At 62.0% G+C, this 56,920-nt stretch carries 49 protein-coding genes and 1 other RNA gene (1 of these 50 running past the window's edge); 20 read left to right on the top strand and 30 right to left on the bottom strand.

Going from position 1 to position 56,920, the window contains the following annotated elements; all coding sequences use genetic code 11:
• Positions 1-246, top strand: the 3' end of a protein-coding gene (locus tag ACFWXH_RS16810) for a L,D-transpeptidase (protein WP_054311890.1). Its footprint begins 366 nt before the window's first position; 246 of the gene's 612 nt are visible here — the last part of the coding sequence; the start codon falls outside the window, past its left edge; the stop codon is at positions 244-246.
• A 173-nt stretch (positions 247-419) separates the two neighbouring features.
• Here the strand turns inward: ACFWXH_RS16810 and ACFWXH_RS16805 are convergent, their stop codons facing one another.
• The 5 genes from ACFWXH_RS16805 to ACFWXH_RS16785 all read right to left on the bottom strand — a co-directional run bounded on the left by ACFWXH_RS16805 (position 420) and on the right by ACFWXH_RS16785 (position 4,792).
• Positions 420-989, bottom strand: coding sequence for a NifU family protein (locus tag ACFWXH_RS16805; RefSeq protein WP_379122078.1), 570 nt, complete (start codon positions 987-989; stop codon positions 420-422).
• Between the two features lie 206 nt (positions 990-1,195).
• Positions 1,196-1,687, bottom strand: coding sequence for a universal stress protein (locus tag ACFWXH_RS16800; protein WP_054311888.1), 492 nt, complete (start codon positions 1,685-1,687; stop codon positions 1,196-1,198).
• Positions 1,688-1,762: 75 nt separating this feature from the next.
• Positions 1,763-2,245, bottom strand: coding sequence for a hypothetical protein (locus tag ACFWXH_RS16795; RefSeq protein ID WP_379122077.1), 483 nt, complete (start codon positions 2,243-2,245; stop codon positions 1,763-1,765).
• Positions 2,246-2,379: 134 nt separating this feature from the next.
• Entirely contained in the window at positions 2,380-3,447 is a 1,068-nt protein-coding gene (gene trpS / locus ACFWXH_RS16790; RefSeq protein ID WP_054311886.1) for a tryptophan--tRNA ligase, read from the bottom strand.
• Between the two features lie 133 nt (positions 3,448-3,580).
• Complete coding sequence (locus ACFWXH_RS16785) at positions 3,581-4,792, bottom strand: acyltransferase family protein (protein WP_379122074.1); 1,212 nt, start codon at positions 4,790-4,792, stop codon at positions 3,581-3,583.
• A 258-nt stretch (positions 4,793-5,050) separates the two neighbouring features.
• On the opposite strand from ACFWXH_RS16785, the gene ACFWXH_RS16780 reads away from it, so the two are divergent.
• From ACFWXH_RS16780 to ACFWXH_RS16770, 3 genes are all read left to right on the top strand, one after another.
• Entirely contained in the window at positions 5,051-5,716 is a 666-nt protein-coding gene (locus ACFWXH_RS16780; RefSeq protein ID WP_379122072.1) for an RNA polymerase sigma factor, read from the top strand.
• Between the two features lie 100 nt (positions 5,717-5,816).
• The gene (locus ACFWXH_RS16775) at positions 5,817-6,341 is read left to right on the top strand and encodes a DUF4142 domain-containing protein (protein ID WP_379122070.1); all 525 of its coding nucleotides are present in this window, start codon (positions 5,817-5,819) and stop codon (positions 6,339-6,341) included.
• Between the two features lie 9 nt (positions 6,342-6,350).
• The gene (locus ACFWXH_RS16770) at positions 6,351-6,671 is read left to right on the top strand and encodes a cupredoxin family copper-binding protein (RefSeq protein WP_379122068.1); all 321 of its coding nucleotides are present in this window, start codon (positions 6,351-6,353) and stop codon (positions 6,669-6,671) included.
• A gap of 60 nt (positions 6,672-6,731) precedes the next feature.
• Here ACFWXH_RS16770 and murJ read toward each other — a convergent pair whose 3' ends face one another.
• Together murJ and ACFWXH_RS16760 are read right to left on the bottom strand one after the other, a co-directional pair.
• Complete coding sequence (gene murJ, locus ACFWXH_RS16765) at positions 6,732-8,324, bottom strand: murein biosynthesis integral membrane protein MurJ (RefSeq protein WP_379122066.1); 1,593 nt, start codon at positions 8,322-8,324, stop codon at positions 6,732-6,734.
• Between the two features lie 157 nt (positions 8,325-8,481).
• On the bottom strand, positions 8,482-11,280 hold the full coding sequence (locus tag ACFWXH_RS16760) for a [protein-PII] uridylyltransferase (protein ID WP_379122064.1): 2,799 nt from the start codon (positions 11,278-11,280) through the stop codon (positions 8,482-8,484).
• A 161-nt stretch (positions 11,281-11,441) separates the two neighbouring features.
• Here ACFWXH_RS16760 and ACFWXH_RS16755 point away from each other — a divergent pair, with 161 nt between their 5' ends.
• Both ACFWXH_RS16755 and ACFWXH_RS16750 read left to right on the top strand, forming a co-directional pair.
• The gene (locus ACFWXH_RS16755; protein WP_379122243.1) at positions 11,442-13,955 is read left to right on the top strand and encodes a heavy metal translocating P-type ATPase; all 2,514 of its coding nucleotides are present in this window, start codon (positions 11,442-11,444) and stop codon (positions 13,953-13,955) included.
• Between the two features lie 73 nt (positions 13,956-14,028).
• Positions 14,029-14,421, top strand: coding sequence for a DUF305 domain-containing protein (locus ACFWXH_RS16750; RefSeq protein ID WP_054311878.1), 393 nt, complete (start codon positions 14,029-14,031; stop codon positions 14,419-14,421).
• 63 nt (positions 14,422-14,484) lie between these two features.
• Here the strand turns inward: ACFWXH_RS16750 and nhaA are convergent, their stop codons facing one another.
• The 10 genes from nhaA to ACFWXH_RS16700 all read right to left on the bottom strand — a co-directional run bounded on the left by nhaA (position 14,485) and on the right by ACFWXH_RS16700 (position 26,716).
• Positions 14,485-15,678 carry a Na+/H+ antiporter NhaA gene (nhaA, locus tag ACFWXH_RS16745; protein WP_379122062.1) on the bottom strand — a complete coding sequence of 398 codons (1,194 nt, stop codon included), beginning with the start codon at positions 15,676-15,678 and terminating at the stop codon, positions 14,485-14,487.
• Positions 15,679-15,894: 216 nt separating this feature from the next.
• Entirely contained in the window at positions 15,895-16,458 is a 564-nt protein-coding gene (locus tag ACFWXH_RS16740; protein ID WP_054311876.1) for an ActR/PrrA/RegA family redox response regulator transcription factor, read from the bottom strand.
• 190 nt (positions 16,459-16,648) lie between these two features.
• Positions 16,649-17,980 carry an ActS/PrrB/RegB family redox-sensitive histidine kinase gene (locus tag ACFWXH_RS16735; protein WP_379122059.1) on the bottom strand — a complete coding sequence of 444 codons (1,332 nt, stop codon included), beginning with the start codon at positions 17,978-17,980 and terminating at the stop codon, positions 16,649-16,651.
• Positions 17,981-18,099: 119 nt separating this feature from the next.
• Positions 18,100-20,559, bottom strand: coding sequence for an ATP-dependent helicase HrpB (gene hrpB, locus ACFWXH_RS16730; RefSeq protein ID WP_379122058.1), 2,460 nt, complete (start codon positions 20,557-20,559; stop codon positions 18,100-18,102).
• Between the two features lie 88 nt (positions 20,560-20,647).
• A complete protein-coding gene (locus ACFWXH_RS16725) occupies positions 20,648-21,475 on the bottom strand; it encodes a dipeptide ABC transporter ATP-binding protein (RefSeq protein ID WP_379122056.1) in 828 nt (275 codons plus the stop codon).
• Positions 21,472-22,323 (bottom strand): ABC transporter ATP-binding protein, encoded by an 852-nt coding sequence (locus ACFWXH_RS16720; protein ID WP_379122054.1) that lies wholly within the window; start codon positions 22,321-22,323, stop codon positions 21,472-21,474. The genes ACFWXH_RS16725 and ACFWXH_RS16720 overlap by 4 nt, the downstream gene beginning before the upstream one ends.
• A 1-nt stretch (position 22,324) precedes the next feature.
• Positions 22,325-23,242 carry an ABC transporter permease subunit gene (locus tag ACFWXH_RS16715; RefSeq protein WP_379122052.1) on the bottom strand — a complete coding sequence of 306 codons (918 nt, stop codon included), beginning with the start codon at positions 23,240-23,242 and terminating at the stop codon, positions 22,325-22,327.
• Position 23,243: 1 nt separating this feature from the next.
• Positions 23,244-24,251 carry an ABC transporter permease subunit gene (locus ACFWXH_RS16710; protein WP_054311870.1) on the bottom strand — a complete coding sequence of 336 codons (1,008 nt, stop codon included), beginning with the start codon at positions 24,249-24,251 and terminating at the stop codon, positions 23,244-23,246.
• A gap of 65 nt (positions 24,252-24,316) precedes the next feature.
• Positions 24,317-25,909: an ABC transporter substrate-binding protein gene (locus ACFWXH_RS16705; protein WP_054311869.1), complete on the bottom strand. Its 1,593-nt coding sequence runs from the start codon at positions 25,907-25,909 to the stop codon at positions 24,317-24,319.
• 378 nt (positions 25,910-26,287) lie between these two features.
• Entirely contained in the window at positions 26,288-26,716 is a 429-nt protein-coding gene (locus ACFWXH_RS16700; protein ID WP_379122049.1) for a hypothetical protein, read from the bottom strand.
• A 253-nt stretch (positions 26,717-26,969) separates the two neighbouring features.
• Between ACFWXH_RS16700 and ACFWXH_RS16695 the strand changes: the two genes are divergently transcribed.
• A complete protein-coding gene (locus ACFWXH_RS16695; RefSeq protein ID WP_379122241.1) occupies positions 26,970-28,673 on the top strand; it encodes a long-chain fatty acid--CoA ligase in 1,704 nt (567 codons plus the stop codon).
• A gap of 169 nt (positions 28,674-28,842) precedes the next feature.
• Positions 28,843-29,187 carry a hypothetical protein gene (locus ACFWXH_RS16690; RefSeq protein ID WP_054311867.1) on the top strand — a complete coding sequence of 115 codons (345 nt, stop codon included), beginning with the start codon at positions 28,843-28,845 and terminating at the stop codon, positions 29,185-29,187.
• A 60-nt stretch (positions 29,188-29,247) separates the two neighbouring features.
• On the opposite strand, the gene ACFWXH_RS16685 is transcribed toward ACFWXH_RS16690, so the two are convergent.
• From ACFWXH_RS16685 to ACFWXH_RS16655, 7 genes are all read right to left on the bottom strand, one after another.
• The gene (locus ACFWXH_RS16685; protein WP_054311967.1) at positions 29,248-30,189 is read right to left on the bottom strand and encodes a glyoxylate/hydroxypyruvate reductase A; all 942 of its coding nucleotides are present in this window, start codon (positions 30,187-30,189) and stop codon (positions 29,248-29,250) included.
• 142 nt (positions 30,190-30,331) lie between these two features.
• Complete coding sequence (locus tag ACFWXH_RS16680; protein ID WP_379122046.1) at positions 30,332-31,963, bottom strand: ABC transporter ATP-binding protein; 1,632 nt, start codon at positions 31,961-31,963, stop codon at positions 30,332-30,334.
• On the bottom strand, positions 31,960-33,105 hold the full coding sequence (locus tag ACFWXH_RS16675) for an ABC transporter permease (protein ID WP_054311865.1): 1,146 nt from the start codon (positions 33,103-33,105) through the stop codon (positions 31,960-31,962). Before ACFWXH_RS16675 ends, ACFWXH_RS16680 begins: the two co-directional genes overlap by 4 nt.
• The gene (locus ACFWXH_RS16670) at positions 33,105-34,208 is read right to left on the bottom strand and encodes a microcin C ABC transporter permease YejB (protein ID WP_379122044.1); all 1,104 of its coding nucleotides are present in this window, start codon (positions 34,206-34,208) and stop codon (positions 33,105-33,107) included. The genes ACFWXH_RS16675 and ACFWXH_RS16670 overlap by 1 nt, the downstream gene beginning before the upstream one ends.
• 177 nt (positions 34,209-34,385) lie before the next feature.
• The gene (locus ACFWXH_RS16665; RefSeq protein WP_379122042.1) at positions 34,386-36,251 is read right to left on the bottom strand and encodes an extracellular solute-binding protein; all 1,866 of its coding nucleotides are present in this window, start codon (positions 36,249-36,251) and stop codon (positions 34,386-34,388) included.
• On the bottom strand, positions 36,251-38,137 hold the full coding sequence (locus ACFWXH_RS16660) for an extracellular solute-binding protein (protein ID WP_379122040.1): 1,887 nt from the start codon (positions 38,135-38,137) through the stop codon (positions 36,251-36,253). The genes ACFWXH_RS16665 and ACFWXH_RS16660 overlap by 1 nt, the downstream gene beginning before the upstream one ends.
• 153 nt (positions 38,138-38,290) lie before the next feature.
• A complete protein-coding gene (locus tag ACFWXH_RS16655) occupies positions 38,291-38,941 on the bottom strand; it encodes a c-type cytochrome (RefSeq protein WP_379122038.1) in 651 nt (216 codons plus the stop codon).
• 188 nt (positions 38,942-39,129) lie between these two features.
• Between ACFWXH_RS16655 and ACFWXH_RS16650 the strand changes: the two genes are divergently transcribed.
• Entirely contained in the window at positions 39,130-39,858 is a 729-nt protein-coding gene (locus ACFWXH_RS16650) for a 3-deoxy-manno-octulosonate cytidylyltransferase (RefSeq protein WP_379122036.1), read from the top strand.
• Positions 39,859-39,875: 17 nt separating this feature from the next.
• Complete coding sequence (locus ACFWXH_RS16645; protein WP_054311859.1) at positions 39,876-40,742, top strand: prephenate dehydratase; 867 nt, start codon at positions 39,876-39,878, stop codon at positions 40,740-40,742.
• Between the two features lie 9 nt (positions 40,743-40,751).
• On the opposite strand, the gene ACFWXH_RS16640 is transcribed toward ACFWXH_RS16645, so the two are convergent.
• The 3 genes from ACFWXH_RS16640 to ACFWXH_RS16630 form a co-directional block, all read right to left on the bottom strand.
• Positions 40,752-41,153, bottom strand: coding sequence for a RidA family protein (locus ACFWXH_RS16640; protein WP_379122033.1), 402 nt, complete (start codon positions 41,151-41,153; stop codon positions 40,752-40,754).
• A 97-nt stretch (positions 41,154-41,250) separates the two neighbouring features.
• Positions 41,251-42,198, bottom strand: coding sequence for an NAD(+) diphosphatase (nudC, locus tag ACFWXH_RS16635; RefSeq protein WP_379122031.1), 948 nt, complete (start codon positions 42,196-42,198; stop codon positions 41,251-41,253).
• 35 nt (positions 42,199-42,233) lie between these two features.
• Complete coding sequence (locus ACFWXH_RS16630) at positions 42,234-42,653, bottom strand: HIT domain-containing protein (protein WP_379122029.1); 420 nt, start codon at positions 42,651-42,653, stop codon at positions 42,234-42,236.
• Positions 42,654-42,788: 135 nt separating this feature from the next.
• Here ACFWXH_RS16630 and ffs point away from each other — a divergent pair.
• The 6 genes from ffs to ACFWXH_RS16600 all read left to right on the top strand — a co-directional run bounded on the left by ffs (position 42,789) and on the right by ACFWXH_RS16600 (position 48,272).
• Positions 42,789-42,885, top strand: an RNA gene (gene ffs, locus ACFWXH_RS16625) — signal recognition particle sRNA small type.
• A 106-nt stretch (positions 42,886-42,991) separates the two neighbouring features.
• The gene (locus ACFWXH_RS16620) at positions 42,992-44,800 is read left to right on the top strand and encodes a DNA polymerase III subunit gamma/tau (protein WP_379122027.1); all 1,809 of its coding nucleotides are present in this window, start codon (positions 42,992-42,994) and stop codon (positions 44,798-44,800) included.
• 13 nt (positions 44,801-44,813) lie between these two features.
• Positions 44,814-45,137, top strand: coding sequence for a YbaB/EbfC family nucleoid-associated protein (locus tag ACFWXH_RS16615; RefSeq protein WP_054311855.1), 324 nt, complete (start codon positions 44,814-44,816; stop codon positions 45,135-45,137).
• Between the two features lie 259 nt (positions 45,138-45,396).
• Positions 45,397-46,272 carry a cell wall hydrolase gene (locus tag ACFWXH_RS16610; protein ID WP_379122025.1) on the top strand — a complete coding sequence of 292 codons (876 nt, stop codon included), beginning with the start codon at positions 45,397-45,399 and terminating at the stop codon, positions 46,270-46,272.
• A 108-nt stretch (positions 46,273-46,380) separates the two neighbouring features.
• Positions 46,381-46,986, top strand: coding sequence for a recombination mediator RecR (gene recR / locus ACFWXH_RS16605; RefSeq protein ID WP_054311854.1), 606 nt, complete (start codon positions 46,381-46,383; stop codon positions 46,984-46,986).
• Between the two features lie 23 nt (positions 46,987-47,009).
• Positions 47,010-48,272 (top strand): lytic murein transglycosylase, encoded by a 1,263-nt coding sequence (locus ACFWXH_RS16600; RefSeq protein WP_379122023.1) that lies wholly within the window; start codon positions 47,010-47,012, stop codon positions 48,270-48,272.
• 16 nt (positions 48,273-48,288) lie between these two features.
• Here ACFWXH_RS16600 and ACFWXH_RS16595 read toward each other — a convergent pair whose 3' ends face one another.
• Positions 48,289-49,290: an LLM class flavin-dependent oxidoreductase gene (locus ACFWXH_RS16595; RefSeq protein ID WP_379122021.1), complete on the bottom strand. Its 1,002-nt coding sequence runs from the start codon at positions 49,288-49,290 to the stop codon at positions 48,289-48,291.
• A 301-nt stretch (positions 49,291-49,591) separates the two neighbouring features.
• Between ACFWXH_RS16595 and ACFWXH_RS16590 the strand changes: the two genes are divergently transcribed.
• Positions 49,592-50,020, top strand: coding sequence for a DUF6481 family protein (locus ACFWXH_RS16590; RefSeq protein ID WP_379122019.1), 429 nt, complete (start codon positions 49,592-49,594; stop codon positions 50,018-50,020).
• Between the two features lie 181 nt (positions 50,021-50,201).
• On the opposite strand, the gene ACFWXH_RS16585 is transcribed toward ACFWXH_RS16590, so the two are convergent.
• Positions 50,202-51,356, bottom strand: coding sequence for an NAD(P)/FAD-dependent oxidoreductase (locus ACFWXH_RS16585; RefSeq protein ID WP_379122017.1), 1,155 nt, complete (start codon positions 51,354-51,356; stop codon positions 50,202-50,204).
• A gap of 209 nt (positions 51,357-51,565) precedes the next feature.
• Entirely contained in the window at positions 51,566-52,234 is a 669-nt protein-coding gene (locus ACFWXH_RS16580) for a helix-turn-helix domain-containing protein (protein ID WP_244483427.1), read from the bottom strand.
• Between the two features lie 53 nt (positions 52,235-52,287).
• On the opposite strand from ACFWXH_RS16580, the gene ACFWXH_RS16575 reads away from it, so the two are divergent.
• The 3 genes from ACFWXH_RS16575 to ACFWXH_RS16565 all read left to right on the top strand — a co-directional run bounded on the left by ACFWXH_RS16575 (position 52,288) and on the right by ACFWXH_RS16565 (position 56,895).
• Complete coding sequence (locus ACFWXH_RS16575; RefSeq protein WP_379122015.1) at positions 52,288-53,112, top strand: creatininase family protein; 825 nt, start codon at positions 52,288-52,290, stop codon at positions 53,110-53,112.
• A gap of 90 nt (positions 53,113-53,202) precedes the next feature.
• Complete coding sequence (locus ACFWXH_RS16570) at positions 53,203-54,825, top strand: ABC transporter substrate-binding protein (protein ID WP_379122013.1); 1,623 nt, start codon at positions 53,203-53,205, stop codon at positions 54,823-54,825.
• Positions 54,826-55,119: 294 nt separating this feature from the next.
• On the top strand, positions 55,120-56,895 hold the full coding sequence (locus ACFWXH_RS16565; protein ID WP_379122011.1) for an adenylate/guanylate cyclase domain-containing protein: 1,776 nt from the start codon (positions 55,120-55,122) through the stop codon (positions 56,893-56,895).
• Positions 56,896-56,920: the final 25 nt, after the last annotated feature.

Below are 56,920 nucleotides of genomic sequence, written 5' to 3'. Positions count from 1 at the left end.
ATGATCAAGCGCCAGCCGGAGCTTGCTCAGTTCCGCAACGGCATGGATCCGGGACTGAAGAACCCGCTCGGTGCGCGTGCCCTCTATCTGTTCAACAAGGGGGACACGGGCTATCGGCTGCACGGCACCCCGGAATGGTGGTCGATCGGCAAGGCGATGTCGTCGGGCTGCATCCGGCTGATGAACCAGGACATCATCGACCTCTACAATCGTGCTGAGGTCGGCGCCAAGGTGATCGTGATGTGATTTCGCCCGTCCGGGCAAGCATGAGTTTCGTACGCGGACCGTCTAGGCAACACAGACGTCCCCAAACAGAAAACCGGGCATGACGCCCGGTTTTTTGTTGGAGGGGTGTTCCGGAAATGAAAAACCCCGAGACGAGGTCCCGGGGGGGGGGGTCGCGGAAAGAATGTCGGCGCTTACGACACCTGCTCGACATGTTCCACTTCGGGCACGAAGTGGCGGAGCAGGTTCTGGATGCCATGCTTCAGCGTCGCGGTCGAAGACGGGCAACCGGCGCAGGCGCCCTTCATGTGCAGGAAGACAGTGCCCTTCTCATAACCACGGAAGGTGATGTCGCCGCCATCCTGCGCCACAGCCGGGCGTACGCGCGTATCGAGAAGTTCCTTGATGGTGACGACGATCTCCTCGTCTTCCTTGTCGTAGAACTCGCCTTCATGATCGGAGGTCGTGGATGGAGCGGTGCTGGCCATCACGGGCTGACCCGACATGAAGTGTTCCATGATGGCGCCAAGGATCGCCGGCTTCAGATGTTGCCAGTCGGGACCGTCCTTGGTCACGGTGATGAAGTCATAGCCAAAGAACACGCCGGTCACGCCGGGAATGTCGAACAGGCGGCCAGCCAGCGGCGAAACCTCCCGTGCGGCGCCGGCATCGCGGAAATCGGCTGTGCCTTCGCGCAAGACTTCCTTGCCGGGCAGGAACTTCAACGTCGCCGGGTTGGGGGTCGACTCGGTCTGGATGAACATGGCTGTCTCCGGCCCGTATCGTGCGGGCGATAGTTTGGAATGGTTCTAAATAAGCCCAATCCGTCCGGCATTCAAGCAAAAGCCGGCAAGGCTGTCGAATCCAGAGCGTTTCCGTTTTTACGGAGACGCTCTCACTCCTTGTTTTACGCAATTCCGGACGGAAAACCGTGACACACTTTTCCTGGAACTGCTTTTATATAGGAAGCTCAGGCCAGGCTTTCGATCTCGTCGTCGGAGAGATTTTGCGGCACGACGGTGACCGGTATGGGGAAGGCAGCACCCTTGCCTGCAATGGAGGCGACCAGCGGGCCTGGTCCCTCCTTGCCAGCGCCAGCGGCCAGCACCAGGATGGCGATATCCTGGTCTTCTTCGATCAGCTTGTGGATCTCTTCGGCGCGCTTGCCTTCGCGCACCACCAGCTCCGGCTCGATGCCGGCCTTCTGGCGCACCTTGCCGGCATAAGCGTCGAGGGCGGAACGGGCCGTGGTGTTGGCTTCCTCCCGCATGATCTTCTCTACGCCCAGCCAGTGCTGGAAATCGTCCGGCTCGATGACATAAAGCAGCACAAGAACACCCCCTGTGCTTTGCGCTCGCTTCGAGGCATAGGCCACGGCGCGCTCGCATTCCGGCGTATCGTCGATGACCGACAGGAACTTGCGGCGATGCCCGGCTTCACGGCTGAGACGTTTGGATACCATGCGGGACCTGTTTCATGAGTTTGGCCGCAATCTGCCACTCGGGCGGGGGGCCTTGCAAGCGGCTCCGCAATACCGTCAGGGCAACGCCCGTGTCGACTTGTTTTCTGCAATCAAGCTGCAGTTGAGCGTGACCGGCGCTTTGGCGACCTGAGGCAGCGGCCCATCGATGAAATCGCAGTTGAGCAGATTGTCCTGCGAACTCTTGCGAGCCGAATAGACGTTGACGTTGATCAGGACCGGGCCCTTGATCCAGCCGAATTTCTGCTCGTCGGTTTTTGGGCCGGTGAGCCGCACCGTTCCGCCCGTGCCTGGCATGGAATGCTCCTCGGTGCCGAGATCGATTCGGCCGATCTCGTCCGCATGTTTTTCAGCCGACTTCTCGGGATCGCCGGAATAAGAGGCGGAAACAATTATTGCCTCCTTGCGCTTGCTGAGAGTAGCCGCCGCCCTGGGCGAAAGGACAATCGTGATATCAACCGGTTGGAAGCCGGCTGCGTTCGCAGGTTCTGTGACGAAACCGGCAAGGACGGCAAACGCAATGGCGATGGAGAATTTCATCGGCGGTCCAATTCCTGACGGAGCAGCCAAGGTATCGTGCGATCGAACGACGCCGAGCGCAACCCTTGGCGATGTCTTGCGAAAAAGGGCGGCCGCGTGGCGACCGCCCTTTGAAGATTAGGCTGGCGATCTGTTCAGCCCTGCAACAGGCCGATGATGTCGCGCACCGTCTTCATGTTGGCTTCGGCCAATACGCCGGCGCGCTCGCCGCCGTTGCGCAAAACGCCATCGATATGCGCGGGATCGGCCATCAGGCGGCGCATCTCACCGGCAATGGGCGCCATCTTCTCGACAGCAAGGTCGGCGAGTGCGGGCTTGAACACCGAGAACTGCTGACCGCCATACTCTTTCAGCACGGCTTCCTTGCTGGTGTCGGCCAACCCGGCATAGATGCCGACCAGATTCTCCGCTTCCGGGCGGCCGGCCAGGCCGGCGATTTCGGAAGGCAGCGCCTCGGGATCCGTCTTGGCCTTCTTGATCTTCTTGGAGATCGTGTCGGCGTCGTCGGTGAGGTTGATGCGCGACAGGTCCGACGGGTCCGATTTCGACATCTTCTTGGAACCGTCGCGCAGGCTCATGATGCGGGCGGCCGGTCCGCCAATGACCGGTTCAGTCAGCGGGAAGAAGCCGTTCACCGTCTCATTGCCCATCTGGATTTCCACCCCGACACCGAGCTCGGCGATGCGATCGGAGAAGTCGTTGTTGAACTTCTGGGCGATGTCGCGGGTAAGTTCCAGATGCTGCTTCTGGTCGTCGCCCACCGGCACGTGAGTGGCACGGTAGACCAGGATGTCCGCGGCCATCAGGCTCGGATAGGCAAGCAGGCCGAGCGAGGCATTCTCGCGGTCCTTGCCGGCCTTGTCCTTGAACTGCGTCATGCGGTTCATCCAGCCGATGCGCGCCACGCAGTTGAAAATCCAGGCAAGCTCGGCGTGCTGCATCACGCGGCTCTGGTTGAAGACGATGTGTTTGTTCGGGTCGATGCCGGCGGCAAGGAAAGCGGCGGTAATCTGCCGGGTCTGGTCCCTGAGGTCCCCGTGCACGAGCTGGGCGGTCAGCGAATGCAGGTCGACGACGCAATAGATGCAATCCATCGTGTCCTGCAGCGCGACGAACTTCCTGATCGCGCCGAGATAATTGCCGAGATGGAGATTGCCGGTCGGCTGGACGCCGGAAAAGATAAGCGGTTTGAAGGCGGTCATGGTGGTTTCCTTGGCTTGTGGAGGGCCGTTTCGCGCGCGGCGAAATTTCGGACGGCGCGTTATGGCCGACGCCGCGATACCGATCAAGAGGGCGCGTGCCGACTTTGTTTCACGCGACCCGGAAAAGGTGCTGTCAGGTGGATGTAGCGCCGTTTGCCGTCGCCATCTTTCGGCTTTCGGCACCAGCTTTGCGTCGATCCGGCAGGCCGACCAGAATGCGATAAGGCGCCGGCCAGAGATCGGCGAGCATGGCGGCAAGCAGCGACCAGAACGCGGTGATGGCGACCACCAGGGCAAGTTTGCTCCACAGCGACAGATCAAGCGGCAGTACATAATACAGCGCCATCACCACGAAGGTCTGGTGAACGATGTAGAGCGGAAAGATCTTGGCGTTCAGCCAGGTGAGTGCAACGCTCTTTCGATTCAAATGAATCGCCGCGAAGCCGATGGCAGCGAGGATCACCGTCCAGGCCAGCGAGAAGGTCAGCGCCTTGTAAAGCGCCATCTGCATGCCGCCGGTTTCGCCTCCGACGCCGGCGGCTTTGCTCACCCACGAGTAACGCCAGAGACCAACGGTCAGGATTGCGGCGAGCGCGAGGCTCCACCACCGTTTGGCGACAATGGTCGGGACCACCGCCTGATGATGCTTGGCGACAAGAAAACCCAGGCCGAACCAGCTCGCCCACACCGCAAACCAGGCGCCGTCATTGTAGAGGACATTGGTTTCGCGCGGGAAGAACGGCAGAAAAATCAGGTGCAGCACCAACGGCAGGAGCACGAACAGATAGATGGCGTGCGTGCGGGCCGTCCGTTCGAACCAGTCGGCCAGCCCGCGGCCCGAGGAATGGGTGAGCAGCCAGAAGATCGGCGTGCAGATCACCGTCATCACCAGGAGATAGGCGACGAACCACATATGCGCCCAGGAGAAGTTGCCGGTCGGATAGCGGCCCTCGGTGAAATAGCGCAGCACCCAGAATTCCAGCAGCGAACCCTGAAAGCGGCCGTCAAGCAGGCGCTCGTACCAGACCTGCGGCACGATGATCACGCACATGGCAAAGATCAGCGGCAGGAACAGCCGCACCAAACGGCCCTTCAGGAAGCCGAAAACGGTTTGCGAGCGGAAGGCGAACCAGGTGCCCATGCCGGAGACAAAAAACAGCAGCGCCAGCCGCCACGCACGCGGAAACAATGTGATCAGCGAGAGGGTCTGGCTCTTCTCGGGGCTGTTGAGCAGCCAGTCGAGATCGTAGAGGAACGCCGCCGACGAATGGTAGAGGATGAGCAGGCCGAAGGCCAGGACGCGCAGGGCGTCCACATAGTAGAGGCGGTGGCCGGTTGGCTGCATAGCGAAGGCTCCAGCGCGAACGCCGCCTGCCGAAGGGCAGTTTTCGCGCGCGATTTTACCTTTGCTTCGTTAAGAAAACAGCAAATTGGGACTCACATTCCTCGCATGGGAGCAATTCGATGCCCTCCGTCAAACCGAGTGGATTTGCCCCAACCTGACGGGATTGCAATTTTGTTCATGCGGCGGGAACCTTATCGCAGTTTCGACATCTGACTTCCAAATGAGGAGGTTTCGATGCAGCCCGTCAGATCCGCGCCGATGCCCGCCGACGCCGCCAGCGATATCGACCTCGTGCGGGGTGCGCTGGCGCGCGAGGCCGCCGCCTTTCGCGCCATCATGACGCGATACAATCAGCGGCTCTATCGGCTCGCGCGCTCGATCCTGCACAACGACACCGAAGCAGAAGATGTCGTTCAGGAAGCCTATCTGCGCGCCTTCGCCAACCTCGCCGGTTTCCGCGGCGACTCCACCCTGGCCACCTGGCTGTCGCGTATCGTGATCAACGAGGCATACGGCCGCCTGCGCAAGACCCGACGCGCCGAAATGGTGCCCTTGCCTGAAGAGCCCGGGGCGACCCGGATCATCCCCTTCCCCCTCAACGCGAGTGTAGTCGACCCGGAACGAAACATGGCTCAGCGCGAGATCCTGCGGTTTGTCGAACAGGCCACCGACGGCCTTCCCGAAGCTTTCCGTACGGTTTTCGTCGCACGCGTCATTGAAGGCCTGAGCGTGGAAGAGACCGCCGATTTGCTGGGCATCAGGCCCGAAACCGTCAAAACCCGCCTGCACCGTGCCCGCAAGCTGCTGCGCGCGCAGCTCGACGCGCAGATCGGGCCGGTGCTGCTCGAGGCATTTCCCTTTGCGGGCCGCCGCTGCGAGCGCATGACCGAGGTGGTGATGAAGCGGCTGGGTTTCCCCGACTGACGATTTTCACAATCGCGGGAACGTTTTGCCAAACGGGTCATCCAATGGATGTCGAACCGAAATGCTCGTTGTTGCGGGCATGAAAACAGGAGTTCATCCGATGACCACGAGATTGCATATGGCACTTGCCGCCGCCCTGATACTTGGCACGGCCGGAGCCGCGGCAGCGGCAGACAAGCCGACCGACCCCCAGATCGCTCACATCGCCTACACCGCCGGTGCACTCGACGTCGACATGGCCAAGCTGGCCATTTCCAAATCCAAGAACAAGGATGTCGTGGACTTTGCCAACGGCATGGTGCGTGACCACGAAGCCGTCAACGTACAGGCGCTCGACCTCGTCAAGAAACTCAAGGTGACGCCGGAAGACAACGCAACCAGCAAGGCGTTGACCGAAGCGAGTGCCGCCGAGAAGGCCAAGCTTGAAAAGCTCGACGGGGCCGCCTTCGACAAGGCCTATGTTGCCAACGAGGTTGCCTATCACAAGCAGGTCAACGGCGCGCTGGAGACGGTGCTGATCCCGTCGGCGAAGAATGCCGAACTCAAGAGCCTGCTCGAAACGGGCCTGAAGCTATTCCAGGGCCACGAACAGCATGCCGATATGGTCGCGGCCGGCCTGAAGTAGGGATCGGCCATGTCCACACATCGTCGCCTTCTGCCGGTTGTGGTGCTGGCTCTCGGCACGGGTCCACTATCGGCTCACGCCGAGACAATAACGGTCACGATCGAAAGGATGGCATTCTCTCCGGCTGAAATCAGCGCCAGCGTGGGGGACACCGTCCAATGGGTGAACAAGGACACGTTTGCTCATACCGCGACAATGAAGGGAGGATGGGAAGTGATGCTGCCCGTCGCGAAATCGGGAAGCGTCGTTTTGGGTAAGGCAGGTACGCTCGACTATATCTGCCGGTTCCATCCCAACATGAAGGGCAGGATTACCGTGTCTGCCCATTGATTGCAGAGATTGGGATTGGAGAGCCGAAGCCGGCGGGACCGGCTTCGGCAACAGGCCCTCTCACTCCATGTCGGCAGGCGTCGATGGTGTCTTGCCACGCTTGATATTGCGTCGGATCATGCCGAGATCGGCGCCGCCTATGGCAAACGCGACCACGAAATAGATCACGGCGCCGGCGCCACACAGTGCGGTCAATGTGATCGCCTTGGTTGCCAGATGCGAGGCCGACGACAGTTCCGTGGCAAACCAGCGTTCGCCGAAATAGAGCGCGACGCCCATCAGCGCAGCCGCCAGCACCAGCCGGGGGATACGTTTCAGCAGAGGGATGTCGCGGCCCCAATGGCCGCGCCTGATCAACACCGCAAGCAACATGACGGCATTGAGCCAGCCGGCGACGGCGGATGCCACAGCAATGCCGGGCGCGCCCATCGATGGGAACAATGTGAGCGCGATGGCGACATTCACCACCACCGAGATTGCCGCGAAGATCATCGGCGTGCGGGTATCCTCGCGCGCGAAATAGCCTGGCGTGAAGGCCTTGATCAGCACGAAGGCCGGCAGGCCGAGGCCGAAGATGGCAAGAATCGCGGCCACCGTCGGGGTCGAGTTGTTGGCGGCGAATGCGCCACGTTCGTAAAGAAGCCGCACGATCGGCTCGGACATCACCAGCAATGCCGCCGCTGCGGGTAGCGTCATGAACAGCGTGAACTCGACCGAGCGGTTCTGGAGGTTACCGGCTTCGATCATGTTGCCGGACTTCAGCGCGCGCGACAGTTCCGGCAGAAGCACGATCGCCACCGCGATGCCGACGACGCCGAGCGGCAGCTGGTAGACGCGGTCGGCATAAGCGAGCGAGGAGACCGCGCTGTTCTGGCCGGACGCGATCGCCGTACCGATCAGCTGGTTGATCTGGGTGATGCCGCCGGTGATCGCCGCCGGCAGCGCCAGCCACAGCAGCCGCTTGACGTTGGGTGTGATGTGCGGCCAGCGGAAGCCGATGCGCATGCCGGCGTTGCGGACGGCAATCCACACGATCGCGAGCTGAACGATGCCCGCCGCCAGCACACCCCAGGCCAGCCCGTAGCCGACATAATGCGCGTCCTTGCCTTCGTACCAGGCATAGGCGAGCACGGCGATGAGGATGATGTTGAGGAACACCGGCGCCACGGCGGCGGCGAAATAGCGGCGCAGCGAATTCAGCATGCCGGCCATCATGGCGCCGAGCGACATGCAGATGAGATAAGGGAACATGATGGTGGCAAGCCGCACCGTCACGTCGAACTTGCCGGGAATGTCGGCGAAGCCGGGTGCCACCAGGTAGCGCACGATCAGCGGCATCGCCAGTTCCATCGCGATCGTCAGTGCGAGCAGCACCGAAAACAGCACGCCGAAGACTTCCTCGGAAAAGCGCTTGGCGCCGTCGATGCCGTTCGCCTCGATCTCCTTGGAAAACAGCGGCACGAAGGCTGCGTTGAAGGCACCTTCGGCAAACAGGCGCCGGAAGGTGTTCGGCAGTTGGAAGGCGGCGTTGAAGGCATCGGCCACAGGTCCCGTACCGAGTGCCGCAGCCATGAACATCTCGCGCGTGAAGCCGAGGATGCGGCTCATCAGCGTGCCTGAGGCAACCGTGGCGAATTTCTTGACGAGACTCATGCGCCTTCCCTCCCCCTCGAGGGGAGGGTGGCCGCGTAGCGGCCGGGTGGGGTCGGTGCGGCCGTGTTCGACGTTACGATGGTGCCTTCTGAGACAACCCTCTCTGTCGCCTTCGGCGACATCTCCCCCTCGATGGGGGAGACCTTCTGCACTTGTCTCATTCAGCTGCTGCTTTCGTCTTGCCGCGCGCGCCCTGGTTTCCCTCGAGCGTCGCGATCAACCGTTCGCGGATGGTCTTCAGCCTGCTCTGACTTTCAAGCTTCTGGTTGGTCAGGTCGGTGACATAGAAAGTGTCGATCACCTTCTCGCCGAAGGTGGTGATGTGTGCCGAAGCGATGTCGAGCGACAGATCCGATAGTGTGCCGGTGATCTCGGAGAGCAGACCGGGCCGATCCAGACCTTCGACCTCGATCACCGAAAAGCGGTTGGATAGCGTGTTGCGGATTTCGGCACGCGGTTGGATGCGAAAGGTTTTCGCGCCGCGTTTCGGTCTGGTACGTTTCTCGATCATTTCCGGCAGCCAGGCGCGGCCGGACAGGACGTCTTCGATCAGCTTGCCCACCCGTTCGCCGCGCCGGCGTTCATCCTCATCGCGGTCGAATTCCCGGTTGATCAGGATCGTGTCGAGCGCCCGGCCATCAGCGGTGGTGAAGATCTGCGCGTCGACGATATTGCCGCCGGCCGCCGCACAGGCTCCCGCTATGACGGAGAGCAGGCGCGGATGATCCTGCGCCAGCACCGTCACTTCGGTCACCGCCTCGAATTCGTGCGTCTTGACCATGGTGGCGAGTTTTCTGCCCGCGGCATCGGCCTCGCGCACGAAGGCGGCGTGGCGCAGCTGGTCTTTCAGATCGACGGTGAGCAGATAATTCTCGTAGTGGAGGCCCACCAGGCGCTTGCGCTCATCCTGCGGCCAGTCGGATAGCGCCTCTTCCAGCTGTTCGCGAGCCGCCGCCGCGCGCTCGGCGCGCGACACCTCGGAGAAACCGCCGGTCAAAAGCAGCTCCGTTTCGTAATAGAGCGTTCGCAGCAGCTGGCCTTTCCAGCCGTTCCAGACACCGGGGCCGACGCCACGGATGTCGCAGACGGTAAGGATCAGCAGCATTTTCAGCCGCTCGACCGACTGCACGACATCGGCGAAATCCTCGATGGTCTTGCGGTCGTTCAGGTCGCGTGTCTGCGCCGTCATCGACATGACCAGATGGTTTTCCACCAGCCAGGCGACGGTCGAGGTGTCGGTAGCCGAAAGCCCCATATGCGGGCAGATACGCCGGGCAATCCTCGCACCGGCTTCGGAGTGGTCCTCCGGCCGACCCTTGGCGATATCGTGCAGCAGTACGGCGACGTAAAGCGCCTCACGCTGGCTCTTCAATTCGCCGATCAACCTGTGTGAGAGAGGGTGGATCTTCTCGCCGCCGCCACGTTCAATCTCCGAGAGCACGTCGATGCAGCGCAGCAGATGCTCGTCCACCGTGTAGTGGTGGTACATGTTGAACTGCATCATGGCGACGATCTTGCCGAAATCGGGAATCAATTTGCCGAGCAGGCCGGCCTCGTTCATGCGGCGCAGGTTGAGCTCAGGCTGGCGGTCCGAGGTCAGGATATCGAGGAACAGCCGGTTCGCCTCGCGGTCGCGGCGCAGGTTGCGGTCGACCAGCTTGAGCGAGCGTGTCACCAGCTTCAGCGCGTCCGGGTGATATTCCAGCGCGTGCCGGTCCGCGAACCAGAACAGGCGCAAAAGGTTCACCGGGTCGCGATCGAACACCTTGTTGTCGGCGATGTTGATGCGGTCGTTGTCGACGATGAAGTCGGCAGTGCCGGCAAGCTTGCGGCGGCGACGCGAGAAGGTGAGGAACAGCCGGTTGAAACCGGAAACATGGCTGGCCTGTTCTTCTTCCAGCGCCGCGCAGAAGATACGGGTGAGATCACCCACATCCTTGGCAACCAGGAAGTAGTGCTTCATGAAGCGCTCGACAGCCGAAAGGCCGGGATGGCTCTTGTAGCCGAGCCGGTCGGCGATATCGCGCTGGATATCGAAATGCAGCCGCTCTTCGGCCTTGCCGGTCAGGAAATGCATGTGGCAGCGCACCGCCCACAGGAAGTCCTCGGCCTTCTGGAACTGGTTGAACTCGTCGGTCGTGAAGACGCCCTGGGCGACCAGCTCTTCCACCGTGCGCTCGCGATAGAAATACTTGCCGATCCAGAACAGGGTCTGCAGGTCGCGCAAGCCACCCTTGCCGTCCTTGATGTTGGGCTCGACCAGGTAGCGGCTCTCGCCGCCCTTGCGGTGCCGTTCGTCGCGCTCGGCCAGCTTGGCCTGTGCGTATTCGGCGCCTGTGTTGCGGACCACCTCGCGGTCGAAACGGGTGATCAGTTCGTCGCACAGCGCTTTTTCGCCCCAGACGAAGCGGGCCTCCAGCACGGCGGTGCGGATCGTCATGTCCGAGCGCGACAGCCGCAGGCATTCGTCGATGTTGCGGGTGGCGTGGCCGACCTTCAGCCCCATGTCCCACAGCATGTAAAGCATGTATTCGACGATCTGCTCGCCCCACGGTGTCTGCTTGTAGGGCAGGAGGAAAAGCAGATCGATGTCCGAACCCGGCGCGAGCGTGCCGCGGCCATAGCCGCCGACGGCGACGATTGCCATGCGCTCGGCGGCGGACGGGTTCTTGGCGCGATAGACATGGGTGACGGCGAAGTCGTAGAGCGCGGCGATGATCTCGTCCATCAGATGGGAGAGTCTGGCTGCGCAAGCTGTACCGCCGCCATCGTTCATCAGCAGGCGTTCGGCGACTTCGCGGCCTTCCGCCATCTTGGTCTTGAGCAGCTTCAACGCGGCCGTCCGCACCGTGGCGCCTGATCCATCGCCGCTTGTCTCGATGGTCAGCGCGGACAGTTCTTCGCGCAGCTGCGTGCCGTCGATGATCTCGTGGAGCTTGAGGGGGATCTTCGCCATTGGCCTTCGGTAGCGCCTTTCCGGCGGCGTCTATAGCCTGTTTTGACGGCTATGGGTATGGGCACGCGCCGACCGGAAATCGGCGCATGATTTACCCCTTGACCTTCCAGTTGCTGGAAGCCCTATCTGCGGTCAAAAGCGGAAGATACAAGGACTCGGCCATGACGAAGGCGCATCACGACCACAGCCACCACCAGCATGCCAAGGACGGGTCGTGCTGTTCGAGCGTCAAGGCCGTGGTCGAAGGTATTCTGCGCGATCCGGTCTGCGGCATGGAGGTCAACCCGAATGCCGGCAAGCCGACCTTCGAACATGGTGGCCGCCTCTTCCATTTCTGCTCGGAAGGCTGTCGCGGCAAGTTCGAAGCGGATCCGGAAGAGTTCCTCACTGCCAAGGATCCGGTTTGCGGCATGGATGTGGACCGCGCCAGCGCCAGGTACTTCCTGCGCCATGAGGGCGAGAAACTCTATTTCTGTTCGGAAAACTGCCAGAAGAAATTCGAGGCCGACCCCAAGGCCTATCTCGGTGACAGACCGGCACCCGCGCCGCTGCCAAAGGGCACGCAATACACCTGCCCGATGCATCCCGAGATCGTTCGCGACAAGCCCGGCTCCTGCCCGATCTGTGGCATGGCGCTGGAGCCGATGATGCCGACGGGCGACGAAGGACCCAATCCGGAGCTGGTTGATTTTACCCGTCGCTTCTGGGTGAGTGCCGCGCTCTCCATTCCACTGCTGGTCATCACCATGGGGCCGATGGTCGGCCTGCCTTTCCTGCGCGATTGGCTGGGCGAACAGGCTGCTGTGTGGGTAGAGCTCGTTCTGGCGACACCGGTGGTGTTGTGGGCGGCGCTGCCTTTCTTCGAACGGGGCTGGGCCTCCATCGTCAACCGCAGTCCGAACATGTGGACGCTGATCTCGCTCGGCGTCGGCGCGGCCTATATCTACAGCGTCGTCGCCACCCTGTTCCCGGACATCTTCCCGCATCAGTTCCGTGGCCATGGCGGTACCGTGCCGGTCTATTTCGAAGCTGCCGCGGTGATCATTGCGCTGGTCTTCCTCGGTCAGGTGCTGGAACTGCGCGCTCGCGAGAAAACCGGTTCGGCGATACGGGCATTGCTCGACCTTGCGCCAAAGACGGCACGGCTGATCGGCGCTGACGGTTCCGAGAAGGACGTGGCGCTTGATCAGGTCAAGGGCGGCGACCGGCTCCGCGTGCGGCCGGGTGAAGCGGTGCCGGTGGACGGCATCGTGCTGGAAGGCCGGTCATCCATCGATGAATCGATGATCACCGGCGAGCCGGTACCTGTCGAGAAGATCGAAGGCGACGCGCTGACCGGCGGCACGCTCAACAAGAATGGCTCACTGGTCATGCTGGCTGAAAAGGTCGGCTCGGAAACGACGCTGGCGCGCATCGTCGAGCTGGTCGCCAAGGCGCAGCGCAGCCGTGCGCCGATCCAGAGCCTTGCCGATCGTGTTTCTTTCTACTTCGTGCCGACTGTGGTGCTGGTCGCCATCCTTGCCTTTGTCGCCTGGGCTGTGTTCGGACCGGAGCCCAGCCTGGTGTTCGCCATCGTTGCGGCGGTGTCGGTGCTGATCATCGCATGCCCCTGTGCGTTGGGTCTTGCGACGCCGATGTCGATCATGACCGCCACCGGCCGAGGCGCGCAGGCCGGCGTGCTGATCAAGGATGCTGCGGCGCTGGAGCGTTTCGCTTCCGTCAACACTCTGGTGGTCGACAAGACCGGTACGCTCACCGAAGGCAAGCCGAAGCTCACCGACGTCATCGCGGCGGACGGCGTGTCCGAGGACCAGCTTCTGGGATTGGCTGCGGCGCTGGAGAAGGGCTCCGAGCATCCGCTCGCCGAGGCGATCGTCGGCGGCGCCGAAGAGCGTGGGCTGAAGATAGCGGCCGCTGCCGATTTTGAGGCCGTCACCGGCAAGGGCGTGTCCGGTACCGTGACCGGCCGCAAGGTGGCCCTCGGCAATCCCGCCATGATGACTGAGCTCGGTTTGGACGCCGCAGCTTTGGCCGATCGAGCCGGCGTGCTGCAGACAGAAGGCAAGACGGCGATGTATGTGGCGATCGACGGCAAGCTGGCCGGTATCGTCGCCGTCGCAGATCCGATCAAGGCGACCGCTGCCGATGCGATCCGTGCCTTGCACGACGAGAACATCACCGTTGTCATGGCGACCGGCGATAATGAGCGCACCGCCAAGGCGATTGCCAAGCGGCTCGGCATCGACCAAGTGCGCGCCAACATGCTGCCTGAGCACAAGAGCGCGCTGATCGAGGAATTGCGCGGCCGCGGCGGCATCGTCGCCATGGCGGGTGACGGCGTCAATGACGCGCCGGCGCTTGCCGCTTCGGATGTCGGTATCGCCATGGGCACAGGCGCGGACGTCGCGATGGAAAGCGCAGGCATCACGCTGGTGAAGGGCGACCTCACGGGCATCGTGCGGGCGCGCAAGCTCGCCAAAGGCACGCTGGCCAACATCCGCCAGAACCTGTTCTTCGCTTTCCTGTATAATGTCGCTGGCGTACCGGTCGCAGCCGGTGTCCTTTACCCGGTGTTCGGCGCGCTGCTGTCGCCGATGCTGGCGGCGGCGGCAATGAGCCTGTCCTCGGTATCGGTCATTGCCAATTCGCTCAGGCTGCGCACGCTGAAGCTCTGATCCCTGCGGCATCCGCGCCTCTGGACGGACGCCGGCCCAGGCCCCAACTAGGGCCTACAACAAGGAGAACCGAATGAACCTGATGAAGAAGATTGTCCTCGCTCTGATGGCGGCCGGCATGCTGGTCGCCGTGCTCCTGGAGACCGCACCGGCGCAGGAAGACCATAGCGGCCATGACATGGGCGCGATGGCCACGAGCGCGGAAGGCGCGTCGACCGCCGGGTACAAGGAAGCGATGGACAAGATGCACAAGGCGATGGCGGCGATCGAATATTCCGGCAACGCCGATGTCGACTTCGCTCGCGGCATGATCCCGCATCATCAGGCGGCAATCGACATGGCCAAGGTGCTTCTGGCCAACGGCAAGGATCCGGAAATGCGCAAACTGGCCGAAGCGGTGATTACAGCGCAGGAAGCCGAAATCAAGGAAATGCAGGCCTGGCTGGCAGCCAATCCGGTCAAGTAACGCAGCAATCTTTCAAACCAAAGGGCCGGCGTCTTCGGTGTGGAGGCGCCGGCTTTTTTGCGTCTATTCGTCCTCGCCCTGGTCCGCCACGCCGGGTGCTGCCAGAAGCAGGGCCGCCCCTGCCAGTGCTGCCACCAGCGAGCCGGCGAGGATGCCCACCTTGACGGCATCCTGCAGCGCCGGGTTGTCGGCGAAGGCGAGCAGTCCGATGAACAGGCTCATCGTGAAACCGATACCGCATAGAAGCGCGATGCCGGTCATCTGCATCCAGCCGGCCCGCACCGGCAGGTCGGCCAGACCAAGCTTGATGGCGAGAGCCGAAGCGCCGAGCACGCCAACCAGTTTGCCGATGACGAGACCGGCGGCGACGCCGAGTGTCAGCGGCTCGACCAGCGTGGCGGGGGTGAAGCCTGCCAGGGAAACGCCGGCATTGGCGAAGCCGAAGATCGGGATGATGATCAGCGGTACGAAGCGATGCAGCGCATGCTCCAGCCGATGCAGCGGCGAATGCTCCAGATCATGCGCGATGCCGGGCGTCACCCTGAGCGGGATGGTGAGCGCCAGCGCCACGCCGGCAAGGGTCGCATGCACGCCGGATTTCAACACCAGCACCCACAGCACCGCGCCGAGCACCAGATAGGGGGCGAGCGACAACACGCCCATGCGGTTGAGCACGATCAGAACGACGATGACGGCAAGCGCCGCAACGAGATAGGCGAACGACAGGCCGCTGGTATAAAACAGTGCGATGATGATGACGGCGCCGAGATCGTCGATGATGGCGAGCGCGGTTAGGAACACTTTGAGCGAAGCCGGCACGCGGTTGCCGAGCAGCGACAGAACGCCGAGCGCGAAAGCGATGTCGGTGGCGGTCGGGATCGCCCAACCAGGCAGAGCTTCGGCATTGTCGCGGTTGATGGCGATATAAACCAGCGCCGGCACGACCATGCCGCCGGCAGCCGCGATGCCGGGCAGCATGCGGCGCGGCCAGGTCGACAGCTGGCCATCCAGCATCTCGCGTTTTATCTCGAGGCCGACGAGCAGGAAGAACACGGCCATCAGTGCATCGTTCACCCAGTGCAGCACGCTGAGCGGGCCGAGATAGGCGTGCAAAGCGGCGAAATAGGTTTCGGCCAGCGGCGAATTGGCGACGATCAGCGCAAGTGCGGCAGCCGCGATCAGGATGATGCCGCCCGCAGCCTCGCCATCCAGGAATTCACGGAAAACCGAGATCGGGCGCGGGTTGTCATTCGCCATGTCTGCTCCTGAAACTGGTTGCTGCTGGGCGGATGATGCCGAAGGCAGAGAGGCGCGGCAAGCAAAGCCGCGCCGTCTGCGACACTAGAGCGTTTCCGTTTTTCACGGAAACGCGGAAACGCTATAAGTTTTTGTTTTCGTCGCATTCTTGTAACGCCAAGTGATTCCACTTGGCTACAAAATGCTCTAGGACGAATCTATAGCCTTCGCTTGAAATCAGCGCGGCGCGCGTTTGGCCAGGATACGCTGCAGCGTACGGCGGTGCATGTTCAGACGCCGTGCCGTCTCCGAAACGTTGCGCTCGCACATTTCATAGACCCGCTGGATATGTTCCCACCGCACGCGGTCGGCCGACATCGGGTTTTCCGGTGGGGCGACGCGTTCGCTGCCGGTGCGCGTCAGGGCGGCGAAGATATCGTCGGCATCGGCAGGCTTGGAAAGATAGTCGACAGCGCCGAGTTTCACGGCTGTCACGGCGGTGGCGATGTTGCCGTAGCCGGTGAGGATGATGGCGCGTGCGTCGGCGCGCTTCTCGCGGATGGCGGCGACGACATCGAGCCCGCTGCCGTCGCCGAGGCGCATGTCCACCACCGCATAGGCCGGGGGATTGGCGCGAGCTTTCGCCAGGGCTTCCTCGACGCTTTCGGCGGTCTCGACCGCGAAACCGCGCCCTTCCATGGCACGAGCGAGGCGAGTGAGAAATGGCTTGTCGTCCTCGACGATCAAAAGGGAAGTGTCGTCGCCCGTCACCATGCCGCCTTGGGCATCTTCACCGCTCATGATTGGTTCTTGTCCTTCTTCTTTATTTTCGGCTCAGATATAGCGATTGTGCCTTAATTGTCCAATTTTCACCGGTTTTCGATTGGAGCGTCGCGCCCTTTGGACGCGCAAAGCGCGTTCCAGCAATTTTGAGTTGGCGCATCGTCCTTTTCGATTTCGCGGGCATGCGCACGTTCGGTGTCATTCTGCATTATTCCGCCGCATCGAGACCCGTCGGATACATGACCTTGGCGTTGACGAACACCTCGCGCGGCCAGTCGATGCGGACGACCGCACCTTCACCCGGGCCTCCCGAATTCTGGAACTCGATGTTCGCGCCCGAGCGTTCAATCAGCGTCTTGGCGATGAACAGGCCGAGCCCCAGCCCGCCGCCGCCGCGTTCCGTGCCTTGCCGGGTCGACATATAGGGCTCACCGATGCGGTCGATGATCTCCGGCGGGAAACCCCGGCCGTCGTCGGTTATCGACAGTGTGACATGCTGGTCGTTCCAGCTCCACCGCACGGTGATCGAGGAGCGGGCGAAGTCGACGGCGTTCTCGACCAGATTGCCGAGCCCGTAGAGCACGCCGGGATTGCGGCGGCTGACCGGTTCGGGGCCGGTGCATTCGCCCGGCTTGAGCTCGATCTTGATGCCGAAGTCGCGATGCGGCGCCACCACTTCCTCGACCAGCGAACTCAACGACAGCTGCGCAAGCAATGGCTCTCCTTCCGAGGAGAGATTGGTCAAGCGCTTCAGGATCTCGCGGCAGCGCTCGCTCTGTGTGCGCAGCAGTGAAACATCCTCATGGTATTTCGGATCCTTGCCCAGCGTCTTTTCCATCTCGCGCACCACCAATGTGATGGTGGCGAGCGGCGTGCCGAGTTCATGCGCCGCCGCTGCCGCCAGACCGTCGAGCGCAGACAGGTGTTGCTCGCGCTGCAGCACCAGTTCCGTCGCGGCGAGCGCGTTGGCCAGCTGGCGCGCCTCCTTGGCGACACGGAAAGCGTAGATGCCGGTGAAGGCGATCGAGCACAGCACCGCCACCCAAACGCCCGCCACGTAAGGCACCGGCATCACCAGTGTGATGCTCTCGTACCAGGGTAAGGGTTCGTGGAAAAACACAAGCAGCGTTGCGGCGGCCACGACCAGCGCACCGAGGATTGCCGTGAGCCGCAGCGGCAGCGACGTTGCCGAAATGACGACCGGGACGGTGAGGAGCAGTGCGAACGGATTGGTCAAGCCGCCGGTCAGGTACAGCAGGCCGGCAAGCTGCAGGCTGTCGAACACCAGGATGCCGAAGGCGGCTGGCGGCGCAAGGCGGTGCGCGGCCGGGTAACGAAAGGCCAGGAACAGGTTCATCCAGGCCGAGCAGGCGATCAGCGTGAAGCAGAAGCTGACCGGCAGCGGGAAATTCAGCCCATAGGCGACGACCAGCACGGTGATGCTCTGGCCGACGATGGCAAGCCAGCGCAGCCAGATCAACGTGTTGAGCCGCAACCGGTCGGTTGGCTGGAAGTCGGGAGAACGCTGGATGTTGATCATGAAGCTTTCTAAAGCATGATCCCGAAAAAGTTGCAGACTTTTCGGATAAGATCATGCGCCAACAACGAAAGAGAGCGGAATGAATTCGCTCTGGCGCGACGGCATGGGTCGCGCCAGTTTCAGGTGCCGCGCGGCTTGGCGCGGCTGGTGGCCGCCGCTTCGAGCGGGTTCTCCGGCCACACATGTTTGGGATAGCGGCCACGCATGTCGGAACGTACATCGGCCCATGAACCACGCCAGAAGCCAGGCAGGTCGCGCGTCATCTGGATCGGCCGATGCGCGGGGGACAAAAGTTCCAGGGTCAGCGGCACGGTGCCATTGGCGATTGAAGGGTGGCGATCGAGACCGAACAGCTCCTGCACGCGAATGGAAAGAACCGGCGCTTCCCCGTCATAACGGATCGGCACGTGGCTGCCGGACGGCGCTCCGAAATGGGTCGGGGCGAGCGCGTCGATCTTGCGCTGAAGATCATGCGGCACCATTGCGGTCAGGCCACTCGTCAATGCGCCGCCGGAAACGGCGTTGAGCGAAGCCTCGCCGGTGAGGAACGGTGCCAGCCAATCGTCGAGCCGTCCGATCAACGCTTCGTCGTTCATGTCGGGCCACGGCGCGCCAAGACCGCGATGCAGCCAGGCGAGACGGTTGCGCAGGCTTTCCGTTTCCTTGCTCCATGGCAGCAAGGCCAGGCCATGTTCGCGTACCGCTTCGATGATGGCGTTGTCGGCATCCGCTCCCTTTGGAGCAGGCAGCATCCGCTCGGCCAGCACGATGGCGCCGAGGCGTACCGTTTCCCGCACGCGCACTGAGCGCTTCTCGCGATCGAAACTGGCTTCGCGACGGGTTTCGATGCGGTCGGAAAGGGCTTCGCGTATTTCCGCTTCGGTCACGGTGGCTGCCGCGGTGATGCGGGCGTTCTGTGCCTTGCCCTGAAGGTCGGCGACGACGAGGAACGTCTCGCCGGCAAGCGGGTCGGCAGCATCCAGCATGGCGCCGGAACCGTTGGCGAGTACGAAGCGGCCCCGTTCGCCACGCGCCTTGGCGACACGATCGGGCCAGGCGTTGAGAAGAAGTGCGCCTGGAGTGCCGGTTTCGGGCGCGGCGGAAGAAACGGTGCGCGCCAGCCGCTCGGCCAATTGCCGCGCCGCATTGGCGCGCGGCGAACGGTCCGAGGCAAAACGCATCAGACGTCGCTCCAGATCGGCACTGTCGCCACCGAGCCCGCGTTCGGTCAGCAGAACTGCGAGCCGCGCGGCATGCTGCACATGGCCATGGTTGGCGGCCTCGGCAACCATATGGGCGAGCCGCACCGGCAGCGCGAGCTTGCGCATGGCGGAACCGGCTTCAGTCAATCTCCCGGCCTCATCGATGGCATGCAGTGCCTTGAGCAGGACACGTGCTTCGGCCAGCGCCGGCGCTGGCGGTGTATCCAGAAAGGCGAGGCTGGCCGGATCGGCAACACCGAAAGCGGCGCAATCCAGCATCAGGCCGGAAAGATCGGCTTCGAGGATCTCTGGCGGAGTGAAGGCCGGCAGGGCCGCGGTCTGTTCGGCGCGCCACAGCCGGATGGCGACACCCGGTTGTGTTCGCCCCGCCCGCCCCGCGCGCTGATCGGCGGAAGCGCGCGAGGCCCGTACCGTCTCCAGCCGGGTCAGGCCGCTGGCCGGTTCATATTTCGGCAGCCGCGACAGACCGGAATCGATGACGACGCGCACGCCGTCGATGGTGATCGAGGTTTCGGCGATCGCGGTTGCCAGCACCACCTTGCGCCGGCCCGCTTGTGCCGGCCGGATGGCCGTATCCTGCGCCTTGCCGTCGAGCTGGCCATAGAGCGGCACGATATCGGTGTCCATGCCGACGCGGCCTTCCAACTGCGCTGCCGTGCGTTCGATCTCGCGCTGACCGGGCAGGAAGGCGAGCACGCTGCCGGATTCTTCGGCAAGGGCATTCCGCACTGCCTTGGCCGCCGCGTCTTCGATGGGCAGGCCGGCGGGGCGCTCGTCATAGCGGATTTCGACGGGAAAGCTGCGGCCTTCGCTTTCGATGACCGGCGCGCCGGACAAAAGTTTCGCCACGCGTGCGCCGTCGAGGGTCGCCGACATCACAAGAAGGCGCAGATCCGGCCGCAGCGCGCCTTGCACATCGAGCGCGAGCGCCAGGCCGAAATCGCCGTCCAGCGAACGTTCGTGGAATTCGTCGAAGATCACCGCCGAGATACCCGGCAGTTCCGGATCATCGAGGATCATGCGCGCCAGCACGCCTTCGGTAACGACGAGAATGCGTGTCTTGGCCGAGGTGCGGTTCTCCATGCGCATGGCGTACCCCACCGTACCGCCCGGCTCCTCGCCGAGCAGGGCAGCCATGCGCCTTGCCGCCGCCCGGGCGGCGAGCCGGCGCGGCTCCAGCAAAACGATCTTGCCGGACGCGAGCCAGGAGGCGTCGAGCAAAGCAAGCGGCACCAAAGTCGTCTTGCCTGCTCCGGGCGGCGCAACCAGCACGGCGCTGCTGCCGGCATCGAGTGCGCTGGTCAGTGCGGGCAGTACAGCGGTAACGGGCAGTTCGGGCAGGCGCGGCGTGCTCATCGGGCAAACGCCCGGGCTCGCCGGTAGCGGGCGCGCATTTCAGCACGGGATCCCGAAAAATTGCAGACGGGAGACATGGAAGGCGGCCTCAGGCCGCCTTCTTGCGGGCAAGCCTCGCCTTGATACTGTCGACGTCGGCGCGCGGCGTCGCGGCAAACAGCGTCTTGGTGTAGCTGTGCTGCGGGTTGGCGAAGACCTCGTCGCGAGAGCCGTATTCGACGGCTTCGCCGAAATACATAACCATCACGTCGTCGGCGATGTAGCGCACCACCGACAGGTCATGGCTGATGAAGACGTAGGTCAGCTGGAACTCGTCCTGGAGGTCGGCAAGCAGATTGAGCACCTGCGCCTGCACCGAAAGGTCGAGCGCGGAGACCGGTTCGTCCAGCACCAGCAGGCTCGGGTTCAGCATCAGCGCGCGCGCAATGGCGATACGCTGCCGCTGGCCGCCGGAGAACATGTGCGGATAGCGGTTGTAATGTTCCACTCCCAGGCCGACCTTCTTCAGCATCGCCATTGCGCGGTCGCGTCGTTCGGAGGCCGGAACGTCGGTGTTGATCACCAATGGCTCGCCCAGTATGTCGCCGATCTTCTGGCGCGGATTGAGCGAACCATAGGGGTTCTGGAACACGATCTGCACCTTGCGGCGCATCTCTTTGGTGAGACCATCCTTGGCGATGTCGACCTTCTTGCCGTCGATGAACAACTCGCCGGCGCTCGGTGCGTCGATCAGCGTGATGATGCGCGCCAGGGTGGATTTGCCGCAGCCGGATTCACCCACGATGGCCAGCGTCTTGCCCTTCTCGACCGAGAAGGAAACGCCTTTCACCGCATGCACCGTGCGCGCCGGCCGGAACATGCCGCCGCCGACATGGTAGTCGCGCTTGATGTTTTTTCCTTCGACGACGACGGTCATGACGCGGCTCCCGAAACTGCGGGCTCGAACAGCATGTCTGAGACGGTCGGCAGCCGGTCGCCGGTGGCGTTGTCCGGCAATGCCGCAAGCAGCGCGCGGGTATAGTTGCTCTTCGGATTCTCGAACAGCGACAGCACGTCTGCTTCTTCCATCTTCGTGCCCTTGTACTGCACGACGACGCGATCGGCCGTTTCGGCGACCACGCCCATATTGTGGGTGATCATGATGAGGCCCATGCCATGCTCGGCCTGCAGCTTCATCAGAAGATCGAGGATCTGCTTCTGGATCGTCACGTCGAGCGCAGTGGTGGGCTCGTCGGCGATCAGGAGCTTCGGGTTGCAGGCAATGGCCATGGCTATCATGACGCGCTGGCACTGGCCACCCGACATCTGGTGAGGAAAGGAGTTGAGCCGCTCCGCCGGTTCGGGAATGCCGACCAGTGTAAGCAGTTCGATGGCGCGTGCGCGGCGCTGGGCCTTGTCCATGCCCATATGCACGCGCAGCACTTCCTCGATCTGATAGCCCACCGCGAAACACGGATTGAGACTGGCGATCGGCTCCTGGAAGATCATCGAGATCTCCTTGCCGATGATCTTGCGCCGTTCTGCCGGATCGAGGGCCAGAAGGTCCTTGCCGTTGAAGCTCATGCGGTCGGCCTTCACCGTTGCCGAGGACGGCAACAGACCCATCACCGCCAGCATCGACACCGACTTGCCGGAGCCGGATTCACCGACGATCGCCAGCACCTCGCGCGCTTCGATCGACAGGTCGATGCCTTTCACCGCCATGAACGGTCCGCTCGACGTGTCGAACGAGACCGTCAGGTTCTTGATCTCTAGCAATGCCATGTCACGACCTCTTCAGCTTGGGGTCGAGCGCATCGCGCAGACCGTCGCCGATCAGGTTGATGGCGAGCACGGTGATCAGGATAGCGAGACCGGGGAAGGTGACGACCCACGGCGCGCGCAGGATGAACTCACGCGCGGAGGCGAGCATCGTGCCCCATTCCGGGGTCGGCGGCTGGGCGCCCATGCCGAGGAAACCGAGCGCGGCAGCCTCGAGGATGGCGTTTGAGAACGACATCGTCGCCTGCACGATCAGCGGCGCCACGCAATTCGGCAGGATCGTCACCAGCATCATTCTCAAATGGCTGGCGCCGGCGACCTTGGCCGAGACGACATATTCGCGGTTCTTCTCAGCCATCACCGCGGCGCGGGTCAGGCGCGCGAAGTGTGGCTGCAACACCAGTGCGATCGCGAGCATCGCGTTGAAGAGGCCGGGCCCGAGGATCGCCACGAGCACAAGCGCGAGCAGCAAGGACGGGAAGGCCAGGATGATGTCCATGATACGCATGATCAGCGCGTCGACCCAGCCACGGAAGTAACCGGCCAGCACGCCGAGCACGATACCCGAGGACAGCGCGAAGACGACGACGATAAAGCCGATGAACAGCGAATAGCGTGCGCCGAAGATCAGGCGCGAAAGGATATCGCGGCCGACGGCATCGGTTCCCAGGATAAACGTCGACTTGCCGCCTTCCTGCCAGGCCGGAGGGGTGAGCAGGGCGTCGCGGAACTGTTCGTCGGGCAGATGCGGCGCGACCAGCGGCGCGAATATGGCCACCAGGACAAGGAGGATGAACACCACCAGGCCGATGACGGCGCCGGTGTTCATGGAATAGTAGTGCCAGAATTCGGCGAACGCGCGCTGCTTGGGGCCGGACGGCACCGTGGCGGCGGTGGTTTCGCCTGCTGTTTGATCGGTCATGTCACTGCACCCGGATACGTGGGTTGATGACGGCATAGAGCACGTCGACGACGAGGTTCACGGCCATGACGATGAGGGCGATGATGAGCAGCCCGCTCTGCACGACCGCATAGTCGCGCTTGCCGATGGCGTCGATCATCCACTTGCCGATACCCGGCCAGGAGAAGATCGTCTCGGTCAGGATGGCGCCGGCCATCAGCGTACCGACCTGCAGGCCGATTGTGGTGATGACCGGGATGAGCGCGTTGCGGAACGCGTGCAGGCCGATGACACGGCGTGGCGACAGGCCTTTGGCACGTGCGGTGCGCACATAGTCTTCGCCCAGCACCTCGAGCATTGCCGAGCGTGTTTGTCGTGCGATGACCGCGAGCGGAATGGTAGCCAGCACGATCGACGGCAGGATGAGATGACTGACCGCGGACCAGAAGGCGCCGGGGCGGCCGGAGATCAAACTGTCGATCAGCATGAAGCCGGTGACGGGCTTGAAGAAGAATTGCAGGCCGATGCGGCCAGAAACCGGTGTCCAGCCGAGATAGCCGGAGAAAAAGATGATGAGCAGCAGGCCCCACCAGAAGATCGGCATCGAATAGCCGGTCAGCGCTACGCCCATCGTGGCCTGGTCGAACCAGGAGCCGCGCTTGACGGCGGCGAAGATGCCGGCGGGAATGCCGATGAGGATGGCGATGATCATGGCGACGAGGGCAAGTTCGAGCGTCGCCGGGAACAGCGTCATGAATTCACCGAAAACCGGCCGTTTGGTGGAGAGCGAGATACCGAAATCGCCACCGAGAACGCGGCTGATGTATTCATAGTACTGGACGATGTAGGGCCGGTTGAAACCGAACCGTTCGATCAGTTCGGCATAGCGTTCGGGGCTCACGCCGCGCTCGCCAGCCATAGCGAGGATCGGGTCACCTGGCAGCAGGCGCACAAATGCGAAGGCCGCCAGCGAGATGCCGAAGATGGTTGGCACAATCAGTGCCAGCTTGTGGAGTAGATAGCGGAACATGGGCCTTAATAAAACGGCGGCGCCGAAAGTCCAGCGCCGCCGTTCCCTATTTCGCGTTGAAAGGCTTACTCGGTAACGTCAACACCGTCGAAACGGTGAATACCGAGCGGATCCATGGCAAAGCCGACGACTTTCTTGTTCATCGGCATAAACACCTTGGAGTGAGCGATCGTCAGCCATGGGGCCTCACGCTTGAACACCTCCTGGGCCTTCTCATAGATCTCGGTGCGCTTGGCGACGTCCGTGGTGGCCTTGCCCGCCTGGAGCAGGTCCTCGAACTCCTTGTTGCACCAGATCGCGTAGTTGGACTGGCCGATGGCCGAGCAACCGAGCAGGAACAGGAAGTTGTCCGGATCGCCGTTGTCGCCGGTCCAGCCGAGCTGGAAGGCGCCGTCACGATCCTTGGCCTTGCCGCGTTCGCGGTATTCGGTCCACTCGTAGGAGACGATCTCGGCCTTGACGCCAACCTTGGCGTAGTCGGCCTGGATCATCTCTGCAACGCGCTGCGCGCCCGGATTGTATGGACGCGACACCGGCATGGCCCAGATCTTCATGGACAGGTCCTTGACGCCCGCGTCGGCCAGCATCTTCTTGGCCGCTTCAGGATCGTATGGATCATCCTTGATGTTCTTGTTGTAGGACCACATCGTCGGCGGGATCGGATTGACGGCCACCTGACCGGCGCCCTGATAGACCGCGTCGATGATCGCCTGCTTGTTGACGGCCATGTTGAGGGCCTTGCGGACCTCGACCTTGTCGAACGGCGCGACGGTCGTGTTGTAAGCCATGTAGCCGACGTTCAGGCCTTCCTGCTCGGCGACGTTGAGGTTGGTATCAGCCTGCAGGCCGGCGATGTCAGCCGGTGCCGGATAGGACATGATATCGCATTCGCCGGCCTTGAGCTTCTGCGCACGCACGGCTGCATCCGGCGTGATGGCGAAGATCAGGTCGTCGATCTTCTGGCGGCCGCCGAAGTAGCCGTCCCAGGCCTGGTAGCGGATGACCGCGTCAACCTGGTAGTCGACGAACTGGTAGGGGCCGGTACCGACAGGCTTCTGCGAGAACTGCGCCAGCGTGCCGGCCTTCTCGAGCTGGTCGGCATATTCCTTCGACACGATCGAGGAGAAGTCCATGCCAAGGTCCGGCAGGAATGCGACTTCCGGCTTGTTCAGCACGAACTTGACGGTGTTGTCGTCAACCACGACGATTTCCTTGAGCAGCTCCGGGAAGCCCATGCCCGTGAAGTATTCCCAGCCGGTGCCGGCCAGGTAGCTGTACCACGGGCTGTCCTTCTTCCACTGACGCTCGAAGGAGAACTTGACGTCCTCGGCGTTGAGGTCGCGGGTCGGGGTGAACCAGTCGGTCGTCTGGAACTTCACGCCCTTGCGCAGCTTGAAGGTATATTCCTTGCCGTCATCGGAAACGGTCCAGCTTTCGGCGAGGCCGGGCGAGATGGTGGTCTTGCCGTGATCGAATTCGACCAGTCTGGAATAGATGGTACGCGATGAAGCGTCGAAGTCGTTGCCGCCGCTCCAAGGCGACGGGTCGAAACCTGCTGGCGACGCTTCCGAGCAGTAAACCAACTGCTTGGCGTTCGCCATCCCACCCATGACGGTTGCGGCCAGCAGCGCGGCCGCAAAAGTCAGTTTCGTTTTCATTGAGCACTCCCTGGTGTTCTGCCAAGCCCCTCTATAGGCTCGCGAAGGGCGCATATAAGCACCGTTTTTGCGGCATTGGAACACCCTCTCTGTCCCTGGTCCTGTTATGGAAATAATATTCTAGCAAGCGCCAAGGGCCTGATAATATTATTGCTTCAAGCGTCCATCACGGGAATATGAACGCCCGTATCTTTCCTTGAAGCGCAAAATCCTCCTACGGCAATTTCATGCAAAAAAGGACGCGCCCAGTGGCTTGTTAGCGACCTGCTGCAGATTCCCGTCAAGGTGCCGTTGGGGCAAGACTTGCACGGGAGCAAATAGTCGCAATACATAGTCGGCAGCAGGGTTTTCAGCGCGAACAGCGCCAGTCGTGGCACGTCAGCCCCCGCCCAAGAGGGGTCGAGCCGGCCCGTAATCGTCGAGGGAGGAACAGGTGGCGAAGGCAACGAAGACAACAGGCTCGGTGAAGGCTGCAGGCAAGGCAAAGGCGCCTGCCGAAACGAAGACGCCGGCCACGGCAAAGACTGTGAAGGCGGCCACGGCAAAACCTGCGGCGACAAAGCCAGTCAAAGCCGGCGCAAAGACACCGACAAGCGGCAAAGGGGTTAAACCGGCAGCTGCTGCCAAGGCAACGCCGACGGCCACTGTAAAGCCAGCCGCTTCTTCGAAGAAGGCAGTGACGCCCAAGGCGACCGACAAATCCAGGACGGCAAAGCCGACTGCAACTGCTGCGGCGAAAACCGCGGCCGCTCCGGCTGCAAAGACAACCAAACCAAACGCAGGGACGGCGAAATCAGCTGCGGCCATAGTAGGCGCCGCTGCCAAGGCGCCAGCCAAGACCAGCGAGGCCAAGCCGGCCAAAACTCCAAAGACGGCAGCTGCCAGACCTGCGGAAGCCAAAGCAGCGAAACCGAAGTCCGAAGTGGTGAAGGCGGCTGTCAAACCCGCAGCGGCGGCGAAATCGGCTGCCGTCAAGACAACCGCTGCCACCAAGTCTTCAGCCAAGGCGAGCAAGGCGGCGACAGCGCCGGCTTCAGACGCCAAGCCCGCGGGCAAGAGCCTGCCCCGGGCAATCGCGTCGCTCGCCGCCGGCCAGCCGACGAAGCCGTGGCTGGCCAGCTACGCAAGTGTCGTTCCGGCCAAGATCTCTGGCCTGCCAGCGGAGTCGATCGGCGATCTCCTGGTCACGGCCTGCAAGCAGTTCGCGTCGCATCCAGCCTACACCTGCATGGGCAAGACCATGACCTATGCGGAGCTGGAGCGGCATTCGACGGCGTTCGCGGCCTATCTGCAGTCGAAGGGGCTGGCGAAGGGGGCGCGGGTCGCCATCATGATGCCGAATGTGCTGCAATATCCGGTCGTTATGATGGCGGTCCTCAGGGCCGGCTACACCGTGGTGAACGTCAATCCCCTTTATACGCCGCGCGAACTCGAGCATCAGCTCAAGGATTCCGGCGCCGAAGCGATCATCATCCTGGAGAATTTCGCCACCACGCTGCAGGCAATCATTGCCCGCACGCAGGTCAAGCATGTCGTCGTCGCTTCCATGGGCGACATGTTGGGCGGCCTGAAGGGCATGATCGTCAACCTGGTCGTCCGCAAGGTGAAGAAGCTGGTGCCGGAATGGTCGCTGCCCGGCCATGTGAAATTTCCTACCGCCCTCAGGGAAGGTGCGGGCAAGGCCTTCAAGCCGGTGGCGGTGTCGCGCAACGACATCGCCTTCCTGCAATATACCGGGGGTACCACTGGCATCTCGAAGGGCGCTACCCTGCTGCACAGCAACGTGCTCGCCAATGTCGAACAGAACCGTCTGTGGCAGGAGACCGCCTTCATCAAGCGGGCTCGGCCGGATCGCCTGATCTTCGTGTGCGCGCTGCCGCTCTATCATATCTATGCGCTGACGGTGAATGCGCTGATGGGCATGCAGCAGGGCGCGCAGAACATCCTGATCCCGAACCCGCGCGATATTCCCGGCTTCGTGAAGGAGCTGCAGAAATATCCGGTCAACGTCTTCCCTGGGCTCAACACGCTGTTCAACGCGCTGCTCAACAACGAGGACTTCCGCAAGCTCGACTTCAAACCGCTGCTTCTGGTCTTTGCCGGCGGCATGGCCGCGCAGCGGCCGGTTGCCGAGCGCTGGAAGCAGCTCACGGGTGTCAATATTTCGGAAGGCTACGGGTTGTCGGAGACGTCACCGGTGGCGACGGCGAACCGTTTCGACGCCGATGAATTCACCGGCACCATCGGCCTGCCGATCCCGTCGACCGAGATCTCCATCCGCGACGAGGACGGCAATGCCGTGCCGCTGGGCGAGGTGGGTGAAATCTGCATCAAGGGTCCGCAGGTCATGGCCGGTTACTGGAACCGGCCCGACGAGACCGCCAAGGTGATGACGGATGATGGCTACTTCAAATCCGGCGACATGGGCTTCATGGACGACAAGGGCTACACCAAGATCGTCGACCGCAAGAAGGACATGATCCTGGTTTCCGGCTTCAACGTCTATCCCAACGAACTGGAGGAAGTCGTTGCCCAGCATCCAGGCGTGCTGGAGGTGGCGGCGATTGGCATTCCGGACGAGCGATCCGGCGAGATACCGAAGCTCTTCGTCGTCAAGAAGGATCCGAACCTCACCGCCGAGGCGCTGCTGGAATATTGCAAGCAGAACCTCACAGGCTACAAGCGGCCGAGATACATCGAATTCCGAACGGAACTGCCGAAGACCAATGTCGGCAAGATCCTGAGACGCGAATTGCGCGGATAGGGTTGCCGGCATCGGACCTCCTGTGCGGCAGGTCCGGTATCCAGAATCCTCGGCTACCGCATCGGGCTTGTCGAAATCGATTCCGATTTTCGGGCCAACGCGCAACCACGGTTGCGGCTGCGGCAGCAGCCGTGCGAAATTGCCCTGCCCGACCGATGGAGATTCGCCGATGGCGCCGAGATCGTCCGCTTGTCTGTTCCTGCTGTTGCTGGCTGGCTGCGCCGGCGATGCCTCGCTGGTATCGCGTCAGGATGCGGCTGTGCAGACATCGCTCCAGTACGACAAGGTCGAGTGCAAGAGGCTGATTTCCCAGCGCAACGCAGTCGCGAGCGCCGGCGGCGTCGCCACCGATGCCAAGCCGGTGTTTGCCGAAACGCCACTTGGGCTCGGTCCGGTTCTGCCGGACATCCGCTCGACGAAAAAGCAGTCGGCCGATCAGGCCGCGGGCCAGGTCGACGCCATGAACCGTTCGCTGATCAGGCGCCAATGCATTCCCAAGCCAGCGGAAAGCTGATCGCAGGGTTGCGAGCGCGATAGCAATTCCAGCAAAAGTGGGTAGCGGTTTTGCGTCCGCTCAATAACCCGCGGCGCGATCGACCGTATTCTGCAGCGGTTCGCCTCGCTCAAGGGCTGACATTTGCGCCAGCATGATCGGAACGAGGTGGTTGGGGTCGGATGTCGCGGCGGCGTGCGGCGTCACATACACTTTCGGATGGCTCCATAGCGGACTGGTCTTGGGCAGGGGCTCGACCTCGAACACGTCCAGGCTCGCCTCTTTCAGAACGCCCTCGTCCAGCGCGCGCGCAATGTCGTCGTCCTTTTGCAGTCGGCCACGACCGGCATTGATGAGCACGGCGCCGCCCAACCCGTTCCTGCGCCGCAGCTCCTTGATGAGCCCGTAGTTGATGATGCCTTGCGTGGTGGGCGTCAGCGGCAACAGCACCACCAGAATGTCAGTGGCGTTGAGGAAGGGGATCAGACCGTTGTCGCCGGCATAGGTGGTGACCCCCTCCATCGGTCGCGCGGTGCGCGACCAGCCGTTGACGCAGAAGCCCAGGGACAGAAGCACCGAAGCCGCGGCCCTGCCAAGCGTGCCCAATCCCATGATGCCGACGGAAATATCGCTGGCGGGCCGCTGCTGCGGCTCGTGCCAGATCTTCTTCTGCTGCTGGTGGCGATAGAGCGCGCCTTGGCGGTGATGATCGAGCACGCGCCACACCACATATTCGGTCATGTATTGGGTGAGGTTGTCGGCCACCACCTTGACGATCGGCACGTCGGGCAGGCCCGGATCGTTGAAGATATGGTCGACCCCGGCGCCGATCGAAAAGATGGCGCGCAGGTTCGGCAGTTTGGAAAGCAGGTTGGGCTTGTGCTTCCAGACCACCGCATAGGCGATCGAGGGGTCAGCCGCACCAGCGGGTTCGGTAACCACTTCGCGTTCGGCCGAAAGCAGTTCGTGCCAGCGCTGCGGATGGAATCCGGTGACCGACAGCAGGACGCGGCCTTTTTCCAGAACTGGCATTCTTCTTTCTTCTCCCCAGAAGCTACTCTGCCGCTAGAGCGTTTCCGTTTTTCATGGAAACGCGGAACGCTCTAGCTCTTTATTTTACGCAATTCCGGACGGAAAACCGTTACACACTTTTCCTGGAATTGCGCTATTCGTTGACCGCGCCGAGCGGCGCGGTCTCGATGCGGAATGCAGCCGAGATCAAGGCTCGAGTATACTCCGTCTGCGGCCGCTCGAAAATTTGTTCGGATGGTCCAGCCTCGACCACCTTGCCGTTGCGCATGACGATGACATCGTTGGCGAGCGCGCGGATCACCTTGAGGTCGTGGCTTATGAAAAGATAGGCCAGATTGTGCTTGGCCTGCAGGTTGCGCAGCAGATCCACCACTTGTGCCTGCACGCTCATGTCGAGCGCCGAGGTCGGCTCGTCCAGCATGACGAAACGCGGCTTCAGCACCATGGCGCGTGCAATCGCCACGCGCTGACGCTGGCCGCCGGAGAATTCGTGCGGGTAGCGGAAACGCGTCGAAGGATCGAGCCCGACCTCGTTCAGGACATCGACGACGCGCTGGTCGCGGTCGTCAGCGCTGAGTTTCGGCTCGTGGATCTTCAGCCCTTCCTCGATGATCTCGGTGATCGACATGCGTGGGCTGAGCGAGCCGAACGGATCCTGGAAGACGATCTGCAATTCGCTGCGCAGCGGCCGCATGGCGCTGAAGGAAAGCTTGTTGATGTCGCGGCCGTCGAACTGGATCGCGCCTGTCGACGAGATCATACGCGAAAGCGCCAAACCCAGAGTGGTCTTGCCGGAGCCGGATTCGCCGACGACGCCGAGCGTCTGACCGGCGCGCACGGTCACGTCGATGCCGTCCACGGCTTTCACGTGATCGACGACACGGCGGAAGAAGCCCTGCTTGATCGGGAACCAGACCTTGATGTCGTCGCCGCGCATCACCGCCTTGGCATTCTCGTCGGCCGCCGGTGGCCGGCCCTTCGGCTCGGCGGCGAGCAGATGGCGCGTATAGGCATGTTGCGGATTGGCAAAGATTTCCTTGGTCGGGCCGGTTTCGACGATCTTGCCCTTGGTCATCACGCAGACCCGGTCGGCGATCTTGCGCACGATGCCGAGGTCATGCGTGATGAACAGCATCGACATGCCGTTCTTCTCCTTGAGCTTGGCCAGCAGCTCCAGGATCTGCGCCTGCACCGTTACGTCGAGTGCCGTGGTTGGCTCATCGGCGATCAGAAGCTCAGGCTCGTTGGCCAGCGCCATGGCGATCATGACGCGCTGGCGTTGGCCGCCGGAAAGCTGATGTGGGTAGGCATCGAGCCGCTTTTCCGGTTCCCGGATACCGACTTCGTTGAGCAGTTCCACGGTGCGCTTGCGTGCCTGCGCTTCGCCCAAGCCCCTGTGCAGCTTCAGGATTTCGCCGATCTGCCGCTCGATGGTGTGCAGCGGGTTCAGCGATGTCATCGGCTCCTGGAAGATCATGGTGATCTTGTTGCCGCGCACGCCGCGCAGTTGTCGCTCGTCCAGCTTGAGCAGATCCTGGCCGCCGAACAGGACCTGGCCCGACGGGTGGCTTGCCGGCGGATACGGCAGAAGCTTCAGCACCGAAAGCGCCGAGACCGACTTGCCGGAGCCGGATTCGCCGACCAGCGCCACCGTTTCGCCCTTGGCGATGTCGAAGGAGATGTGGTCGACGGCGGTCGAGATCTTGCCGCCTTGCAGGAAGGCGACGGAAAGATCGCGGACGGAGAGAAGGGGGGTCTCGCTCACTTGAACGTCTTCCTCGGGTCGAAGGCGTCGCGGGTGGCTTCACCGATGAAGATCAGCAGCGACAACATCAGCGAGATCACGACGAAGCCGGACAGGCCGAGCCAGGGTGCGTTGAGGTTGCGCTGTCCCTGCTTCAGCAATTCGCCGAGCGATGCCGAACCGGGCGGCAGGCCGAAGCCGAGGAAGTCGAGCGAAGTCAGCGTCGAGATCGAACCGTTCAGGATGAAGGGCAGGAAGGTCAGCGTCGCCACCATGGCGTTGGGCAGCAGATGGCGGAAGATGATCGTGGCGTTCGGCACACCAAGCGCACGCGCCGCGTTGACATATTCGAAGTTGCGGGCGCGCAGGAACTCCGCACGCACGACGCCGACAAAGGCGACCCAGGAAAACAGCAACATCAGCCCGAGCAGGATGAAGAAGCCCGGCGGCAGCACGGCGGCCACGATGAGCAGCAGGTAAAGCACCGGTATCGCCGACCAGATTTCGATGAAACGCTGGAACAACAAGTCCACCCAGCCGCCGAAATAGCCCTGGATGGCACCGGCGGAAACGCCGATCAGCGCCGAGCCCAATGTCAATATCAGGCCAAACAACACCGAGATGCGAAAGCCGTAGATCACGCGCGCCAGCACGTCGCGCGCCTGGTCGTCCGTACCCAGCCAGTTCCAGTTTCCGACGATGCAATCAGGATCAGCCGCCTTCTGCGGATACTGCCCGCAGCGTTTCTCGGCATCGTACATCCAGGATGGTTTGGATGGAGCCGCTTCCGGCACCGCGTTGTTGACGGTGCGGTATGAGTAGCGGACCGGCGGCCAGATCATCCAGCCATTGGCGTTGATCTCGTCGCGGATCACCGGATCGCGATAGTCGGTTACCGCGTAGAAGCCGCCGAATTTCTCTTCCGGATAGGCGACGAGAACCGGGAACAGGATTTCGCCCTTGTAGGAGGCGATGATCGGCTTGTCGTTGGCGATCAGTTCCGAAAACAACGACAGCACGAACAGCACGAGGAAGATCCACAATGACCAGTAGCCGCGGCGATTGGCCTTGAAATTGGCCCAGCGGCGCTGGTTGAGCGGTGAGACCTTCGGTCGACCGATCGGCGCCGTATCGGCCACTGGATTGGCTGCGACATCCGCCATCACACGTCTCTCCGCTCGAAGTCGATGCGCGGATCGATCCAGGTGTAGGTGAGGTCGGAGATCAGGCTGACGAAGAGGCCGATCAGGGACATGATGTAGAGATTGGCGAAGACGACGGGATAGTCACGGTCGACGATCGATTTGAAACCGAGCAGACCGAGACCGTCGAGAGAGAAGATATTCTCGATCAGCAGCGAGCCGGAGAAGAAGGCGGAGATGAACGCGCCGGGGAAACCGGCGATGACGATCAACATCGCGTTGCGGAAGACGTGACCGTAAAGCACCTGTCGTTCGGACAGGCCCTTGGCGCGCGCGGTCACCACATATTGCTTGCGGATCTCTTCCAGGAAGGAGTTCTTCGTCAGCAGCGTCGAGGTGGCGAAGGCCGCCAGAACCATCGCCGTCAGCGGCAGGGTGAGGTGCCAGAAATAATCGAGAATGCGCTGAGGCCAGGACAGCTGATCCCAGTTGTCGGAGGTCAGGCCGCGTAGGGGAAACCAGTCCCAGAACGAGCCGCCGGCGAACAGGATCATCAAGAGGATACCGAAGAGGAAGCCTGGGATGGCATAGCCGACAATGACGACGGCGCTGGTCCATGTATCGAAGGAAGAGCCGTCCTTGACCGCCTTGCGGATGCCGAGTGGGATCGAGATCAGGTAGGAAAGCAGCGTGATCCACAGGCCGATCGAAATCGAAACCGGCATCTTTTCCAGGATCAGGTTCACCACCGAAATGTCGCGGAAATAGCTGTCGCCGAAGTCGAAGCGTGCATAGTTCCACAACATCAGTCCGAAGCGCTCGAGTGGCGGCTTGTCGAAACCGAACTGCTTCTCCAGCTTGGCGATGAATTCGGGGTCGAGGCCCTGCGCGCCGCGGTATTTGGAGCTGACGTTGCCGGCGGGGTCGAAATTGCTGCCGCCGAGATCGCCGCCGCCACCGCCTCCAAGGCGATCTGCGGCGCTGCCACCCTGGTTGGTCAGCTTGGCGATGACCTGCTCGACCGGCCCCCCGGGAGCGAACTGCACCACAACGAAGGAAATCGCCATGATGCCGAACAGCGTCGGGATCATCAAAAGCAACCGACGAAGGATATAGGCGCCCATCAGTTTCTCCCTTCTCCCCGTTCACGGGGAGAAGGTGCCTCCCAGGATCTTGCCGTAGGCAAGCCCGAGGACAGACTCCGGGCGGATGAGAGGCAGCACTCGATGTTGCCGAGCTTGTGCTGCCCCTTACCTGCCTGCCGGCATCCCCTCCCCGTAAACAGGGAGAGGAAAGCTACGTCACCCTTTGCCAATCTTTGCCGCCTTGTCCTTGTCGAACCACCACAGCGACTCGATCGGGAAGGCATAATCCGGCTTCGGCTCCTTGAAGCCGAACATGTCCCAGAACGCGACCCAGTGATTCGCTTTGTGATAGTTTGGAATCCAGTCGTGCCGCGCGCGCAAGACCCGGTCGAGCGCGCGCATGGCTGTAATCAGGCTTTGCCGGTCCTTGGCTGCGCCGACGGCGTCGACCAGCGCATCGACGCCTGGATCGGCAATGCCGGGATAGTTGCGGGTTCCCGGCATGGCCGCGCTGCGCGAATGGAAGAATTGCTCCATCTCGTCCTGCGTCGGCGACGGCGAAAACAAAGTTGCCGCGATGACGAGGTCGAAATCATAGTCCGACAGCCGGCGCTGATATTGCGGGGTGTCGACGATGCGGGACGTGGCGTCGATGCCGACGGCGCGCATGTTTTCGATGAAAGGCGAAAACCTCTGCGAAAGCACCTCCTCATCGCTCAGCATCTCCAGCGTTAGCTTTTCACCCTTGTCGTTCTGGACAAAGGATCCGCTGCGTTTCCAGCCGGCCTCCGCAAGCAGCTTCGATGCCTTGCCGAGCATCTTGCGATCGCGGCCCGAGCCATCGGAAACCGGCTGCAGGACGGCTTCGCCAAAGGCCGCCTCGGGGATCTTGCCGCGCAACGGCTCCAGCAATGCGAGTTCTTCAGCGCTGGGCTTGCCTTCCGCGCGATAGTCGGAAAGTTCGAACATGGACTGCGAGCGGTCGTAGAGATCGTAGAAGAAGTTGCGTCGCGCCCATTCGAAATCGAAGCAGAGCCCCACAGCCTCCCGCACCCTGATGTCGCTCAAGGGTGCACGGCGATGATTGAGTGCCATCGCCTGCATGAGCGGCCGCTTCTCGGCCGCGAATTCATGTTTGATGACCTTGCCTTCCCGTATCGACGGAAAATCGTAGTCGATCGCCCAACTGCGCGAGACGGATTCCTCCCGATAGAAGGTGTCGCCTTTCTTCAAGGCCTCGAAGGCGGCCCGGCGATCAAGGTAGAAATCGATGCGGATGCGGTCGAAATTGTTCTGGCCGCGATTGACGTTGAGATCGCGCGCCCAATAGTCGGCAACACGCTCATATTCAATGGTCTGGCCAGGCGCCACACGCCCGACTTTGTAGGCACCTGAACCAAGCAAAGGTCGCATGCCCCCCTTGAAGCCGTTGGCTTCGATATCGGCCTTGGACAGGATCGGGAATCCGACCACCGACAGGATGAGCCGTTCGCTCTGCTTGCCGTCGAAAACGAGCCTCAACGTCTGCTTGTCATCGGCAATCGCATCGGCAAGGCGCGCCAGGGGAATGGAAAAATCCGGGGCGCCTTCGCTTTTTAAAAGCTTGTAGGTGAAGGCGGCATCCTCGGCGGTCAGCGGCGAGCCGTCATGAAATCGCGCCTCCGGCCTCAGCTTGAAGGTGAAGCTGTTGCGGTCGGGCGCGATCGATACCGTTTCCGCGACCAACCCATACATCGAATCGGGCTCATCCAGCGCCGACGCCATCAGCGCTTCGAAGCACATGTCCATGCGTGGCGGCGAGTCGCCCTTGAGAATGAACGAATTCAGCGTGTTGAAGGTCTGTGGGTTCTGGTTGAACACCCAGCTGAAAGGCGCGAAATTGAAGGTTCCGCCCTTCGGCGCGTCCGGGTTCACATAGTCGAAGTTTTTGAAACCGGCAGGGTATTTCAGGTCACCGAAGGCAGACAGTCCGTGCAGCGGTGTTTCCGTCGGACTGCCGGCAAAGACCTGGCCAGGCAAAAGAGCAACCGCTGCCGTTGCGGCTCCAAGAGCCAGCACATCGCGGCGGGACGGACCTGCCATCAATTGAGGCCCTTGTACTTGGCGGCCAGGGCTTTCTCCTTCTCGATATCGATCCACCAGGAATCGATGTCCGGCCCGATATAGGACGGCTGCTTGTCCGGAATGCCGAACTTGTTCCAGTAGGCCAGCCGCACGTCCGGCCGCGTGAATTGCGGCACCGCGTAGAAACTCCACAACAACACGCGGTCGAGCGCGCGGGTGGCGGCAATGAGATCGTCCCGGTCGGTGGCGAAGATGACGCGGTCGACCAGCGCGTCGACGACAGGATCCTTGATGCCGGCATAGTTGCGGGAACCGGACGAATCGGCCGCCTTGGACGACCAGAAATCGCGCTGTTCGTTGCCTGGCGAATCAGACTGCGGCAACACTTGCGTGGTCATGTCGTAATCGAAACTGTTGACGCGATTGACGTACTGGCTGCTGTCGACGAAGCGCAGCGCGGCGACGATACCGATCTTGCGCAGCATGGTGACATAGGGATTGAGCGTCGCCTCGGCACCCTGCCGGAAATCGAGGATTTCGAAGGCAAAGGGCTGGCCGGTCTTGGCGTTGACCATCTTGCCATCCTTGATCACCCACCCGGCCTGCTTGAACAGATCGACTGCCGATTTCAGGATTTTGCGTTCCGCCTGGGGATTGTCGAAGGCGGGAATCTTGAATTCCTCGGTAAAGAGCTCCGGCGGCAGCTTGTCCTTGTATTGGTTGAGGATTTCGAGCTCCTTGCCTTGCGGCAGGCCACTCGAGGCAAGATCTTTGCCCATGAAATAGCTGGTGATCCGCGTATTCAGGCCGAAGGATTGGGTACGGTTGATCGTGTCGAAATCGTAGAGGTAAGACAGCGCCTGGCGCACGAGCCGGTCCTGGAACAGCGGCCGGCGGGTGTTGATGATGAAGCCCTGGAAATTGGCAAGTGCCGCCGCCGGAAACTGCTTTTTGATGACGTCGCCGGCTTTCAAGGCCGGGAAGTCGTATTTCGTCATCCAGTTGCGGCCGCTGTTTTCGACATTGATGTCTTCAAGGCCGCCCTTGGTGAAGGCGAGCCATGCGGCGCTGTCGTCGAGGAAATAGACGTAGCGTTTGGTGTCGAAGTTCTCGCGGCCGATCTTCACCGGCAGCTTGGCGCCCCAGTAGTCGGGCACGCGTTCCCAGATGATTTCAGAGCCCGGCTTGAAGCTTTTCACCTTGTAGGCAGCCGAGCCCAGCGGGATTTCCAGCGTCGGCTTGGTTATGTCGCGTTTATTGCCTTTGGCGTCCGTGCCTTCCCACCAATGCTTGGGCAATACGACCATGTCGCCCATGATCTTCGGCAGTTCGCGATTGCCCTTCTGGTCGAAGCGGAATTCCACCTCCCGGTCGCCAACCGCCACCGCCTCGGTGACGTTCGCGAAATAGCGGTTGTACATCGGGCTGTTGGTTTTCAGCACGTTGAACGACCAGATCACGTCATCGACGGTGATCGGCTTGCCGTCGTGCCATTTCGCCCGAGGGTCGAGGCGATAGGTGGCAGACGAATAGTCGGCTGGATATTTGTAGGCTTCGGCAACCAGCGGGTGGCTGATATTGCCGCCTTCGTCGATCGACTGTTCCATCAGCGTTTCGTAGAGCAGGCCGCCCCCGAACGGAGCGAAACCGGCAGCCGGCGAGCCTTGTACGATGTAAGGATTGAAGCTGTCGTAGGAGCCCACAACAGTCGAATTCAGCGTGCCGCCCTTCGGCGCGTCCGGATTGACATAGTCGTAGCGCTGGAAGTTCTCGCCGTATTTCGATTCGCCGAGCAGCGAAGAGGTGGTACGCCATTCATCGGCCATTGCCGCCTGGATACCGATGGCAAGGGCGGCGCCTGCCGCCAGGAACTTCAAGGGCATCCCGAGCCGGAAACGCTGCATTCCTGATCCTTCTGCCTGTTGCTGGCCTGTTCGAGCCGGCATCTTAGCTTATTCGCGGCCTGCGAAAACCGGCTGAAGCCGCCTTATTTGGCCGCGCAATAAAAAAGCCGGGTCAAACCCGGCTTTTTCGTGGTCGTTAGAACGATAAGACCGTCAGTTCGCGCCTTCAGCAGGCTTGGCGTCCGCCGGTTTGGCGTCTGCTGGCTTCGCGTCTGCTGGCGCGGCGGCAGGAGTGGCCTCGGGCGCAGCACCGGCTTCCGGCAGCGGCGCCGGGCTGTCGGACAGCGTACGCAGGTAAGCGAGCAGGTTGCCGCGGTCCTCATCCTTGGGCAGGCCGGCGAAACCCATGGCCGTGCCCTTCACGAAGCCCTTCGGCGAAGTCAGGAAGTGGTTAAGGTTCTCGAAGGTCCACTTCGTCTCGCCGCCCTTCGCGAAATCCTTCATGCCGCCCGAATAGGCAAAGCCCTCGTGATGCGCGACCGGACGATTGACGATATCCCACAGATCGGGGCCGATCTTGTTGGGACCGCCCTTCTCGCCGCTATGGCAGGCCTGGCACTTCTTGAAAACGGTGGCGCCGGCTTCTGCCTTGCCTGCAGCCAGAAGATCTGCAACCGGCGTTGCGGCCTTGGCTTCCTTGCCGCCACCAGCACCGGCCTCCGGTTCAGCCGCTTCGATCGTGAAGCCGGGCTTCTCGGGCTTGGGCGAGGCGAACAGCGAGTCGGATACGATACCGACCGAAAAAACCACGAACACGGTTCCGAGCAGGCCGGCCAGTACCTTGTTGACTTCGTTGGAATCCATAAACCCCAGCTCCCTTTTCCGGCAGACCGTTCCGTCCTTCCGGCTGTCGGTATCGAGACCCTCCCCGTCGAGGGGGCCAAATCGGGCGGAAACTAGGTCTTTTGCTATTCGGTTGCAACACTTATAAGGGCGCTTCCAGTGAGACCTTTTGCCACTTTCCGCCCTGCCCGTTCAGTTCCGCTTCATCCATGTCCACATTGATCCTGATTCCCGCCCGCATGGCTTCCACCCGGTTGCCCGGCAAGCCGCTGGCCGATATCGCCGGCAAGCCGATGATCGTGCATGTGGCCGCCCGCGCCGCGGAGGCCGACCTCGGCCGCGTAGCGGTGGCGACCGACACCGAGGCGGTGGCGGAAGCGGTGCGCGCGCATGGTTTCGATGCGGTGATGACCCGCGCCGACCACCAGTCCGGCTCCGACCGCATTTTCGAGGCGCTCGGGACATTCGATCCAAAAGGCGAGATCGAGACGATCGTCAACGTCCAGGGCGACCTCCCGACCATCGAACCGGCCATCATCCGTGCGGCGCTGAAGCCGTTCGAGAATAGCACCGTCGACATCGCGACACTCGGCGTCGAGATCGTGCGCCAGGAAGAAAAGACCAATCCGAACGTGGTCAAGATCGTCGGCTCACCGCTGTCCGAAACGCGGTTGAGGGCGCTCTATTTCACGCGCGCCACCGCCCCCTGGGGCGAAGGCCCGCTTTACCATCACGTCGGGCTCTATGCCTATCGCCGCACCGCGCTCGAACGGTTCGTTGCGCTGAAACAATCGGTGCTGGAGCGGCGTGAAAGCCTCGAACAATTGCGTGCGCTGGAAGCCGGCATGCGCATCGACGCCGAGATCGTGCGCTCGGTTCCGCTCGGCGTCGACACGCCCGAGGACCTCGAGCGGGCGCGCGAAATCCTATCTCACTGACGAAGGCTTAGCCAAGAATGTCTCCTGCCCCCACCAACCGCATCTCGTTCCAGGGCGAACCGGGCGCCAATTCCGACACTGCCAGCCGCAACATGTTCCCGACGATGGAGCCGTTGCCCTGCCCGACATTCGAGGACGCCTTCAATGCCGTGGAGACTGGCAAGGCCGATCTTGCCATGATCCCGATCGAAAACACGATCGCAGGGCGCGTGGCCGACATCCATCACCTTCTGCCGGAATCCAGGCTGCACATCATCGGCGAATATTTCCTGCCGATCCATTTCCAGCTGATGGTGCTGCCCGGCGTACAGCGCTCCGAAATCAAGACGGTGCACAGCCATATCCATGCACTCGGCCAGTGCCGGAAATATATCCGCAAGAATGGCTGGAAGCCGGTGGTGGCGGGCGATACCGCGGGGTCGGCGAAATTCGTGGCTGCCGAGAAGGATCGCACGATGGCCTCCTTGGCGCCACGGCTCGCGGCCTCGCTCTACGGCCTCGATATCCTGGAAGAAAATGTCGAGGATACCGATTCCAACGTCACCCGTTTCGTCGTGCTGACGAAATCGAAGCAGTGGGTCGAACGCAGCTTGCCCGACACCAAGATGATGACCACTTTCATCTTCCGTGTCCGCAACGTGCCGGCCGCGCTCTATAAAGCGATGGGCGGTTTCGCCACCAACGGCGTCAACATGACCAAGCTGGAGAGTTATCAGCTCGGCGCCTTCACCGCGACGCTGTTCTACGCCGACATCGAGGGCCATCCGGAGGATCCCAGCGTCAAGAACGCGCTCGAGGAATTGCGCTTCTTCTCTAAGGAAGTGCGCATCCTTGGAGTCTATCCGGCCAGCGATTCGCGCGAGCAGTGGAAAGTTGCGGACTAAGACCCGTCATCAGGGAAGGACCGCTTCCGCCTCGATCTCGATCAGCCATTCCGGCAGCGACAGGCCAGTGACGATGAGCCAGGACGAGGGCGGTGGATCGGTCGGGAAATAACGGCGCAAGGCTTCCGCAATCGGCCCCTGGTCATCGCGCGCCGCTTCGGCAATGTAGATGCGCAGCATCACCACATGCGAAAGGTCGCCGCCGGCCTGTTTCAGCAGGTAATCGATGTTGTCGAGCGCCTTGATGGCCTGCGGGCCGAGGCCGCCTTCGACGGTCTTTTCATTTTCATCGACGCCAACCTGCCCCGACAGCAACATCCTGCGTCCGCCTTCGACAACGAGCGCCTGGCTGAAACCATATTGTTGGCTGTCGAAGAGACCGGCTGGATTGAGCGTCTGGCGACGGGTCAAGGAATGCTCCTGACGGAAGGTTGATGGACCGCCACACCCATGATGCGTGGAGCCCGTCATATCGGAGCGACCAGCCGCGATTTCCAGGCCAATGCGCTCAGCCTTCGCTGTCCACCCATGCCTTGATCAGGTGATGCGCGATAGCTCCCGGCGGCGGGGTCATCAGCCCTTCCGGATGACGCCGCTCCAGCATCTGGCGCGTCTCCTCGCGTGAAAACCAGCGGCAGTCCTCAAGCTCGGTGAGATCGGCCTGGATGTCCTCGTTCAGAGCCTCGCCGAAACAGCCTATCATCAGCGAATAGGGAAATGGCCAGGGTTGGCTTGCATGATAGACGACGCGGCCAAGCCGGATTCCGGCCTCCTCCAGGGTCTCACGGCGCACGGCGGCTTCGATCGTTTCGCCGGGCTCGATGAAACCTGCGAGCGAGGAATACATGCCGGGCGCGAAGTGGGGGCCGCGTCCCAGCAGGCATCGTTCGCGCGAGACCGTCAGCATGATTGCGACCGGATCGGTGCGCGGAAAATGATCGGTGCCGCAGGCCGGGCAATGCCGCCGGTAACCGCCGGCGCGCATTTCCGACGGATTTCCGCATTTTGAGCAGAAGCGGTGGCTGGCGTTCCAGGAAAGCAGCGCGGCGCCCTGTGCCAGTGCGCCGAGTGCCGCTTCGTCGATCAGGCCCTGGATGTAGACCGAGCGGTGATCGATGGCCTTGATGGTTTCCGGCAGTGCTTCCGAAGCCATGGCCGCCGGCGCCGCCAGGATCGGTTGGCCGTCGGCGTACCCCAGCAGGATTGCCTCGGAAAGTGTTGTTTCGACGCCCGCGCTTTCAGCCAGATCAAACCAGGGATCGAAGGCGCCGCCGTCCTTGAGTTTCAGATAGAGCCGCCCGTCTCGCATCGGCAGGATTCGCGCGCGCGGGTCTTTCAGCGCGACTTCAACACAATCGTCGGACCGATTCTCGGACTGGCGATCGATGCGGTTGCCGGCGAAGCCGACGAATTGGCTGGGCTCGCGCAATGGCGCGTCGAACAGGCGAAAGGTCATGGGGACTCGGAAGGCTCGGCGGAATTGCCAGCGACTTATAGCGCCGCCTTTATCAGTTCGGCAAACCGGTGGAGATCGGAGCGTTTGTAGGGTTCGCGTGGCCCGTGCCCCCAAACCGGCCCGGGCCAGGCGGGATCGCCTTCGTTGCGGGCAATGACATGGACATGCAGCTGCCGGACAATGTTGCCGAGAGCGGCAGTGTTGATCTTGGTGCAGCCGGTGGCTTCCTTCAGCGCCTGCCCAACCATATTAGCCTCGAAGGTCAGCATGGCCTGGTCGAGCGGGGTAAGGTCGTGCAATTCTTCGATGCCGGGCCGCTGCGGCACCAGGATCAACCAGGGCCAGCGGCAATCATTCATGATGCGCAGTTCGCACAGGCCGAGCCACAGCAATTGTTCGCTGTCTGCCTCCAACCGGGCGTCCAGCGAAAATCCGGCCTTCAGGCCAGGCAGCATCGGCATTCCCCCTGAGATTTGCGGGAAGGCTAAAACGGCGTTGGATTCGTCGCAAGCCCCTCCTTGGTCGGTCTCAATGGCCGATGCAGACTCTCGACCCTTGCATTCTCGTGCCAAATTGCCGATATGGGGGTGGGAGGTTGGTGGTGGACGATCCACTCGCCAACCGGGTCAGGTCCGGAAGGAAGCAGCCCTAACGAGCCCGGAACGGGTCATTGTTCCAGCCTCCCGCCTCTTCGCTCTTCTCCCGCGGTCCTTCTGTCGCGAACAATGACGGCGCGCAGCTCAGCGGGCGAAACCTATGTGCGGAAACAGGCTTCAGGGAGCAGTCAGGGCGGATGAGCGAAGCCGGAAACAATCCCGCACCCGAAAAGGCCTCTGGTGGCTACCGCGTCCTGGCACGCAAATACCGCCCGTCCAACTTCTCCGAATTGATCGGCCAGGAGCCGATGGTCCGCACGCTGACCAACGCCTTTTCCACTGGGCGCGTCGCTCAGGCATGGATGCTGACCGGTGTGCGAGGCGTCGGAAAGACAACCACCGCGCGCATCCTGGCGCGGGCCCTCAACTACAAGACTGCTGAGGTCGATCGCCCTTCCGTCGATCTTTCCGTGCCTGGTGAACACTGTCAGGCGATCATGGAAGGCCGCCATGTCGATGTCATCGAGATGGACGCCGCTTCCCACACGGGTATCGACGACATTCGCGACATCATCGACCGTGTTCGCTACGCGCCCGTATCGGCCCGCTACAAAGTCTATATCATCGACGAGGTGCACATGCTCTCCACGCAGGCCTTCAACGGCCTGCTGAAGACGCTGGAAGAGCCGCCGCCGCATGTGAAATTCATCTTCGCCACCACCGAAATCCGCAAGGTTCCGATCACCGTACTGTCGCGCTGCCAGCGCTTCGACCTGCGCCGTATCGATGCCGCCATGATCAAGGCGGATCTGAAACGCATTGCCGGCCTCGAACAGATCGAGGCCGACGACGATGCCCTGGCCATGGTCGCCCGCGCCGCCGAAGGATCGATGCGTGACGCCCAGTCGATCTTCGATCAGGCCATCGCCCACAGCGCCGGCAATGTCACGGCGGAAGCCGTGCGCGCCATGCTCGGCCTTGCCGACCGCGCCCGCATCGTCGACCTGTTCGAACATCTCATGAAAGGCGACATCGCCTCGGCGCTGCAGGGCCTCAGGGCACTCTACGACGTCGGTGCCGATCCCGCCGCCGTTCTCACCGACCTTGCCGAATTCACCCATCTCGTCACGCGCCTGCGTTTCATACCGGGTGCGGCCGACGATGCGGCGCTGAGCGAAGACGAACGCACGCGCGGCCTCGAGTTCTCGCGCACCCTGTCGGTGCGGGTGCTGTCTCGCAGCTGGCAGATGCTACTCAAGGGCATTCCGGAGGTGCAGAGCTCCAACCGGCCGGTCAGCGCCGCTGAAATGGTGCTGATCAGGCTCGCTCACGCGGCAGACCTGCCCACCCTCGATGAAGCGCTGAAGTCACTGGAGAGTGGGCAACCAGCACCCGGTGCGGCAGTGCGAGCGAATGGCGCCCCCGGCCCCGTTGGTGGAAACACCGGATCCACGGCAACTGCCTCGGTGCGCATGCCGGTTGTGACTGGCGGCGGGCAGACCATGCGTCTGGTCGAGCAGGCTCCAGCCCCGGCCTTCACGCCCGCGCCCGAGCCGGTGCAGGAGCAGCAGTCTGTACCGGTCAAATCGCTGGCCGATATCATTGCCCTTGCCGATCAGAATCGCGACATCGCCTTCAAGGTGCAAATCAAGCGATATGTGCGGCCCGTGCGGTTCGAACCAGGCCGTATCGATGTGGCGCTGACCGACGATGCGCCGAAGATGCTGCTCAACGACATGACGTCGAAGTTGCGCGCCTGGACCGGCCGCAGTTGGCTGGTGTCGTTGTCGAAGGAAGAAGGCGGCCAGACGCTGGCCGAGGTCGAGACGACGCGGCGCGAGAATGCGTTTTCCGACGCTCGTGCCGATCCTACAGTGGCCGCCATTCTCGCCCGCTTTCCCGGCGCGAAGATTATCGACGTGCGCATTCCCGATTCTCCAGCTGCCGATAATGAAGATGCCGACCTGCCGGTAGAGCCGGCAGGAGACGACGACACCGATATTTGAGAAGGATCAGACCATGAAAGATCTGCTCGGCCTGATGGGCAAGGCGAAGGAAATGCAGGCCAAGTTCCAGTCCATGCAGGAGGAGATCGCCAATCTCGAAGCCACTGGCCAGGCGGGTGGCGGGCTGGTCAATGTGACGCTGACCGGCAAGTTCGAGATGAAGGTACTGAAGATCGATCCGTCGCTGTTCAAGGAAGACGAGGTTGAAATCCTCGAAGACCTCATTCTGGCGGCTCACAACGACGCCAAGGTCAAGGTCGAACAGATCATGCAGGAAAAAACCAAGGCTTTGACTGCCGGCCTGCCTTTGCCGCCCGGCATGAAGCTGCCGTTTTGATTTAAGGGAATAAGTAGTTCGAACAAGAGCAAGAGAAGATCCTGAGAATATCTGGGAAGCTTCTCTTGCTCCTTTTTTGTTACAGAATGAAATATTGCGTTATAGCGTGGGATTAACCACTCGGTAACGACTTCCTTAAATCCACGAATTGTTCACCTTGTTCGGCAAAGTAAGGCTTTAGCCATCTTTTTGCCCGAAAGTGTCTCATTCTTGCCGCATAATCTGGGGACAAGGCGGCTGCAAGAATGAGGGACGTTTGTTGATCGCCACACGTTGGAAAAAGCTGATCGCCCTGGGGACGGTTGTCCTGGGCCCGCTCTTCCTGGCTGCCTGCAGCCAGACAACCGGCAGTCACGGCCTGTCCGTCGCCAAGCTTTCCGATTCGGCTGCTCCCAGCTCCAAGGTCCGTGGCTACCGCTACACCAGCCGCGACAAGGAATGCCTGGCGCGCGCGATGTTCTTCGAATCCAATCGTTCGAGCCGTGATGGCATGGTCGCCGTCGGCACCGTGGTCATGAACCGCCTGCGCTCCGGCAAATATGGCGACAGCATTTGCGGCGTCGTCGGTCAACGCGGCCAGTTCGCGCCCGGTGTCATGACCCGCCGCATGAACTCCAAGGCCTTGCCAGATGTCGTGGAGGCCGCAGAGGCGGTACTCAAGGGCGAGCGTTCGACCAAGGCGAAGAACTCGATGTTCTTCCACACGGCAGGCCTGAAGTTCCCATACAAGAACATGCACTACGTGCTGGTCGCCGGCGGCAATGCCTTCTACGAGAAGCGCGGCCGCAACTGGAAGCCGCTGCCGGACGAGAATCCGACCATGATTGCCGCGGCGACGCCGGCTGCTCCCGCTGAGACCGTTGCCGTCGCTTCGGCTGCCACGGTTCCAACGGCGGCCTTTGCTTCCACAAAGCCGGCGGCGGCCAAGGCAGCCGCGCCTGTGATGGTGGCGTCGGCCGAACCAGCCCCGTTGCCGGTGATCACGGCTTCGGCGGTCCCCAGCGAAAGGCCCCAGCCCGTTCTGGCCTCGGTCACCACGTCCGAACCTCAACCGGTAATGTCGTTCCAGTCGACGCCGGAAAACACGGATGCCATCGGCGCCCTTATCGTGTCGGAAAGCCGCCCGTTGCAGTGATTCGCCTTGCGGCCTTAATTCGAGGCCGCAAAGCCCAGACCGCATGCGTCCGAATCCGCGCGCGGTTGCTCAGTTCCAAAACGGCCGAAAAAATCCTAAATCGGTGCGATGTCCAAGCGAATCGCCGGTCCGGAAATCGAACGCCTGATCCAGCTTCTGGCCAAGGTGCCGGGGCTGGGGCCGCGTTCTGCACGTCGTGCGGCGCTGCATCTCATCAAGAAGAAGGATCAGCTCCTGGCGCCACTGGCCAATGCCATGGGCGAGGCCGTCGAGAAGGTGCGCATCTGCTCGACCTGCGGCAACGTCGACACCGCTGATCCTTGCATGATCTGCACCGATCCTCGCCGCGACGATGCCGTGCTGATCGTTGTCGAAGACGTTTCGGACCTTTGGGCATTGGAACGGGCGGCCGCCATGAATGTCCGCTACCATGTGCTCGGCGGCACGCTGTCGCCGCTCGACGGCATCGGTCCCGATCAGTTGAACATCCGCTCACTTGTCGATCGCGTTGCTGCCGGTGCGGTCAAGGAAATCATTCTCGCGGTCAACGCCACGGTCGAGGGGCAAACCACGGCGCATTATCTCACCGATCAGCTCTCCAGCTTCGACGTGAAGGTAACGAGACTGGCGCATGGCGTGCCGGTCGGCGGAGAGCTCGACTATCTCGACGAGGGCACGCTGGCCGCCGCGTTAAAGTCGCGCACGACATTTTGAAACGAGGTTTCGAGGAAGACTGGATGGATCGCTTCTCTGGCCGCTTCCTGTTCTCTTTGTTGAAGCGCCTGCTTCTGCTCGTCACTCTTGTAGCGGGTTTTGAAGGCCCCGTTTCCGCTGCACCCGTCGACGATCAGTTCCGTGTCTGGCTGCAGAACGATCTCTGGCCCGAAGCCAAGGCGAAAGGGATCTCGCAAGCAACTTTCAACGCTGCTTTCGAGGGTGTGAGACCCAACCTCAAGCTGCCCGATCTTGTGTTGCCGGGCGAAAAACCGAAGACGCCGAAGAAACAGCACCAGGCGGAGTTCGGCTCTCCCGGTGCCTACTTTGTCGAAAAGATCGTTGCGGCGGTTTCGAATGGCGGACGCGCCCGGGCGGCCAAATACGCCGCGACGCTGCGCCAGATCGAAAAACGCTATGGCGTGCCGGGTTCCGTCGTGTTGGCGATCTGGGGCCGGGAAAGCGGCTTCGGCGCGGCCAGGATGCCGTACGATGCTTTCGAGGTGCTGGGCACCAAGGCGTTCCTGGCAACGCGCAAGGACATGTTCCGTGAAGAGCTGCTGGCGGCGCTGGAAATCGTACAGCGCGGCCTGGCCCCGGTTGGCGCCATGAAGTCCTCCTGGGCCGGAGCGCTCGGCCAGCCGCAGTTCATGCCGACGTCCTTCCTGAAACATGCGGTCGACTTCGACGGCGACGGCAAGACCGACATCTGGAACTCGGTGCCGGACGTCATGGGATCGATCGCCAACTATCTGGTCCACTATGGCTGGGTGAAAGGGCGCGGCTGGGGTTACGAGGTCACTGCTCCCGAGGCGGTTTCGTGCTCGCTGGAGGGGCCGGATCGCGGCAAGCCCATCTCAGCCTGGGGCAAGCTTGGCGTCAGCCGTGTCGATGGCAAGCCGTTCCCATCCGGTGAGAGCACCGCCAAAGCTTTCCTGATGATGCCGGCTGGGCGCCATGGTCCGGCATTCCTGGTTACGCCGAACTTCTATGTGCTGAAGGAGTACAACACCTCCGACCTCTATGCGCTGTTCATCGGCCTGGGCGCCGACCGCATCGCGCGCGGCGACCATCGCTTTTCGGCTGACTGGGGTGAAGTCGGCGGACTCTACAGGTCGGACATAGCTGCTTTGCAGCGGGTGCTTGAAAAGAAGGGCTATGACGTCGGCAGCGCCGACGGCCTTCCGGGGTTCAAGACGCGGCGTTCGATCGGCGAATGGCAGGCCAAGAATGGCCGCCCTGCCACTTGCTATCCCGATGCAGAGTTGGTGCGGGCGGTGAAATAACGCATCCGAACGGCCGTCACGCAGCCTTCGACAGGTCGCGATGGATGTCGGCAAGCATCTCGAAGGAGCGCACGCGGGCTGCATGGTCGAAGACCTGCGCGGTCACCATCAGCTCATCGGCGCCAGTGCGTGCGATGAAGGCTTCGACACCTTGCTTCACCGTTTCCTGCGAACCGACCACGGCACAGGACAGTGCCTGGTTCAGCATGGTGCGCGCGACGGGATCGAGATCGTGGTCATAATTTTCGACCGGTGCCGGCAGCCGGCCCGGCCGACCACTGCGCAAGTTCACGAAGGCCTGCTGCAGCGACGTGAACAGCAGCCGTGCCTCCGCATCGGTCGGTGCTGCAATCACGTTGAGGCCGAGCATGACGCGTGGCTTGTCGAGATGCTGTGACGGCTCAAATCGCGTGCGATAGACCTCGAGCGCATGGTCGAGCTCCGCCGGTGCGAAATGCGAGGCAAACGCGTAGGGCAGGCCGAGCATGGCGGCGAGTTGCGCGCCGTAAAGACTGGAGCCAAGGATCCAAACCGGCACGTCTTCGCCCTCGCCGGGTACCGCGCGGATGCGCTGGCCCTCATCCGCCGGTTCGAAATAAGCCATCAGTTCGACGACGTCGCGCGGGAAGTTGTCGACGCTGGCATCGAGGTTTCGGCGCAGCGCTCGTGCCGTCATCATGTCGGTGCCGGGTGCGCGGCCGAGACCGAGATCGATGCGGCCGGGATGCAGGGCAGCCAGCGTGCCGAACTGTTCGGCGATCACCAGTGGCGCGTGATTGGGCAGCATGATGCCGCCGGCGCCGACACGAATGGTCCTGGTGCCGGCCGCGACATGGGCGATGACGACGGCGGTGGCGGCGCTGGCGATGCCCGGCATGTTGTGATGTTCGGCCAGCCAATAGCGTTTATAGCCCAGCCGTTCGGCATGGCGGGCAAGATCCAGCGTATTGGCCAGCGACTGCCCAGGCGTGCTGCCTTCGCCAACGGGTGAGAGGTCGAGAACGGAAAGATCGGTCATAAGCGTGTCCCGCTGGCTGGTCGGACCGCATATAGGGCGAGGTTCGCAAAGCGCCAAATCAAGACATTGGGCCAGTTGCTATCGCGTTGGTGCGAAATCGGTTTCGCTTTTCCAAAAGCACGATGCGCAGATTCGAAGTGTTAGGGCGTCTTTTGCACGTCCGCGTAGACGCGCGGCGCTCTAATATGTCGTTGCGCTGCAACATACGCGTTCTATTCATGGCTGGCATACCGAATTGGTGCTTGATCTCTGCTTTCGCGCGCGTATGTAAGCCCCGCACATGGATTTCAGGGAACTGGACTTGGCTATCTACAGGGAAAAAGACATTTTCGAGCGGCGCAATGCCGCGAACGAGGCAAAGAAGGCGCTCCTGGAGCGCTTCAAGGCAAAACCGGCAGCAGACGATCCGGCAGTGCTGGCCCGCCAGGCAGAACGCAAGGCGATCCTGGAAGCACGCGCTATCCGTGAAGCCGAAAAGGCTCGGCTGAAGCAGGAACGCCTGGCACGTGAAGCCGCCGAGAAGGCGGAGCGTGAGGCCGCGGCGGAAGCAGCAAGGCTCGAGGCCGAAGCGAAGGCGCGCGAGGAAGCGGCATTGCGCGAGGCGGATGAGAACGAACGCATCGCTCGTGTTCTGGCCGATGAGGCCGAGCGCAAGGCAAAGCGGGATGCCCGCTACGCGGCGCGTAAGCAACGCGTTGGCCGCACCCCACCGGGTTTCTCGGCACGCTGATCGTTTAGTGCATGACCTCTGAAAATCGAAATCGATTTTCAGAGGTCATGTGCCTAACCGCGTCCAGAAGGACGCGCGGCGCTCCAGGCGGTAGAAAAAGAATAGCCCGCTCCACGCGAGATGAAGCGGGCTTTTTGCATGTGCCGCGAAGCGGTACGTAGCCGGATTGGTTCCGGTCTTGCTATCCGTTGAGCCGTGTCGGGCTGAGCATGGCGCTGTCGAGCCCGAAATCTGCGATGCGTGCCGGCAGCGGCTGGCCGCTCACCAGGGCAGCGCAGGCCTCACCCATGGCGGCGGATGTCTGGATGCCATAACCGCCCTGCGCGACCAGCCAGAACAGGCCCGGCACCTTTGTGTCAAAGCCGCCGACCAGATCTCCGTCGCCGACAAAGGAACGCAACCCTGCCCACACGCGGCTCGGGCGGCCCACGGAAAGCGTCGTCAATTCCTCGATGCGGTGGATACCGAGCGCGATGTCTTCCATTTCGGGCTGAACGTCCTGCGGCGGCATCAGATCGGCATTGGCCGGCGAGCCGAGCAGGAGGCCGGCATCGGGCTTGATGTAACAGCTCTCGTCGGCGGTGATGAACATCGGCCAGCGGGTCACCTCGAGACCGGCTGGCGGGTTGAAGACAAAGGCGGTACGCCGGCGTGGTTCCAACCCGATCTGTCTGGCGCCGAACAGGGTACCGATTTCGTCGCCCCAGGCGCCAGCCGCGTTGATCACGATCGGCGCGCTGTATTCCTTGCCTGAAGCGACAACGCGCCAGTCGGCGCCTATTCGCTCGGCGGCGGTCACCTCAGCGTTGCCGATCACGGTGCTCCCGGCACGTTTCAGCCCGCGCAGATAGCCCTGATGCAGGGCATGCACGTCGATGTCCTCGGCATTCGGATTGTACACGGCGCCAACGACGCTTTCCGGCCGCAGCACCGGGATCCAGGCCTTGGCGCCTTCGAAATCGAGCCGTTCGCCGGAAAGGCCGATCGAGCGGACCGCTTCCTGATGTTCCTCAAGAAGGTGCTCCTGTTCCGTGGAAGCCACGACGAGCATGCCGCGCGGCGTCAGGATCGGATGTTCCGCGAAGCCCGCGGGCGGCGTTTCGAGAAAGGCGCGGCTCGCCGCAGCCAAGGCACGTACCTGACGCGTGCCATAGGTTTCGCTGAACAGCGCGGCGGAGCGACCGGTCGAATGGTAGCCAGGCTGGCTTTCGCGTTCCAGCAGAACCGTCTTCAGATGCGGCGCCAGCCAGTAGCCGACGGAAGCGCCGGCAATGCCGCCGCCGATGATCAACACATCGGCTTTCACCGGCTCTTGTTCGGCCTCTTGCGTCGTCATCGTCGCGGTCCTTCGGTACCGGCGGTCGCCAGTCAGGAGAGTCGTTTCCTATACGCTAAGCATTTTCAAAATTTGAAAACCACGTCAAGCGCTGGTCCGGCGCGCGACAGCGAAAATCGACATCGATTTTCGAAAAGAAAAGGCGGCATCCGCCGCCCGTCATGCGCCTATTCAAGGTGTTGGAGCCTCCTGAGCGGACGCGCGGCGCTCTAATGATCCAGCATCTCGATCAGTGCGGACTGGAAGTCCGGCTGCGCGCTCGAGCAGACTGCGAGCACCAGCCCATCGCTTTCACCGACGGCGAGATAGGCGTGCCCCATGGTGCTGTCGATGTAGATGCTCTCGCCCTTCTCGAGGCGAACCGGCGCATAGTGCTCGGTATGCACTTCGATGGGACCTTCGAGCACATAGAGGAATTCTTCGCCGGAATGCTTGATGAGGGGACCGAACGCTTCCAGCGAGCGGGTGGTGATGCGCGTCAGCACCGGCACCATGCGTTTCTTGGTGATGTCCGTGCTGAGGTAGAGGTAGTCGTAATTCTGGGTTTTCTGCTGCAGTCCATCGCCGTGAAGATTGACGGAGCGCCGGGTCAGCAGATGGCCTGGAGTTTCCGGTTCGGCCACCAGTTCGGCCATCGACAGGCCCAACCCCTCGCCGATCTGGAGAAGCTTGTCGTAGGAGAGCGACATCTGGTCGTTTTCAACCTTGGACAGGGTCGAGATCGCCACGCCGGTCTTGCTGCTGACATCGCTCAGCTTCCAGCCATGTTTCTGGCGCAGTGCCTTGAGGTTCGATCCGAGTTTCGGGTGCTTGGCCATCAGTCCCCAATCGTTGGTCCAGTTCGACGGTGAGACGATAGCCGTTGACAATATCGGCAACAAGGAAAATCATTTAGCGGATCGGAAAACGAAATTCTACCGAGGAGGAAATCATGGCTCGGGAAGTCGAATGGGCGCGCATGACGGCGCCGGAACTGCGCGCGATCGCCGAGCGCGGCAATGCACTGGCCATCCTGCCGGTCGGTTCGTTGGAGCAGCATGGCCCGCATCTGCCTGTGATCACCGACACGGCAAGTGCTGCGGCTGCCGCCGTGCGCGGCGCGCGGCTGGTTTCCGACGACGTGCCGCTTGCCGTCCTGCCTGGCCTCTGGCTGGGCATGAGCGAGCATCATCTGCCGTTCGGCGGCACGATCACGCTGGATTATGCCGCCTACCACGGCGTGCTGCGCTCGGTCGTGCGTTCACTCAAGGCGATCGGCTTCACTCGCCTGCTCATCGTCAATGGCCACGGCGGCAATGTCGACCCGCTGGCCGTCGCGGTGCGCGAACTGGCGGTGGAGTTCGACATGCCGATCGTGGCGACGACGCCATGGTTCCTGGCGCAGGAGGAAACCTCGGCGCTGTTTGAATCCGACGATGGCCCGAAACATGCCTGCGAGGGCGAAGCGTCCGTCATGCTGGCGATCGCCGGCGATATCGTCAAAACCCACAAGTTCAAGGATGCCGAGGCCCTGCAGGCAGGCCAGAACGAAGCGCCGCATGGCGCATCGCGTTTCTACTCCTTCTCGGAGCGCGCGCCGCAGACCGGTACCTGGGGCTTCCCCAGCAAGGGCACTGCCGAAAAGGGTGAGAAATTCCTGGCGCTGCATGCCCGCGAAGTCGCCAAACTCATCACGTCGGACATTCTCTGGACCAGACCGGATGCGGTCTGGCGCGCTGGTCGTGGTCTGGAGACCACGGCCGGCAGGGCCGACTGATCACAGTCTGGTGGCGGCTCTTCGAATGGGCCGCCATCGCGCGATTGCCAACAATCAAGAACGCCAATAACCGAGAAAAAGGGGAAGATCATGACTGTTCCGCAGCGCGGCCGCCTGGCCGCAAGGCTCGCCGCAGGCGTTGCCGTCGCCCTCCTGTCCGGTCTTTTTGCCAGCCAGGCACTGGCCAAGGGCCTTGTCTATTGTTCGGAAAGCGCGCCCGAGGGGTTCGATCCGGCGCTCTATTCCACCAACTCTACCTGGGATGCCTCATCCAAGCCGATCTACAGCCGCCTGGTCGAATTCGAACAGGGCACCACCAACGTGGTCCCGGGCCTGGCCGAAAGCTGGACGATCTCGGATGACAAGCTCGAATACACGTTCAAGCTGCGCAAGGGCGTGAAGTTCCAGACCACCGACTATTTCACGCCGACCCGCGAGCTGACCGCCGATGATGTGATCTTCTCACTGGATCGCCAGCGCCTCAAGGACGATCCGTGGTACGGCTATATTGCCGGCTCGAGCTGGGAAATCTTCGAAGGCATGGAGATGCAGAACCTCATCAAGGACGTCGTCAAGGTCGACGACAACACAGTGAAGATCGCGCTGAACCAGCCCTCCGCTTCGCTGCTTGCCATGCTTGCGATGGACTTTGGTTCCGTTCTGTCGAAGGAATATGCCGACAAGCTCATCGCCGCGGGCACAAAGGAAAAACTCAACCAGCAACCGGTGGGCACCGGTCCCTTCCGCTTTGTCGACTACCAGCAGGATGCCGTCATCCGGTTCCAGGCCAATCCCGACTATTTCGGCGAGAAGCCGAAGCTCGACGAACTCGTTTTCGCCATTACGGTCGATCCGACCGCACGCATGCAGCGCCTGCGGGCGGGAGAATGCCAGATGGCGCCTTATCCGGCGCCCGCCGACATCGCCGATCTCAAGGCCGACCCCAATCTCACGGTGATGGAAAAGCCGGGGTTGAACGTGGCCTATCTCGCCTACAACACATTGATGCCGCCTTTCGACAAGGCCGAGGTACGCCGTGCGCTCAACATGGCGATGAACAAGCAGGCGATCATCGACGCCATCTTCCAGGGTACCGGCCAGGTCGCCAAGAACCCGTTGCCGCCAGGCATGTGGGGTTACAACGATGCCGTGGCCGACGACAAATACGATCCTGAAGCCGCCAGGAAGATGCTGGATGCGGCCGGTGTGAAAGATCTCAAGATGAAGATCTGGGCCATGCCGGTCAGCCGTCCCTACATGCCGAATGCGCAGCGGACCGCAGAGCTGATCCAGGCCGATTTCGCCAAGGTCGGGGTCACGGTCGAGATCGTTTCCTACGAGTGGGGCGAGTATGTGAAGCGCGCCCGCGACAAGAACCGCGACGGCGCCATCATTCTCGGCGCAACCAGCGACAACGGCGATCCCGACAATCTGATCAGCTACTTCTTCGCCTGTTCAGGTGTCGGTGGCGCGAATTTCGCCAACTGGTGCTATCAGCCGGTCGAGGAGCTGATGCAAAAGGCTCGCGTCACCTCCGATCAGGCCGAGCGCACCAAGATGTATGATGAGCTGCAGGTCCTGTTCAAAGAACAGGCGCCCTGGGCCACACTCGACCATTCGACCGTATCGCTGCCGATGTCGAAGAAAGTAACGGGCTATGTCATGGATCCGCTCGGCTCGCATCGCTTCGAAAGCGTCGACGTCGCCGAGTAAGTTCCGGAACGCTCCGCGGCGATTTTCTTCGCGGGGCGTTTCATTTATCGAAATTCAGCAGCCCGGCACTGACCTTGAACGAATTTCCGAGGCGGGCCCGGGGGGTTGTTTGTACTCTAATGATTTGCGGGTGCCCAAATCCATGCTAGCGTTGCCCTTGGCTTTGCCCAAGCGGGGACAATGGCGAAGTACTTCTAATCGTTCTGCGGTTCAAAGTATCTGCCATCGGCCTTGAGACAGCCGGTCCAGGCTTGTGTCGGCCTGACGGCTTTAGAGGTTTTGAGATCAACATGAATGGTTGATCAGCAGGTGATCCGGCAGCTTTCCACCATCTGCGCCATCGACGCGGTCGGCTTCTCACGCCTGATGAACGAAAATCAGGAAACAGCCGTCAAAATCTTCCACGAACGGCGAAATCTGATCGCCGAAACGGTCAGTGAGTTCGGCGGCCGCATTTTCGGGGCGGCGGGCGACAGCCTGATGGCGGAGTTCGGCAGCCCGGTGGAAGCGTTGCGATCGATGCTGGAAGCCCAGCTTCGCCTCGACAAGCTCAATGCAAACGTCACGGAAAAGCTGCGCATGCCGTTCCGTATCGGCGTGGCGACAGGCGTGGTCATCCAGAGCGAAGATGGGACCTTTGGCGATTGTGTGAACATATCGGCGCGGCTGCAGGAATTCTCGCCGCCGGGCGGTGTCGCCATCACCGGTACGACGCACGAACATATCAGTGGAAGGTTTTCGGTCGAGTTCACCGATCTCGGCCCGATGCAACTCAAGAACATAGCCCTGCCGGTCAGGATCCTGGTCACCGCTCCTGCTTCAGGTCAAACGAAGTCTCTAGCATTCGCGGCGGTTCGCTCATCCATCGTCCAGCCAGCCAATGCCGATGCCAAAGACCATCAGCCGGCCATCGCAGTGTTGCCGTTTCAAAACAGCAGTCCCGATCGGTCGACGGACTATCTGGCGGACGGCATCGTCGACGACATCATCCACGGACTTGCAGCAACGCGTTCCCTCCCGGTTATCGCGCGCGATTCCAGCTTCCAGTTCCGCGACCAGTGGCTGGGGACTGCCGCGATCGGCAATCTCCTGGGCGCCCGCTATCTGGTGACGGGTTCCGTTGCCAGCTTCGACAAACGCATTCGGTTGAGCGCATCGCTCACCGACAGCAGCAACGGCCGTGTCGTCTGGTCCGGCCGGTTCGAGCGCGGACTCGAGGAGCTCATCCAGCTCCAGGACGATCTGGGTGGGGAAATCGTGTCTACCCTCGAGCGCGAGGTCGACCGCGTCGAGCAAGTGCGCACCTTCCAAATTCCATGGGAACGGTTGCAGACCTGGCAACTGGTGCGGCGTGGCCGCTGGCATATGCAACGGCGTACGCGTGCGGATATGGATGCCGCGCTTAAGCTGTTCCAGCAGGCTTACGACGAAGATCCCAATTCGAGCACCGTGCTCAGCGAATTGGCATGGTGGTATCTGTGGCGCGGCTGGCTCAACCGTGGCGAGCCCGGTGACCTTGCGCGCGTTGCCGATCTTTCCCAGCGGGCGCTGCTCGTGGACAGTCAGGACGCCCGCCCCTATGCATTCCTGGGCTCCATTGAAGTCCTGAAGCGACGACCGCTGGTCGCACTGGATTTCCTGCAACAGGCGCTTCACTACAATCCGAGTTTCGTTCTGGCCTATCAGGCCATGGGCAGCGCGCGGCTCATGGCGTCGCGTCCGCAGGAAGCGATCACCGTGCTCAAGCGGGCCGACCGCCTGTCCCCTTTCGAGAACTATCGGTTTCATACGCTTGGGGAGCTGACGGCGGCGTATACGCTGATGGAAGATTGGCCCGCCGTCATCACGACCGCCGAGCGCTCGCTGTCTTTTGCCCAGGACTATTTCTATCCGCGCTTCCTCAAGGTCGGGGCGCTCGTCCGGAGTGGACAGATCGAGGCGGCGCATGCCGAACGTGAACTGTTCGAGGCCAGGCATCCGAGATTCAACCGCAGCTGGATCGACTGGATTCCCTTTGCGGACGGCTCCATCAACCAGCGCCTGCTCGACAATTTCGACGCCGCCGGCTGAGCCCTGTGGAGGCCGGAGCCTATGT

It is taken from the genome of Mesorhizobium sp. NPDC059054 (genome assembly GCF_042739215.1).
Taxonomy (GTDB): domain Bacteria; phylum Pseudomonadota; class Alphaproteobacteria; order Rhizobiales; family Rhizobiaceae; genus Mesorhizobium.
The sequence above is the reverse complement of the archived record's forward strand: the minus strand, read 5'-3'. Positions and strand labels throughout refer to the sequence as shown.

Excerpts from the sequence above, each read along its gene's own strand:
- murJ (WP_379122066.1), bottom strand. The coding sequence starts at position 8,324 with ATGAGTCTCGTCAAGAAATTCGCCACGGTTGCCTCAGGCACGCTGATG.
- ACFWXH_RS16800 (WP_054311888.1), bottom strand. The coding sequence starts at position 1,687 with ATGGTATCCAAACGTCTCAGCCGTGAAGCCGGGCATCGCCGCAAGTTC.
- ACFWXH_RS16785 (WP_379122074.1), bottom strand. The coding sequence starts at position 4,792 with ATGCAGCCAACCGGCCACCGCCTCTACTATGTGGACGCCCTGCGCGTC.
- ACFWXH_RS16735 (WP_379122059.1), bottom strand. The coding sequence starts at position 17,980 with ATGATCAACATCCAGCGTTCTCCCGACTTCCAGCCAACCGACCGGTTG.
- ACFWXH_RS16700 (WP_379122049.1), bottom strand. The coding sequence starts at position 26,716 with ATGGCCGCAGCTGATTTCGCCGTCCCTGCGTTTGGTTTGGTTGTCTTT.
- ACFWXH_RS16795 (WP_379122077.1), bottom strand. The coding sequence starts at position 2,245 with ATGAAATTCTCCATCGCCATTGCGTTTGCCGTCCTTGCCGGTTTCGTC.
- ACFWXH_RS16615 (WP_054311855.1), top strand. The coding sequence starts at position 44,814 with ATGAAAGATCTGCTCGGCCTGATGGGCAAGGCGAAGGAAATGCAGGCC.
- ACFWXH_RS16570 (WP_379122013.1), top strand. The coding sequence starts at position 53,203 with ATGACTGTTCCGCAGCGCGGCCGCCTGGCCGCAAGGCTCGCCGCAGGC.
- ACFWXH_RS16755 (WP_379122243.1), top strand. The coding sequence starts at position 11,442 with ATGACGAAGGCGCATCACGACCACAGCCACCACCAGCATGCCAAGGAC.
- ACFWXH_RS16645 (WP_054311859.1), top strand. The coding sequence starts at position 39,876 with ATGTCTCCTGCCCCCACCAACCGCATCTCGTTCCAGGGCGAACCGGGC.
- ACFWXH_RS16720 (WP_379122054.1), bottom strand. The coding sequence starts at position 22,323 with ATGGCATTGCTAGAGATCAAGAACCTGACGGTCTCGTTCGACACGTCG.
- ACFWXH_RS16630 (WP_379122029.1), bottom strand. The coding sequence starts at position 42,653 with ATGCTGCCTGGCCTGAAGGCCGGATTTTCGCTGGACGCCCGGTTGGAG.
- ACFWXH_RS16710 (WP_054311870.1), bottom strand. The coding sequence starts at position 24,251 with ATGTTCCGCTATCTACTCCACAAGCTGGCACTGATTGTGCCAACCATC.
- recR (WP_054311854.1), top strand. The coding sequence starts at position 46,381 with ATGTCCAAGCGAATCGCCGGTCCGGAAATCGAACGCCTGATCCAGCTT.
- ACFWXH_RS16760 (WP_379122064.1), bottom strand. The coding sequence starts at position 11,280 with ATGGCGAAGATCCCCCTCAAGCTCCACGAGATCATCGACGGCACGCAG.
- ACFWXH_RS16675 (WP_054311865.1), bottom strand. The coding sequence starts at position 33,105 with ATGGCGGATGTCGCAGCCAATCCAGTGGCCGATACGGCGCCGATCGGT.
- ACFWXH_RS16725 (WP_379122056.1), bottom strand. The coding sequence starts at position 21,475 with ATGACCGTCGTCGTCGAAGGAAAAAACATCAAGCGCGACTACCATGTC.
- ACFWXH_RS16585 (WP_379122017.1), bottom strand. The coding sequence starts at position 51,356 with ATGACGACGCAAGAGGCCGAACAAGAGCCGGTGAAAGCCGATGTGTTG.
- ACFWXH_RS16565 (WP_379122011.1), top strand. The coding sequence starts at position 55,120 with ATGGTTGATCAGCAGGTGATCCGGCAGCTTTCCACCATCTGCGCCATC.
- ACFWXH_RS16655 (WP_379122038.1), bottom strand. The coding sequence starts at position 38,941 with ATGGATTCCAACGAAGTCAACAAGGTACTGGCCGGCCTGCTCGGAACC.
- ACFWXH_RS16705 (WP_054311869.1), bottom strand. The coding sequence starts at position 25,909 with ATGAAAACGAAACTGACTTTTGCGGCCGCGCTGCTGGCCGCAACCGTC.
- ACFWXH_RS16575 (WP_379122015.1), top strand. The coding sequence starts at position 52,288 with ATGGCTCGGGAAGTCGAATGGGCGCGCATGACGGCGCCGGAACTGCGC.
- trpS (WP_054311886.1), bottom strand. The coding sequence starts at position 3,447 with ATGACCGCCTTCAAACCGCTTATCTTTTCCGGCGTCCAGCCGACCGGC.
- ACFWXH_RS16775 (WP_379122070.1), top strand. The coding sequence starts at position 5,817 with ATGACCACGAGATTGCATATGGCACTTGCCGCCGCCCTGATACTTGGC.
- ACFWXH_RS16660 (WP_379122040.1), bottom strand. The coding sequence starts at position 38,137 with ATGCAGCGTTTCCGGCTCGGGATGCCCTTGAAGTTCCTGGCGGCAGGC.
- ACFWXH_RS16620 (WP_379122027.1), top strand. The coding sequence starts at position 42,992 with ATGAGCGAAGCCGGAAACAATCCCGCACCCGAAAAGGCCTCTGGTGGC.
- nhaA (WP_379122062.1), bottom strand. The coding sequence starts at position 15,678 with ATGGCGAATGACAACCCGCGCCCGATCTCGGTTTTCCGTGAATTCCTG.
- ACFWXH_RS16650 (WP_379122036.1), top strand. The coding sequence starts at position 39,130 with ATGTCCACATTGATCCTGATTCCCGCCCGCATGGCTTCCACCCGGTTG.
- ACFWXH_RS16600 (WP_379122023.1), top strand. The coding sequence starts at position 47,010 with ATGGATCGCTTCTCTGGCCGCTTCCTGTTCTCTTTGTTGAAGCGCCTG.
- ACFWXH_RS16595 (WP_379122021.1), bottom strand. The coding sequence starts at position 49,290 with ATGACCGATCTTTCCGTTCTCGACCTCTCACCCGTTGGCGAAGGCAGC.
- ACFWXH_RS16770 (WP_379122068.1), top strand. The coding sequence starts at position 6,351 with ATGTCCACACATCGTCGCCTTCTGCCGGTTGTGGTGCTGGCTCTCGGC.
- hrpB (WP_379122058.1), bottom strand. The coding sequence starts at position 20,559 with ATGAGCACGCCGCGCCTGCCCGAACTGCCCGTTACCGCTGTACTGCCC.
- nudC (WP_379122031.1), bottom strand. The coding sequence starts at position 42,198 with ATGACCTTTCGCCTGTTCGACGCGCCATTGCGCGAGCCCAGCCAATTC.
- ACFWXH_RS16805 (WP_379122078.1), bottom strand. The coding sequence starts at position 989 with ATGTTCATCCAGACCGAGTCGACCCCCAACCCGGCGACGTTGAAGTTC.
- ACFWXH_RS16750 (WP_054311878.1), top strand. The coding sequence starts at position 14,029 with ATGAACCTGATGAAGAAGATTGTCCTCGCTCTGATGGCGGCCGGCATG.
- ACFWXH_RS16665 (WP_379122042.1), bottom strand. The coding sequence starts at position 36,251 with ATGGCAGGTCCGTCCCGCCGCGATGTGCTGGCTCTTGGAGCCGCAACG.
- ACFWXH_RS16715 (WP_379122052.1), bottom strand. The coding sequence starts at position 23,242 with ATGACCGATCAAACAGCAGGCGAAACCACCGCCGCCACGGTGCCGTCC.
- ACFWXH_RS16670 (WP_379122044.1), bottom strand. The coding sequence starts at position 34,208 with ATGGGCGCCTATATCCTTCGTCGGTTGCTTTTGATGATCCCGACGCTG.
- ACFWXH_RS16780 (WP_379122072.1), top strand. The coding sequence starts at position 5,051 with ATGCCCGCCGACGCCGCCAGCGATATCGACCTCGTGCGGGGTGCGCTG.
- ACFWXH_RS16690 (WP_054311867.1), top strand. The coding sequence starts at position 28,843 with ATGGCGCCGAGATCGTCCGCTTGTCTGTTCCTGCTGTTGCTGGCTGGC.
- ACFWXH_RS16740 (WP_054311876.1), bottom strand. The coding sequence starts at position 16,458 with ATGAGCGGTGAAGATGCCCAAGGCGGCATGGTGACGGGCGACGACACT.